Source organism: Niabella aquatica (genome assembly GCF_054779315.1).
Map to the genome: position 1 here is coordinate 1 of NZ_BAAGYM010000017.1, position 57,671 is coordinate 57,671.

At 42.2% G+C, this 57,671-nt stretch carries 48 protein-coding genes (1 of these 48 running past the window's edge); 25 read left to right on the plus strand and 23 right to left on the minus strand.

Annotation, left to right across the window (positions count from 1 at the left end; all coding sequences use genetic code 11):
* The 8 genes from ACYVBM_RS14560 to ACYVBM_RS14595 all read right to left on the minus strand — a co-directional run.
* A partial coding sequence (locus ACYVBM_RS14560) for a hypothetical protein (RefSeq protein WP_460686411.1) occupies positions 1–663 on the minus strand: 663 nt, incomplete at its 3' end.
* Between the two features lie 28 nt (positions 664–691).
* On the minus strand, positions 692–2,044 hold the full coding sequence (locus tag ACYVBM_RS14565; RefSeq protein WP_460686412.1) for a type VI secretion system contractile sheath protein TssC: 1,353 nt from the start codon (positions 2,042–2,044) through the stop codon (positions 692–694).
* Between the two features lie 16 nt (positions 2,045–2,060).
* Positions 2,061–2,585, minus strand: coding sequence for a type VI secretion system tube protein TssD (gene tssD, locus ACYVBM_RS14570; protein ID WP_460686413.1), 525 nt, complete (start codon positions 2,583–2,585; stop codon positions 2,061–2,063).
* Positions 2,586–2,590: 5 nt separating this feature from the next.
* Positions 2,591–3,016 (minus strand): type VI secretion system contractile sheath small subunit, encoded by a 426-nt coding sequence (locus tag ACYVBM_RS14575; protein ID WP_460686414.1) that lies wholly within the window; start codon positions 3,014–3,016, stop codon positions 2,591–2,593.
* Positions 3,017–3,074: 58 nt separating this feature from the next.
* On the minus strand, positions 3,075–5,078 hold the full coding sequence (locus tag ACYVBM_RS14580) for a hypothetical protein (RefSeq protein WP_460686415.1): 2,004 nt from the start codon (positions 5,076–5,078) through the stop codon (positions 3,075–3,077).
* A gap of 30 nt (positions 5,079–5,108) precedes the next feature.
* Entirely contained in the window at positions 5,109–5,750 is a 642-nt protein-coding gene (locus ACYVBM_RS14585; protein WP_460686416.1) for a PAAR domain-containing protein, read from the minus strand.
* 11 nt (positions 5,751–5,761) lie between these two features.
* Positions 5,762–6,391 carry a DUF4123 domain-containing protein gene (locus ACYVBM_RS14590; protein WP_460686417.1) on the minus strand — a complete coding sequence of 210 codons (630 nt, stop codon included), beginning with the start codon at positions 6,389–6,391 and terminating at the stop codon, positions 5,762–5,764.
* A 6-nt stretch (positions 6,392–6,397) separates the two neighbouring features.
* The gene (locus ACYVBM_RS14595; protein ID WP_460686418.1) at positions 6,398–8,314 is read right to left on the minus strand and encodes a phage baseplate assembly protein V; all 1,917 of its coding nucleotides are present in this window, start codon (positions 8,312–8,314) and stop codon (positions 6,398–6,400) included.
* Positions 8,315–8,544: 230 nt separating this feature from the next.
* Between ACYVBM_RS14595 and ACYVBM_RS14600 the strand changes: the two genes are divergently transcribed.
* From ACYVBM_RS14600 to ACYVBM_RS14630, 7 genes are all read left to right on the plus strand, one after another.
* Positions 8,545–9,444: a hypothetical protein gene (locus ACYVBM_RS14600; RefSeq protein ID WP_460686419.1), complete on the plus strand. Its 900-nt coding sequence runs from the start codon at positions 8,545–8,547 to the stop codon at positions 9,442–9,444.
* A gap of 23 nt (positions 9,445–9,467) precedes the next feature.
* Positions 9,468–10,322: a TssN family type VI secretion system protein gene (locus ACYVBM_RS14605; protein WP_460686420.1), complete on the plus strand. Its 855-nt coding sequence runs from the start codon at positions 9,468–9,470 to the stop codon at positions 10,320–10,322.
* A 26-nt stretch (positions 10,323–10,348) separates the two neighbouring features.
* The gene (locus ACYVBM_RS14610) at positions 10,349–11,494 is read left to right on the plus strand and encodes a hypothetical protein (protein WP_460686421.1); all 1,146 of its coding nucleotides are present in this window, start codon (positions 10,349–10,351) and stop codon (positions 11,492–11,494) included.
* 156 nt (positions 11,495–11,650) lie between these two features.
* A complete protein-coding gene (gene tssO, locus ACYVBM_RS14615; protein WP_460686422.1) occupies positions 11,651–12,172 on the plus strand; it encodes a type VI secretion system TssO in 522 nt (173 codons plus the stop codon).
* Between the two features lie 6 nt (positions 12,173–12,178).
* Entirely contained in the window at positions 12,179–13,261 is a 1,083-nt protein-coding gene (locus ACYVBM_RS14620) for a PKD domain-containing protein (RefSeq protein ID WP_460686423.1), read from the plus strand.
* Positions 13,262–13,696, plus strand: coding sequence for a GPW/gp25 family protein (locus ACYVBM_RS14625; RefSeq protein WP_460686424.1), 435 nt, complete (start codon positions 13,262–13,264; stop codon positions 13,694–13,696).
* A gap of 587 nt (positions 13,697–14,283) precedes the next feature.
* On the plus strand, positions 14,284–16,125 hold the full coding sequence (locus ACYVBM_RS14630; protein WP_460686425.1) for a hypothetical protein: 1,842 nt from the start codon (positions 14,284–14,286) through the stop codon (positions 16,123–16,125).
* A 244-nt stretch (positions 16,126–16,369) separates the two neighbouring features.
* Here ACYVBM_RS14630 and ACYVBM_RS14635 read toward each other — a convergent pair whose 3' ends face one another.
* On the minus strand, positions 16,370–17,308 hold the full coding sequence (locus ACYVBM_RS14635) for a LysR substrate-binding domain-containing protein (protein WP_460686426.1): 939 nt from the start codon (positions 17,306–17,308) through the stop codon (positions 16,370–16,372).
* A 275-nt stretch (positions 17,309–17,583) separates the two neighbouring features.
* Here ACYVBM_RS14635 and ACYVBM_RS14640 point away from each other — a divergent pair, with 275 nt between their 5' ends.
* From ACYVBM_RS14640 to ACYVBM_RS14650, 3 genes are all read left to right on the plus strand, one after another.
* Positions 17,584–18,891, plus strand: coding sequence for a hypothetical protein (locus ACYVBM_RS14640; RefSeq protein WP_460686427.1), 1,308 nt, complete (start codon positions 17,584–17,586; stop codon positions 18,889–18,891).
* A gap of 200 nt (positions 18,892–19,091) precedes the next feature.
* A complete protein-coding gene (locus ACYVBM_RS14645) occupies positions 19,092–19,847 on the plus strand; it encodes an XRE family transcriptional regulator (protein ID WP_460686428.1) in 756 nt (251 codons plus the stop codon).
* Between the two features lie 528 nt (positions 19,848–20,375).
* On the plus strand, positions 20,376–22,499 hold the full coding sequence (locus tag ACYVBM_RS14650; RefSeq protein ID WP_460686429.1) for a S9 family peptidase: 2,124 nt from the start codon (positions 20,376–20,378) through the stop codon (positions 22,497–22,499).
* A gap of 232 nt (positions 22,500–22,731) precedes the next feature.
* On the opposite strand, the gene ACYVBM_RS14655 is transcribed toward ACYVBM_RS14650, so the two are convergent.
* Together ACYVBM_RS14655 and ACYVBM_RS14660 are read right to left on the minus strand one after the other, a co-directional pair.
* A complete protein-coding gene (locus tag ACYVBM_RS14655; protein ID WP_460686430.1) occupies positions 22,732–23,889 on the minus strand; it encodes an ATP-binding protein in 1,158 nt (385 codons plus the stop codon).
* Positions 23,890–24,076: 187 nt separating this feature from the next.
* On the minus strand, positions 24,077–25,435 hold the full coding sequence (locus ACYVBM_RS14660) for a Gfo/Idh/MocA family protein (protein ID WP_460686431.1): 1,359 nt from the start codon (positions 25,433–25,435) through the stop codon (positions 24,077–24,079).
* A 94-nt stretch (positions 25,436–25,529) separates the two neighbouring features.
* Between ACYVBM_RS14660 and murB the strand changes: the two genes are divergently transcribed.
* Both murB and ACYVBM_RS14670 read left to right on the plus strand, forming a co-directional pair.
* Positions 25,530–26,555, plus strand: a complete 1,026-nt coding sequence (murB, locus tag ACYVBM_RS14665) for a UDP-N-acetylmuramate dehydrogenase (RefSeq protein WP_460686432.1) — start codon at positions 25,530–25,532, stop codon at positions 26,553–26,555.
* A 75-nt stretch (positions 26,556–26,630) separates the two neighbouring features.
* Entirely contained in the window at positions 26,631–27,320 is a 690-nt protein-coding gene (locus ACYVBM_RS14670; protein WP_460686433.1) for a porin family protein, read from the plus strand.
* A gap of 72 nt (positions 27,321–27,392) precedes the next feature.
* Here ACYVBM_RS14670 and ACYVBM_RS14675 read toward each other — a convergent pair whose 3' ends face one another.
* Positions 27,393–28,004, minus strand: coding sequence for a superoxide dismutase family protein (locus ACYVBM_RS14675; protein ID WP_460686434.1), 612 nt, complete (start codon positions 28,002–28,004; stop codon positions 27,393–27,395).
* Positions 28,005–28,135: 131 nt separating this feature from the next.
* Here ACYVBM_RS14675 and ACYVBM_RS14680 point away from each other — a divergent pair, with 131 nt between their 5' ends.
* The 4 genes from ACYVBM_RS14680 (at position 28,136) to ACYVBM_RS14695 (ending at position 31,214) form a co-directional block, all read left to right on the plus strand.
* The gene (locus ACYVBM_RS14680; protein ID WP_460686435.1) at positions 28,136–28,699 is read left to right on the plus strand and encodes an NUDIX domain-containing protein; all 564 of its coding nucleotides are present in this window, start codon (positions 28,136–28,138) and stop codon (positions 28,697–28,699) included.
* Between the two features lie 11 nt (positions 28,700–28,710).
* Positions 28,711–29,196 carry a DUF4112 domain-containing protein gene (locus ACYVBM_RS14685; RefSeq protein ID WP_460686436.1) on the plus strand — a complete coding sequence of 162 codons (486 nt, stop codon included), beginning with the start codon at positions 28,711–28,713 and terminating at the stop codon, positions 29,194–29,196.
* Between the two features lie 57 nt (positions 29,197–29,253).
* Complete coding sequence (gene rlmB / locus ACYVBM_RS14690) at positions 29,254–30,021, plus strand: 23S rRNA (guanosine(2251)-2'-O)-methyltransferase RlmB (RefSeq protein WP_460686437.1); 768 nt, start codon at positions 29,254–29,256, stop codon at positions 30,019–30,021.
* Positions 30,022–30,215: 194 nt separating this feature from the next.
* On the plus strand, positions 30,216–31,214 hold the full coding sequence (locus ACYVBM_RS14695; RefSeq protein WP_460686438.1) for a GSCFA domain-containing protein: 999 nt from the start codon (positions 30,216–30,218) through the stop codon (positions 31,212–31,214).
* 7 nt (positions 31,215–31,221) lie between these two features.
* Here ACYVBM_RS14695 and ACYVBM_RS14700 read toward each other — a convergent pair whose 3' ends face one another.
* Entirely contained in the window at positions 31,222–32,250 is a 1,029-nt protein-coding gene (locus ACYVBM_RS14700; RefSeq protein WP_460686439.1) for an aldose epimerase family protein, read from the minus strand.
* A gap of 32 nt (positions 32,251–32,282) precedes the next feature.
* On the opposite strand from ACYVBM_RS14700, the gene ACYVBM_RS14705 reads away from it, so the two are divergent.
* The gene (locus tag ACYVBM_RS14705; protein ID WP_460686440.1) at positions 32,283–33,440 is read left to right on the plus strand and encodes a galactokinase; all 1,158 of its coding nucleotides are present in this window, start codon (positions 32,283–32,285) and stop codon (positions 33,438–33,440) included.
* A gap of 66 nt (positions 33,441–33,506) precedes the next feature.
* Here ACYVBM_RS14705 and ACYVBM_RS14710 read toward each other — a convergent pair whose 3' ends face one another.
* Together ACYVBM_RS14710 and ACYVBM_RS14715 are read right to left on the minus strand one after the other, a co-directional pair.
* The gene (locus tag ACYVBM_RS14710) at positions 33,507–34,019 is read right to left on the minus strand and encodes a DUF6265 family protein (protein WP_460686441.1); all 513 of its coding nucleotides are present in this window, start codon (positions 34,017–34,019) and stop codon (positions 33,507–33,509) included.
* A gap of 103 nt (positions 34,020–34,122) precedes the next feature.
* Positions 34,123–35,235, minus strand: a complete 1,113-nt coding sequence (locus ACYVBM_RS14715; protein WP_460686442.1) for an NAD(P)/FAD-dependent oxidoreductase — start codon at positions 35,233–35,235, stop codon at positions 34,123–34,125.
* Positions 35,236–35,294: 59 nt separating this feature from the next.
* Here ACYVBM_RS14715 and ACYVBM_RS14720 point away from each other — a divergent pair, with 59 nt between their 5' ends.
* From ACYVBM_RS14720 to ACYVBM_RS14730, 3 genes are all read left to right on the plus strand, one after another.
* Positions 35,295–35,717, plus strand: a complete 423-nt coding sequence (locus ACYVBM_RS14720; RefSeq protein ID WP_460686443.1) for an EVE domain-containing protein — start codon at positions 35,295–35,297, stop codon at positions 35,715–35,717.
* Positions 35,718–35,980: 263 nt separating this feature from the next.
* On the plus strand, positions 35,981–36,895 hold the full coding sequence (locus ACYVBM_RS14725; RefSeq protein ID WP_460686444.1) for a DUF4349 domain-containing protein: 915 nt from the start codon (positions 35,981–35,983) through the stop codon (positions 36,893–36,895).
* 9 nt (positions 36,896–36,904) lie between these two features.
* Positions 36,905–37,603 (plus strand): SIR2 family NAD-dependent protein deacylase, encoded by a 699-nt coding sequence (locus ACYVBM_RS14730; RefSeq protein WP_460686445.1) that lies wholly within the window; start codon positions 36,905–36,907, stop codon positions 37,601–37,603.
* 430 nt (positions 37,604–38,033) lie between these two features.
* On the opposite strand, the gene ACYVBM_RS14735 is transcribed toward ACYVBM_RS14730, so the two are convergent.
* The 6 genes from ACYVBM_RS14735 to ACYVBM_RS14760 form a co-directional block, all read right to left on the minus strand.
* Complete coding sequence (locus ACYVBM_RS14735) at positions 38,034–38,816, minus strand: response regulator transcription factor (RefSeq protein ID WP_460686446.1); 783 nt, start codon at positions 38,814–38,816, stop codon at positions 38,034–38,036.
* Between the two features lie 14 nt (positions 38,817–38,830).
* Positions 38,831–41,950: a ligand-binding sensor domain-containing protein gene (locus ACYVBM_RS14740; RefSeq protein ID WP_460686447.1), complete on the minus strand. Its 3,120-nt coding sequence runs from the start codon at positions 41,948–41,950 to the stop codon at positions 38,831–38,833.
* Positions 41,951–42,425: 475 nt separating this feature from the next.
* Positions 42,426–43,493 (minus strand): glycoside hydrolase family 43 protein, encoded by a 1,068-nt coding sequence (locus ACYVBM_RS14745; protein ID WP_460686448.1) that lies wholly within the window; start codon positions 43,491–43,493, stop codon positions 42,426–42,428.
* Positions 43,494–43,596: 103 nt separating this feature from the next.
* Positions 43,597–44,361: a carbohydrate-binding protein gene (locus ACYVBM_RS14750; RefSeq protein WP_460686449.1), complete on the minus strand. Its 765-nt coding sequence runs from the start codon at positions 44,359–44,361 to the stop codon at positions 43,597–43,599.
* A gap of 45 nt (positions 44,362–44,406) precedes the next feature.
* Complete coding sequence (locus tag ACYVBM_RS14755) at positions 44,407–45,945, minus strand: RagB/SusD family nutrient uptake outer membrane protein (RefSeq protein ID WP_460686450.1); 1,539 nt, start codon at positions 45,943–45,945, stop codon at positions 44,407–44,409.
* Between the two features lie 27 nt (positions 45,946–45,972).
* Positions 45,973–49,071, minus strand: a complete 3,099-nt coding sequence (locus ACYVBM_RS14760) for a SusC/RagA family TonB-linked outer membrane protein (protein ID WP_460686451.1) — start codon at positions 49,069–49,071, stop codon at positions 45,973–45,975.
* Between the two features lie 624 nt (positions 49,072–49,695).
* On the opposite strand from ACYVBM_RS14760, the gene ACYVBM_RS14765 reads away from it, so the two are divergent.
* Genes ACYVBM_RS14765 through ACYVBM_RS14785 form a run of 5 tightly spaced genes read left to right on the plus strand, consistent with a single transcriptional unit; the run spans position 49,696 to position 56,827 of the window.
* The gene (locus ACYVBM_RS14765; protein ID WP_460686452.1) at positions 49,696–51,549 is read left to right on the plus strand and encodes a glycoside hydrolase family 2 protein; all 1,854 of its coding nucleotides are present in this window, start codon (positions 49,696–49,698) and stop codon (positions 51,547–51,549) included.
* Positions 51,550–51,599: 50 nt separating this feature from the next.
* Positions 51,600–53,651, plus strand: a complete 2,052-nt coding sequence (locus ACYVBM_RS14770) for a beta-L-arabinofuranosidase domain-containing protein (RefSeq protein ID WP_460686453.1) — start codon at positions 51,600–51,602, stop codon at positions 53,649–53,651.
* A gap of 19 nt (positions 53,652–53,670) precedes the next feature.
* Positions 53,671–54,816, plus strand: a complete 1,146-nt coding sequence (locus ACYVBM_RS14775) for a cellulase family glycosylhydrolase (RefSeq protein WP_460686454.1) — start codon at positions 53,671–53,673, stop codon at positions 54,814–54,816.
* An 11-nt stretch (positions 54,817–54,827) separates the two neighbouring features.
* Positions 54,828–55,769 (plus strand): glycoside hydrolase family 43 protein, encoded by a 942-nt coding sequence (locus ACYVBM_RS14780; protein WP_460686455.1) that lies wholly within the window; start codon positions 54,828–54,830, stop codon positions 55,767–55,769.
* Positions 55,770–55,786: 17 nt separating this feature from the next.
* Positions 55,787–56,827 carry a glycoside hydrolase family 43 protein gene (locus ACYVBM_RS14785; protein WP_460686456.1) on the plus strand — a complete coding sequence of 347 codons (1,041 nt, stop codon included), beginning with the start codon at positions 55,787–55,789 and terminating at the stop codon, positions 56,825–56,827.
* Between the two features lie 9 nt (positions 56,828–56,836).
* Here ACYVBM_RS14785 and ACYVBM_RS14790 read toward each other — a convergent pair whose 3' ends face one another.
* Positions 56,837–57,145 (minus strand): hypothetical protein, encoded by a 309-nt coding sequence (locus tag ACYVBM_RS14790; protein ID WP_460686457.1) that lies wholly within the window; start codon positions 57,143–57,145, stop codon positions 56,837–56,839.
* A 190-nt stretch (positions 57,146–57,335) separates the two neighbouring features.
* A protein-coding gene (pgi, locus tag ACYVBM_RS14795) for a glucose-6-phosphate isomerase (protein WP_460686458.1) crosses the window boundary here: on the minus strand, positions 57,336–57,671 show its 3' portion. 1,314 nt of this gene lie beyond the right edge of the window; 336 of the gene's 1,650 nt are visible here — the last part of the coding sequence; its start codon lies beyond the right edge, outside the window; its stop codon occupies positions 57,336–57,338.

Genomic DNA, 57,671 nt, shown 5'->3' on the forward strand with positions numbered 1-57,671 from the left:
CTGTGCTATCAATAACTGCTTTTCTTTTTCTTCGGCATCCTTTTTTGCTTTCGCCAGGGAAGCCGTTTCTTCTTTTAGCTTTATCTCTTCCTGCTTTTGCTGTTTTTCGGCTTCCTTTGCCTTCTGTACAGCTTCCGCCTCTTTCTTTTTCTGGATGACCATTGCTTCGGCTTTTTTTGCGTCCATTTCTCTTTTTCTTTCCTGTTCCTGTTCCTTATCGAGCCTGGCAATGGCGGCTTCATCATTATCCTTTGCTATTAATTCTTTCTGGCGCTGCACAAATGCCTTCAGCTCTTTTAAGCTGGAATGATCGTACCACAAAGGCGGGCGGCTGTCATCGTTAATATTATAGGTAGAATCGAAAACTATGCGGAACATGTGGCTGCGCCCTCCTTCATTCACCAATAAAGCAGTATTGGGCGCATTTTCCTTTTCTTTATTAAACTGAAGTGAAATTGATTTTTCTTCCCTGCGCTTGGGAATATAATAATCATACGCACCATCGTCGGAAAAGTTAATATTCAATACCCTGTCGGGGAAATTAATGATCGTGATACTTTCTTTGCCTACCAGTATCCGCTCCCCGTTTATATTTTGCGCATACAAAACGCAGGGAAGTATGGTTATCAATACCCATAGTAATATCAAATATTTTTTTTGCATATAGGCTGCTCTTTAAGAGTCATAAATATTATTGCTGATCGTAAGCGGTATCCCATTTGGCGCCTTCTTCATCTTTTTGCCCGGCCATTTTGATCATAAAATTTTTAGCAGGAAAGTAAGGTTTCAGATGAATGTTGAGATGGATCTTGTCCTTTTGTAAGGCGTCCTGCTCAAAACGCTGTATATTAAAATCCTCTATCAATCTTCCGTTTCCCGAAATGCTGTCAAGGAATTTTACAATCTGCCCCATTAATTCCTTCCGGATATTGGCATTAAAATTTTCAAAGGCCCTGCGGTTTAAAAAATCCATTAAAACCTTTGTGACATAATCAAAAACGCGAACCACCGAATATATCTGTAAACCCAGGTTGGCACCATTGAACAATGTTTTTGCTGAAAAAGCCATTACTTTTCCATACTCGCCAAACATGGGCACAAGGCCCATTCGCTCTAAAACCGACACTTCACTTTTTTTGAGAGAAAATTTTGCGCCCTCAGCACCGTAAATGATCCCAAACCTCTTGCCGGCAGAAACCTGGCTTAAAAGCGCAACGTATATTTTACCTGCAAGCGCCATAGAGGGGGGCAGATAAAGATCATGCTCCTCATTTACGGGGTTATGCCTGCCGCGGCCTATCAGCCAGTTACAGCACATCAACACACTGGAACGATATACATCACCACCGGACAAACCCGCGGCATCAAATACTTCGAGCACATCGTCCACATCATCGAAGTCTTCAAAATCGGTAATAATAATGACCTTGTTTTCGTATGCCGCTTTTGCCCACTTTTCTATTACAGCATTGGAACCGAGATACCCGGGCAAAACCAAAAGGCTGTAATTATTACGAAGATCTATCCTGTCAAAATTTTTCCTTAACTCCTCGCTTATATAATCAAAATACCGGGGCGCATCCAGATCCTTTAACTGCTCGGTGGCACAGTTAATAAATGAAACATTGCGTACCTGGCTATTTTCTGCATTTTCAAAAAACAATGCCAGCCCGCGGTACGAAACTTCAATAGGCTTTATTATGCTGATCACTTTTAAAAGATTGTGCTGCAATACCTGGCTTTGCCCTTCAGCTTCAGATAAACAATAATCCGACATATCATCAGCGCCTTTGTCCGCCTGCAGCGCATCAGCCCAGGCTTCAAGATCTTTTAACAGCGATATTCTTTCATTTTGCTTATCCGCATCGTGTAAAAAGACATCGCGCCTGGCTTTATTTTCTGAGAGCAGGCTCTCGCTTCCTTCTATCACCGATGAGAACCAGGCTGACCCGCCGGAATCATCCAATAAACGGATCAGATCCCTGTAGGAACTAAATCCTTCGATATTATCATGCACATCATATGTAATAACCGTTTCACTCATGTTCGGCTAACCAGCATTAATCATTAGGATTGAACGACCCAATTTCTCCTGAAGAAGAAGAGGACGATGAAGAAGATGTTGTTGATGATGACGAAGAAGAGGATGAGCCGGATCCTGACGATTCAAAGCCTGTCCAGTTTTTTACCAGGGTAGTTTCTGCGCCCCCGTTGTTAATAGTAATTTCACGGCAGGAGATGCGAAAATCTATTTTCATAAATGCATCATTAAAAGCGTCATAAATTTCTTTATAATACACACAAAAAGCATCTTTAAACGCCACCTCCCGCGCCAGTCTTCCGTTCCGGTCAAAAAAATATGCTCCGCCATCGGTTACCTGCCTGTTAGACAGCATCCAGTGAATGATGTCTATATCAGAAGGGGAAGATTCAACGGTGAGGTTAATAAATCCGCCGTCTACTCTTCCATTGGGCTGGCCGAAACTGTCTACCGACTGCAAGAACTCGTAGGTCATATTAATAATCCGCCAGTTGTGGTTTCCTTCTCCGGCAGGGCCTAACTGAAGTGATCCTCTTATTGCCATTAGATTTATTTTGAGTTTTTAAGATCCTGGATCATAGCCAGTACAACAGATAAAAACGCCTTCCGCTGCTCCGGGTTGGAAAGCGCTTCTTTCAACTGTCCGTTACGCTTCAATTGTTGAGCTGCTTTTAAATAGCCTTCGCGGCTTAATGCCAGTTCTTTAAAAAATGAGCTTTGTGCTGTAATACTTTCCATACTGAAATCCTGTATGGATTGAAATACAAAAGTCTCTGTTCGTACTCCACCATTCTTATCTTCCAGCTCCACATTTACTGACGGGTTATAATGCTGAAATATATCGGCCAGAGACTGCAGCCCGTGAATGGCTTCCGGCTTATGGGCTGCAGAGGCAGTGAACCTACCTGCCAGAAGTGTTCTGTTAGCAGGTATATCTACCAGGTTTTCAGAATTATTGGACATTGTACTGTTCATTGTTGCTATTTGTTATTAAATTATTATCATCAAATCAGATGCTAAAGCATCCCTGTCATCAGGTTCCCTGCGCTTCTTCTTCGAATACCTGCACGGGCTGCAGGCTATTTTGAGGGGCGCCTTTTCCCTGGTATTCGTTTTTTTCAAGGTTATAAAAATTAGTATATCCTATACTTTGCATGTAGCCCAGGTAGCCGGTTTCTTTATCAATAGTGTTTAAGATCTCGCCGTAGGTTTTGCCCAGCATCAGATTATGGCTGTTATAAATAAAGTAAAGGCTGTTGGCATCCTGATGCACCGGGTAATTATTCCTGTTCAGGAAACCTTTGATCCGGGCCAGCTCTTTATCAAAATACTGCAGCGACTTTTTCAGTCCCGGCTCTTCTTCTGTGCCTTCATCAAAATCAAATCCATCTTTCAGCTTACCTACCAGATTTTTCAGCGGCGCAAAAGCCGCATCGCCTGTCAACTTGCCCAGCATACTATTGATACCTCCTAAAGGAATATATTCCAGTAGCTTCCCATAGAACTTTTTCTTTGAAGGCATCATCGGCAGCAGCATAGCTGTAACTGCTTCTGCTATTTTCTGCTTACTGTGGCCGCTTGTGGCATTACTTTTTACATCAATATCGTCCTTTTCGGTGGCAGCGGCTATACACGCCTTTGTATTATTTATCATTACATTGGCCTGATCGTACCACAGTTTCTCTTTTGTTCGGGGAGCATCGCCCGCTGATTTTTCTTCCCCTGCCTGTTGTTTCAGCTCCTTTTCCTGCTTCTGGGCAGCTTTTGCCATCTCAACTGCTTTATTTATGTATGGATCGACGGGGAGGTTTTTCATACCAGTACCTGAAGGAGCCAGCACTTTTTCTATACCTGCCTTTTCCATTACTTTCTCAAAAAGCCGGTCAGTTGTTTCGCTTCCTACTGTAAATAACCGGAGTATTGCGGTAAGCTGATCCACCAAAGGACATAAAAAGTTAAACAGCTTTCCCAGGCTGATGCGTGATGTATCAAGGCTGGTACCTTCTCTTACCTTTTTAAGCTCATCAATAAATTTTTCCAGTCGGTCTGCACTTTTGCGGGGAACAGCATCAAACCCTTTCAACATTTCGTCGAACTTTGGCAGATCGGGCGGCTTTACCAGATCGGGGAAAGCATTCAGCACGTTTTTACAGGCTTCCACACATTCGCCTACCAGCCCCTCCGCATCATTTTTACATTGGGCAAGCTTGTTGATATTAGCGTCGTTATCATGGCCCGTTCCAAACCCCTCGATACTTAACAGGCGGCCTAAAGTAGCCACTAACTGTGCCTTTATTTTCCCTGTGAAAACCGAAAGCATGTTGGCATTACTTTCAGCGATCATTTTAAGTAATTGATCATAGGGCTCAAAATATGATATCACATGCTGGGTAAGATCATATGCATTCCCATAGGAATAAATTTTTCCTTTTCCTCTCAGCGCCTCTGTTTCTTTAAATGTATGCCTGTTCTTGTAGAGGGGCGTGCCCACATATATTATTGATTGTACCCACCATTTATTTTTAAAATCCGGTTCTTTAATTAACCCGCTGATACATTCATTCGCTACGTTCCCGCCCTGCCCCAATCCTACAAAATGAAAACAGGCGGTATAATCTTTCCAGGCGCTCACCTTACTCTTAACCTGTGCCAACAGCCTCCTGCCTTCGTTTTCCCGTGCCTTTGCATCCGAAGCATCGAAATCGAAGACCAGTGTTTCATTATCTGTGTTTAACCGATTCGCCAGTTCATTTTTCATCTTTTTAAAATATTCATCCCAGGCGCTGTAATCATTGTAGTAAGTATATGCTTTTTCGGTGTGCTTTTCCTTCTCCTTTTCTTCTTTAAAAAACAGGTCCAGGCCTGGTATGGAAGCCGCCGCATCCTCCACTTTATCAACAGCACCCTGTACGGCGGCCGTTACACCTCCCAGCATACTATCAGCTTCCATTGCTGATGCGGGTTTATACCTCACCAGCACCAGCATCTGCTTTTTGTCGTTTACCTGGAAAGCTTCTTTTGTTTGTTTATCTCCCATACAGGTATTACTTGCTTTTAAATAGCCGGTTTAAAAACGGGAAACCATGTCATTAAAAAACCGCACTTTACAGTCTGCTTTTGTATAACCGGAAATCTCTGCCGTTTCTCCGTTGCTGTTGGTCTTTCCTTCATGTATTTGTCCGTCACTGGTTTGTATTTCATACTTCACATCCTTCAAAGGTTTTTGAGCTTCATCATACAGTGAAAACATGGCGCTGAAGTCTTCTTTTTTAGTTTTATCGGCTTTATCTTCACCATCTTTAGCGGCAGCTTTAAGCGAGTCACTATTCGCTATTTTTTTTGCCTGCACAGCGCCTACTGCTTTAGATGCAGCGCCTCCGCCACTACCGCTGCCACCAGCTGATCCACCACCTCCTGCCTCGCCAATCAGTACGGTAAAACAACCTAAAACAATTGAACCTCCATGAGCGGTCATATCGCCCATGCGTGCTGCCGGCTGGCCGCCGATCAGCACACCGCTGCTACCCATTGCTATAACATCGGGAGGTCCCGCACAGGTACACATAGAGCCCACAGTGGCTGCCGGCTGTCCCTGGATCAATACTGTCGGTACACCTGCAGGCAGTACCGGGCCTCCAACGTGCGGTACCAGTGCGTTCACCATCGGGCACACATGCATATCGCCTACTCTTGCTGCGGGCTGACCCATAATCTGTTTATTTAATCCATAAAAAATCGCCGGCGCTTTGGAAGCTGCTCTTCACCACGCACATTATTCTTTTCCAAACCTGTTGTATTCTTAACTGCTGTTGCTGCTTCTGTATGCTCCCCGCCTGAAGATGGCCTGCTTTCTTCCCCCGCCCGGAAAGATTCTAACACTTCGGTTTTTAAAATCCTTTCTGATACAGGTCTGAAAAACCCTCGCAATGTCCATTTGTCAAAATACAGGGGGTCTTCACTTTCAACAAAAAAACAATCGATCCCCTCGAAGAACTGCTGCCTTTCTTTGTCGGTCCAATGCGGCAGGTTACGTAATAATACCCGTGCATCCCAGATCCTGAAATATCCGCCTGTAATATGCGGCCACTGGTATATATAGTATTGCAGGAATCGGCATATTTCGTCAACAGGCTCCCGTGTCTCAAATACGATACAATGTTGTAAGCTGATGAACCGGTCTCTGCTGAGCTCATAAAAATTATCTGCTGCTTCAAATAAGTAAGGGGCTGCATCCCAGATATTTTCATCGTCTGTACCCGCAAACAACGAGATATAACGCGGGTAATGCTGCATCAGCTTCACCAGCGTATAGGTTTCGTTAAGGGCCGTATCGTAACAGAGATATTTCATCACCCATTAATTGATCATGACAATGCCTCCTTTCACCATTGTTATTGCATCGCCTTTCACACTGGCTTGCATTCCCTTCAGATCTGCCTGCATCCCTTCTGCCGTAAAGGTCGCATCGCCTTTCATATTTACATTTACAGCTTTCGCACTCAGGTCTACACCTGCTTTTTGCTCCAGGTTTTGCCCTGCATCGCATTTTATATTTACGCCTGCCTTAAGATGGATATCCTGCTTTGCATCAAGGCTGATAGAACCTCCGGCTTCAATGCTGATATCGCCTTTTGAATACACCACAAGTTTATTATCGCTAACGGTGAACTCTATACGTCCTACCTTATCCCCATCATTGTAAAACATACTGAACCCTTCTTTTCCCGCGAGCCTGACCGACGTATATTTATCATTGCTGTCTTTGGATTGAATAACCAAATCCAATAAATCATCTTTCTGTTTTAACATGACAGCATTAATAGGGGGCTCTGTGCCTTTATTATCATAAATCTGCATCAACCCTTCATCATCATCTATCTCAAGCCTGCGTCCGCTACGTGTGCCTATCATTTTTATATTGTTGCCGCTTTCAGTAATACCTGGAGTATTTTTTTCTGTGTACAATGCACCATTCACAAAAGGAGTTTCTACATTCCCGCCCCAAAAGCCCACCATCACCTCATCATCTTTCTCGGGAAGGAACCGGAACCCTTTGTCCTTTCCTGCGTGAGGAGCCAGCACGCTTATCCAGGGAGATTTTTCTTCATCAGACATCCATGAGAATTTGACCTTTACCCTGGCCAGCCCTGCGTCATCCTCATTATCGGTAATAACAGCAGGCTGGGCAGTTGCTTTACATATATAAAAGGGATCAGTATATGGCGGGACCTGCACTTCTTCGGGTACGGCTGTAAAATGGTTCATATAATTGGCGCTGTTTAAAGCGGTGTGCTGTACCTGAGTCAATATATAGTTTTTTCCTCCGTCGTCAGGCGTATCTTTTATTTTAATGATCTTGCCCACACTTAGCTTCGTAGTGCGGGTACTGCCGGTTACATAAACCGAAGACGCCATGATGGCCTGCTGTTCCAGTTTAAATTTTTCTTTAACTACATCCTGCGTAAAACCTGAGGACATAAATATATTTCCTAACCCTTCTTCAATCGCACCGGATCCTGACGATTCGGACGCCTTAATGAGATCGTTTCCCGGGACCGGCTCTTTAGAAGTAGCCTCAATTACAGTACTTTTAAAAATATCAGTGCTCACCATTCCCTTTGGCGACCTTACCGCCTGGGCTTTGATGTTTACATTGCTCACTTCCCTTTGCATTAACAGCTCAACAGGATCGCCCTCCGGTTTTTTCCCAAACTGAAGGTTTTCGCCATCATAAAACATCCATTCCCCAAACCGGGTGGCCAGCGAAGCGCAAAAAGCAAAAGCGGTTTGATCGTACTGTACAATGTAATGATGCTCTCCGGTATTTTGAGGGTTTTTTTTGACATTGTTTTTTAATCCGGAATTCCGGAATACATCACTAATAACAGCATCCAGCTTTTTTTTGTAGAACGAACGGTATTCGGGCATTTCATCAATCTTTCTAAAAGCACCGCATCCTTCTATATGAAATTCATAAAAATCATTATCGATCAGCGATGAATGCACTTCCATTATAATACCCTTAAATTGGTGTCCCAAGGTGTCCCCATCTTTAAGGTTGATTTCTGTCTCTTTACCCAGCACCTGTTTTTTAAAGCTGATAATGGCATCCAGCGTTGTAGCTTCAGTGCCTGAGGGCCGCATCAAAAATGAAAACTCATTGACACTTATAAGAGACTCTGTAATCGACAGGCCGGAAAATATAACAGGGCTGTTTTTATTATAACCCTGAATTATAATTTCTATTGTTGAAAATACTGAGCTTTCAGGCATGTAGAGATATTTAAATATTCATTGTGGTTCGACAGGGCGCGGTACCGGGTATAAGTTTTGAATTCAACGCATAAGTTGCCGTCCATTCAACAGTGTAAATTTAGAGTATAATCATTCGGTACCATATCACTATTTTTAGTGATGTACCTTGTTAAGAGTTTCCTCTAATTTTGAAAGAAACTAAATCATGTTATACTTACACACAGTATAAATTTTAAGTATTCAAAACCATGAGCAGCCCGGTAAATACTTCTATTGTTAAATTATCGTTCCTTGCAGAAGCCGTTTTTGCTTCGCTAGAAGATGCGGGCCATCAGCGCAACCACATAAAGGTCTCCAATAAAGGGGGATTTAAAAAAGGTTACAGCAACGATGTGGAAACCATGGTTATAGAAACACTGAATCATAAAACCAGCTTTGAGCTGCTTCTTAACAGGGACGGCATCTACGACCGGCTGCCTGAGGGATTGTTTCATCAAACAAAAGGTAACAGCAGGGTCAATTCGGTACAGGATGCTGTGGAGGAACACAAGCTATTTAAGGAAGAGGAAAAACACGCAAGAAGTTTTTTTGCCCCTCTTGAGCAGACACTTTTTTATTATAAAGCTGACGCTGAATCTGCTGAAAGAACTACATTATATGATATACAGAACGGAAAGCTTAGCGAGGCTTTTTACAGGTTCTGGAATATAAGCCCCGAGCTGCCGCAGGCCCAGGCAAGCAGGATGCTGCAGCTAATGCCTTACGCGGGAATGATCAAGGCCGACCTTACCTCAACATCCTCGGCGTTAGCTTATGTGTTGAGCCGGGAAGTTCAAATAGCAGTTTCTGAAATTTACGAAAGCGATAGCCTGGATACCCCGGTGTTAAGCCAACAAACCCTTGGAGTTGATACAGTAACGGGCGACAAATCGAACATGATGGCTGTTTCGTGGCGATGTACCGTTGCCGGTATTCCCAATAATGAATTGTATAAATACGCTGAAGGCAACGAAATACGGGCGGTGATTGACCGGTTTACAGAATTATTTATGCCGATCGATATTGATATCAACTTTGATTTTGTTCCGTTAATTAACCCTTTGGCAGGAACATACGAAAATATACTGGGGACAGGGGCATACCTGTAATCTCCATTCAAAATGCAACAAAAATGGCTTTAAAATACTTTCTGATTTTCGCCGGGGCCTTTTTAGCTTCTTCTATGGTAATTATGGCTTTCATAAAACCATTAAGCAGCAGTTTTGGCAATTACGGTAAAAAGCCATGGATCTATAATTTTATTGCTTCAATCCTTGCATCGGGCATTGCCTTTGCAACCACCTATATCACTCAAAACCTGTTCTTCACTTTCTGGATATTATCGGCTGTATTTTTATTAGCCGGGGCGATCATTGTGCTGATGATCCATAAAAAATATTTTAAGACAAGGCATGATAACAGGGGCAAGCAATTCTTTGCAGAATTCCTGTATTTTCTTTCTATCATGCTGTTATGCGTTGCTATATTCTCATCGCTTCAATACTTTATTAAGGATCAAAACTTCATGCACTTCCCTATGTTATTATGCCTGCTGTTCCTTTTGATACCTTTTTTACTGCTACATACTTTCGATGCGGCTATTTCCATACCCCAGCCTTTATACAATTATTGGCAGTATCCGCTGAATAACCCCATTGAGCTGCCTGATGAAGATGAACGAGAACGGCTCTATGTGATTGGCTTCGAGATACCTAAAAAAGCAAACGACAGGGACAGGACTTATTTTACGCTCAAAGCTCCCGAGAATATGAAACTGGGCGACCTGTTTTATCATTTTATAAATGATTATAATGAAGTGCAAAGCGAAACACCCATCCAGTATATTAATGATGGAGCAGCATGTGAATGGGTCTTCAGAACCAAGCCCAAATGGTACAGCTTTTCAAAATTACTGGCTCCCGACCTTACGATAAGGTACAATAAAATAAAGGAGCATACGGTAATTATCTGTGAAAGGATCACTTAATATAATAAGAAAACCCGAAACCGATCATGAAAAAAACATATCCTCATATTAACTGGACCGATGGGATGAAGCTCAATAAAGATATTTTTATTGCCCAGGATCATGCGCATACTACGGCTCTTTATACGCTCATGGCTACAACGCTTTCCCCGGTGAGATTTGGGATCGTACCCGGAGATAATAATTTTAATGTTCAGCTGTCTGCAGATAACCAAGGTATTCTGAGAGTAAATATCATCTCATGCCAGGCAATATCTGTTGGCGGAGCATTCATCAATATCCAGGCAACGGAGCATAATGCCCATTCCGATGGTAACCCGGCCCTGTCCATTACGCTGCCGGCTTCGGCTAACGAGGTTCATTGGGTGGTGCTGACTTTTCAACCTTACGAAGCCATCCCGTTCGGCGATATCAACCCTTCGGAAAACCCGCCCCGTTTTCCTTATGTGAAACCTGCTCACATGGTGCAGCTGATCCCTCATCATGAATTTAGCCAGTTTATACAAAATCCGTTTGCCCTGGTTATTGGTAAATTGGTACCGGCAAGCGGCAGCTTAAAAGTAGATACCGATTATCTCCCTCCCTTCCTGTCGGTAAATGCTTCACAAGACCTGCTGGGCCTGCATGCTGAACTGGATCGTTTTTTAGCTGATCTCGAACAGGCCTGCTCACAAATTGTACAAAAAATATATAAAAAAAGCCAGCAGAATGAACTGGCTGAGCTGGCACAATTTTGCTGCGACAGGCTGATGCTGCACCTGGGAAAAGTTTTAACAGATTTCAGGTGGCTTTATATTTACGAACCACCAATAAAAATGATCAGCGCTATTGCAGGATTAGCAAGGGTTTTAAAAAACAGCATTGATCTGCGCATAGGATCGGGAAAAGAAGAGCTGATGAACTACCTGAGCGAATGGAGCGAGCTGAACCAGGGAGAACTGGAATCCCTGCTGAACAATATGGCAGCATTGCGTTACAATCATAATGACATCAATGAGAATATTTCCGATATTATTCAATTTGCTAAGGTTACCGGCAAACTGTTTAATACCCTCAGCAACCTGGAGTTTATTGGTAAAAGAAAAGAATCGGGGATTTTTGTTAAAGAAGGATATATCAATGATACCGGGGATGCAAATGCGCCCAAACCCAAGCGGAGATTTTTCGGGTAACAGGCAGTTGAGAGCAATGCAAAGACTTCTATAAACTAAATTATTGCAATTAATATGAAATAAAGCATAAGAAAATATTCATTTTCATACCCGAAAACAATGAATATTTTCTTATACGAAATTCCATCTGGCAATTAAAAAAACAAAAATATACAGATGAAACCCTTAAACATACAGGAAAGACAGAAGGCATTTCAGCGGTTCCTGCTATTTTTTATTTTAACAGTAGCTGTTATTATAACTGCCATTATTTTTGGCGTAAAAATACCATATGCCGAAAACGAAAAATTGCAGCAACAATTGAGTATTGTAGATAAGGAAAACCGTTTCAGGGAGGATTTTTCCAGGGCAATGGCCGAAGCTCAGTCCTTACTGGATACAGTAAATATGGATCCTCAAAAATCGGGTTTGCTCGATGGCAGGATCACCCAAAAGGTACAGGAAATGGATGCGCTGCTGGCTAAAAACGATGTAACGTCTAAAGGCTTATATAACCAGGTAATAAGGGCGCTGAACAATGCACAGTCTGATAAAAGAGGATTAAGAGCGGCGGGTAATAAAGATTCGGTGGTAGCTATGTATAATGCCCAGATACTTGAGTTAAAGAACTCGCTGGCCAAATGGCAGGAATCGTACAATCAATTGCAAACACAAAACCTTATCCTCCGGCAAAAATAAAACCGTATGTACTTTTCGATTTCAAAAAGATGGGGAGGTATTGACTTCAAAGTGTGGCTTTGCTTCATCAGCCTGGCGCTTATATCCATTGGCTTATTAGCTTATAAGGCTATAACTTATACACCCTGCGCCGATTTTAAAATAACCGTAAGCGGTAAACTTAACCATACTGAAGCCCATACTGCTTATACATTTTATGTAAATGAGCAGCTCACCTTCTCCACCACACTCAAAGGCAACAGCAATAATATTATATGGGACTTGGACGATGGATCTGGTAGGAAGGCCGGTAACACAGTAACACAGGTTTATACCAGGGAAGGTTACTATCTTGTAAAAGCCTTTTTAAATGGGCAATGTCTTCAATCTGTCAACATTCGCATTACCCAAAGCAATTTGGCCATGACCACAGACGCCCCGGCTATCAGCCCTATCGTTTCTGCCGATATCATTGCTGCGGGCGATGAGGCGATATTCAATACCAGCGCCGTTGGGGCCAATTATGAATGGAGCATTGAAGAAATGCCGGAGCAATCTTCCCAGGCAACGAATTCTGCGAAATTCATATTTACAAAAACAGGGAATTTCACTATTGTACTAAAGGTTGATAACAACAAAATATATAAAAAAATAATACAGGTTATTGATGCGGCGGCATCGCTGGCACAGGCACCGGCTTTACCGTCCGTTACGCCCGTTGATGTACCTCCCGTGCCACAGGATCCGCTCCCACTCCCTGAGAAAAAGCCGCTGGAAGATCCGAAGGATAATGAGCCTGTTGAAGCCGAAACGCCAAAAACTTCGAAAAACTGGGAGCAGCTACCCGAACCGGCTATACAAACAATGCTACAAGGTGTAATTGACGGAAAAAAGAATATGGAAGACTTCAATAATATTTTGTGCAATGGCGCCGGCACCAAGGTAATGGCCAATAACCAGCCTACTACCTTTGCCGCTTTGTGCAACGAATTGCAGCAAAAAAAGAATATCATCGTTATTAAGAAAAAAAGAAAAATAGAATCATTCCAGGCAGTACGCGATGAAACAAATGGCAACTGTGTTAAAATTATCTATATAAAGTATAAATAAATGGCCCTGCCGGAGTATCTTAAATTACCGATCCGATTCGGAGAGTTTTTTGAAAAGAAAAAGCTGCCGCGATGTAGTTTACTGGCATCAATTTACCGGAATCTGCACCTGCTCATCACTACTGTTCCGGGAGAGCATAAAACGGATGAGCAGTACGGATCAGGATTCTGGGACAGGGATTACGATATCCATTTACATAATGATGTAAGAAAAGAGCTCATCATCAGCAGCCTTAAAGAGCAGATTAACCGATACGAGACAAGAATAACAGAAGTAGTGCTGGATGTTAATGTACGCCTGTCGAATGCTGTTATTAACAATATCGAGGTGCAAAAGAAAAAGATAGAGATTATTGTAAAGGGAAAAATAAAGCGTAACATGGAGCCGTTTACTTTTCAGACCGGCTTTTTTATCAGCCCTTATACGCTGGATTAAAGCAGATGACTTAGGACAGATGACGGATGACGGAAGGAAGATGTTTCAATGAATATTGAATATTGATTGTTGAATATTTTTTAAACCTGAAACCAGCAATGGACAGATGACAGTTGACAGATGACAGTTGGCAGATAGGATATATTATATTTTAGTACTTAGACAATAGACTAAACCATAGTTACAAATGACGCTTAACAGAGAATAGTAACACAAAGCTGTAACTATGAGCAAAAAGCTAAAGGTAAATGCTGGTTTCTTCTTCGGACTTCAGACTTCGGACCTCGGACTTTTCCGACTTCCGGACCATCTTAAGACAGTTGACTGGTAACAGATGACAGCGGTTAGATTTTAGTACTTAGTTAAGGTTTAAAAATTGTTGAGGATGGCTGAAGAAGGTTTAATAGTGGCATAGAGATTCTATACTCCTGGCTGTTGTGTTCCCGAGCCTGATGATTGATGCCTGTAACAGAAACTTGAAACTTTGAACCTGAAACCAGTAACCCGCATCCAGCATCAAGTAACCAGTAGCATGAACCACGAATCATAAGTACAAAAATTTCACTTGACACTCAAACGCACTTTATATGGAAGTACAAAGCAGGGAACAAATCAGGGACAGGATGATAAGGCTGGCCGCGCAACACTGGAACCTGGAAGAAAATGAAATAGAAGCCAATTTCGACCCGCTACTGGTGCTTCTTTTTGATGCAGTGGCAGGGGAAATGGAGTCTTTAGGCTATCGTATAAAGGATATACAAAACAATTTACTGAACGAGCTGGCCGCATTGATGCTACCCCATTCGCTGTTAAGAGCAAAACCTGCAAGCTGTATCCTCACCGCAAAGCCAGCCGGAGAACACTGTTTGCTGAAAAGCGCTGTTAACTTTAGCACAACGGCTAGAACTTCCAAGGCTGATGAAGCAATAAAAGAAGCCGAGCTTAATTTTACACCCATCGGCGAAACCCAACTGGTCAAAGGCAGCCTGGGGTATATACGCATTGGCGATAAGGTTTTCAAATGCCACGATGATGGGAAGAAATCTCTGGTTTACGGAGATGCTGAAGGGGGAATGATTACCCAGGTTCACTTTACAATTGCCGATAGATCTCCTGTAACTTCCCTGGCCGGTATGCAGCTGTTTTTTGATCTGAAGGGCCATTCCGAAGCTAAAAAATTTTATTTTTCACTATTGGAGGCCTCGCTCAGTGTAAATGGAAATCCTGTTATGCTGCATAAAGGCTATTACAGGAGCGATCAGTATGAAACTTCATTAAGGGATGCTTTTACCCATGATACAGATTATTCCCGGAAAGTTCAGAAAGAGATTGCGGCGATCTACTTCAACCAGTTTTTTACCATAGATGAAAATGCTGATGCGATTAGCACACAATCCGGCGCTCACCCTTTGTTGCATAACCTGCCCGATAAATTAGTCCAGGAGATAAATCTCCTTAATCCTGTTTATTGCACACTTACATTGCGTATTCCGTTTAAAGCTGATATCCTCGAACGTTTGCAGATAGCAATCAACGCCTTCCCTGCCATCAACCGTAAACCCGAAAAGATATTTCACCAAACAGAAAAGTGGGTGAATATTATTCCTTTGCAGGTACAGGGTAGCTATCTTGATATTCAATCAATAGAAGGATTGAGCGGCGTAAAATACAGGCTGCTGGAAGCGGATTCTGACAGTAACATTGAAGAAGGGCAGGCCATTATACGGTCAGCAAGGGTAAGCAAAAGCAGCAGCAATGACATACGCCATGCACTGAAAAGCCTGCTGGAAGCTATAAGAGACGAAAGCGCTTATTTCAGCAGAACCAGCAACGACTTTATAAGCGCACGCCTCAACGAGATATCTAAAATGCTTACCCGGCTGGAAGACCAGGTGCAACAATCGAAAGACGAGAAACCAACGTTCAGATATGTTCTGTTAAAATCAAAAAACCAGGGCGAAACGGTTCAGGTCTCTTACTGGACGACCTCTCCGGCTGAAGCAGGTTTTGTTAAGGCCCATTCAGGCTTCAGGGCCGTACAGCACAGCCTTACCCAAATCAATAGTTGCTTTTCTGTTACACCTGCCATTGGCGGTATGGAAATGCTGAGCGACTATGCACAAAAACAAATGCTGGTAAGGCAGCTGTCAGCCAAAGGGAAAATTATAAGCGCAGAAGATATAAGGCTGCTTTGTTATGAGCTCTTCGGGCCCAGGTTAAGAAAAGTGGAAGTGAAAAAAAATATGAAAGTTTTACCGGGCAGAAATGCAGGTATTTCGCGTTTTATTGATATTCAATTATACATAGCAAAAGACACCTTAGGAGAGGATGAAATGGTTTATCTCGAAAAACAGCTGAGATACCAGTTGAATACGCAGGCCTCTTTTATGTATCCTTTTGAAATAGCTATTGTCCACAAGGATAAATAACCCGTTTTCTTTCACTTCCTGCGGGGAGCTGTTTTTCTATAAATCCACTTATCTCTGGGGTATGATTACGGTACTTAAAGCGGTAATAATTCAGTTGCTGGTTATCATCGAACTTCTGTCACTGGACCATTTCTTTTACTTTATTCTTTTGTTCCCTTTCATCTTTTCCATTCTCTTGAATTGGGCTAAACACAGGGTAGCCGGCTGCTGCAAAGTAAAACTCAATATTTCTATCGGCTCTACGCTAATTCAAGGGCAACACATTTTTTCTCTGGTTGGTTTTTAGCTTTTCCGGGATGGTAGCCAGTATTTCTTTTTTTAATGCATCGATAAGTCTTCTTTTAATAAAATTCCCGTGCAGTACCAGGCTTACCTCTCTTACGGGTGCGGGGCTCTTAAAATGTCTGACAGCCCTGAGTTCACTTTTGTGCATTTGTAAGGTTACCAGCTCCGGAATAATGGTAATACCATCGTTTACATCTACCATACGTTTTAACGTTTCAATGCTTCCTGCTTCATATTCAAAATTGCTGAACTCTTTGCTTTGTTTCTGTAACTCACATAAAGAAAGAATCTGCGATCGGAAACAATGACTTTCTTCCAGTAACCACAGTTTGCTAACATCAATATCTTTTTGCAGCAGGTATTGTTTTTGATACAGGCGATGATTTTTGGAGGCATATACCATCAGCTCTTCATAAAATAGCACCTGCTCAGTAATGCTCTTTTCATTAACAGGGGTTACAAGAATACCGGCGTCAATCGTCCCTTCTTTTAGCATATAGATAATGATATCAGTAGTTTGTTCCTGTACCAGTAGTTTTACGTCGGGATACCGTTTGGTAAAAGAAGGTATAAATAAGGGCAGGAGGTAAGGAGCCAGTGTGGGAATGATACCTATCCTCAATATTCCTTTCATCTTTCCCTTTTGCGATTCTACCAGGGACGACAGCTCGTGGGCAGCATTTATTACATTTCGGGCATATTCAATAATTTCGGTACCGGCCGGAGTAGTGGTTATAGGCTGCCTGCGCCGGTCGAAGATCTTTATTTCAAATTCTTCTTCCAGTTTTTGGATCTGCATGCTTAAAGTAGGTTGTGTTACGAAGCAGGCTTCAGCTGCTTTTAAAAAGTTCCGGTGCTGATGCACGGCCAGTAAATATTCCAGTTGTTGCAGGGTCATGTTTGTATAAATATTTTCTATAATTATATCAAAAGTATAAATATTACCTATAAAATCCGCAATATCTGATGAATAACTTTACTCATTGGTGAGGGTATGGATGAGGGTAGTTTCTTACCCGCTACGCAATACATCAGCTGATGTTTCAGCAACCAAAATGCTTTCAAAATGGTGTGCCCGGATAACCACCTCTTAAAGGAAATGCTTCATCTTTAGTAAAAAACAGGAGCTCCTTTTTTTCGCAGCCGTTAAAATTTGTAGTTTTGATAAATAATATGGCAAGAGAAATATTCGAAACAAAAAGGAAAGCATTAAAGATTAATTTAGACCCGCCAGTGTATGGGACTTTTGCAGAGATTGGCGCAGGCCAGGAAGTCGCAAGAAATTTTTTCACAGCAGGCGCCGCTTCCGGAACAGTAGCCAAAACCATGTCGGCCTACGACATGTCTTTCAGCAATGCCATTTATGGTATAGAAGCAAGTGGCCGCTATGTTAGCCGCGCCCGGGTGAAGCAGATGCTGTCCCACGAATATGATCTGCTAACAGAAAGACTTTACGGGGAAAAGTACAGGGATAAAACTTTTTTTGCCTTTGCCGATACGGTAACCACCTTAAATTTTAACAAAACCAATGAACCACATGGGTGGCTGGGCCTTCGGTTCCAGGTTACGCCCGGCGGCGATTATAACGATGTTATTTTTCATGTAAGGTTACTGGATAGTGATACAGGCGTTCAGCAAAATGTATTGGGCATACTCGGTGTAAACCTTGTGTATGGTGCGTTTTATTATAACCACGATGTGCAGCTAATGGTAGAATCGTTGGTAGATAATCTTTCGGTAGGATCTGTAGAAATAGATATGATCAGTCTTCGCGGCCCCGTGTTCAGAGATACCAACGACAGGCTGGTGAATCTTTACCTGATCGAGAAAGGCTTTTCCAGCGCTGCTATTTTTAACCCGCATGGTAATGTGATACTCCCTAAAGATCTGCTGTACAAAAAGGATATTATGATTTTACGTACCAAGTACCTTCAAAAATCGATTCCCAACTTCGATCTCTTCAATAAAGCAGTAGAACAGTTCAGGCTGTCGCAACATGTAAGAAAAGATAACCTGGTGGTATTAATAGAAGTATTAATGAGCAACCTGCTTGAAGAAGATACTGCTGAAAAGAATGATCTTGCAATTTTTGCCAATAGGGCCGAAGAGCTGTGCGCTACCGGTAATAATGTAATTGTATCCAATTTTAAACGAAATAATAAGCTGGCGCAATACCTGGCACGCTGCAAGCCACGCAATGTGGGTATTTCAACCAACATTTCCAATTTGCGCAATATTTTCAATGCAAAAAACTATAGCGAAAATTATACGCAGGAGCTGTTAACCTATGTCAGCGACCTTTTCAGCAAAAATGTAAAGTTGTATGCTTATCCTTATCTGAACAAGAAAACAAACGAAGTCATTACTTTGCAGAATATGCCTGTATCGCCTGAAGTAAAGCCATTATTCGATTTCCTTGTCATTAACAATTACATCGAGAATATTGAGGACTATGATGTAAAAGACGTAAAAACAGTTTAGTACCTGTTAAAAATTTATTCATTGAATGTTTTTGGGGGTATGCTTCGGGGCTGCTAATTCGTTGAATTTTTCTCCCGGAGGCCGGCTATAAGTGCAAATTCGCCTTGTTTCGTTTAAAAAATAATACAGAATAAATCTCAACGGTAAATTTTTTCCAGAATGATAATTATTTTAGTATTTTTACACTAAAATGATTAGCCATGTCGGTAGCCAATAAAAATTTAAAGTATTTAAGAAAGCTTCGGGGATGGACGCAGGATGAATTTTCCACGAAGCTGAACATCAAGCGGTCTCTTTTAGGCGCTTATGAGGAAGAGCGCGCAGAGCCCCGTATTGATGTGCTGGAAACGGTATGCGATATGTTCAGGCTTACATTGGATGAATTGCTGCGAAAAGACCTCAGCGTAGCGTCCGGTTCTGGTAACTATCTTGCTAAAAGACGTGCCCTGAAGCTGGCGACTGTAGTGACCCAGATTCCATTTGTTCCGGTAAAGGCTGCAGCCGGTTACCTGGCAGGTTATGCTGATCATGAATTTGTGGATGAACTGAATACGTTTACCTTGCCTATGCTGAATGGCGGTAATTACCGCGCTTTCGAAATTTCGGGAGATTCTATGCTTCCCACACCAAGCGGCTCTATCATTGTTGGTGAAAAAGTAGAAGCACTGGACAACGTTAAGAACAATACAGCCTGTATCCTGGTGTCTAGAAACGATGGTATTGTATACAAACGTGTACAAAAAAATGGCAAGTCGAGGAACAAGCTGCTACTCGTAAGCGATAACCCGGCTTTCCAGCCTTATTCAATCAATGCTGATGAAGTGCTGGAAATGTGGGAAGCGCAATACGTTATCTCAAAAACCAATACCTCCCAAAACTGGAATGTAGGGCAATTGGTGAATATTGTTGCCAATTTGCAACAGCAGGTAGACGGAATGAAAAAGAAAATCAATTAACCTGCACCTTATGAAAAAGGTATAATATTTTCGACTTAAAGCTGTATAGACCCGGGCTCCCGTCCCTGGTATTACCTGTACGCTTGGGCAGAAACCGGTGAATGCCAGGCCGGTCATAAAGGTGGCCGGCAGTAAAAATGTTAGATAACTTCTTAAATACTACTTCAATATTAATTTTTTTACCATATATTTATGGCATCAATTTTTTAAATAATTGACTGTTTGAGCTAATTGCTTATATATACGGGCCGCTTTATAGCGGCTCTTTTATATTTATAGATGCGCCTGCATCATGACCATGCATACCTTCTTGTCTACATTTGTAATGTAGAATTTTACAGGCTATTTTTAGCGAAGCATGGCGAATCTTGCAGCCAAAAAGAGCCATAAGGAAACTATTTAAACAGGCTTTTAATAAACGGCCATTTATAATTTATATTGCGTTTGATGAAAACAGAATATTTTTATCTTATGCCAAATGTAAAATCCAATAAAAATAGGTCCTGATGAAAGATAAAAAAAATACAGATGAATAAAACAGTTTGTATAATCAGTGCAATTGCATTAGCCGGTACAGTAAATGCCCAGATCCTAAAGATAACGGCTGATGATTACAAAAGAGCCGAACAGTTCCTGCTATATCATACTTCGAAGCTCGTTGACTGGGCTAATCCTTATCCCAATTGGCTGGAGGGAGATAAATTTTGGTACCGGAACGGGCAAAAAATCTTTCTGGTAGATCCTGTAAAGAAATCAAAGCAGGAATCTGCTGCTTATAAAGAGGCGGTTGGTGAAGACCGGGACAAATGGCGTACGCGAAAAACCTTTGAAATGGTGTCTCCTGATGGCAGAAAAGCTGTTTTTATTAAGGAATGGAACCTCTGGATAAGAGACCTGGAAACGAACGCGGAAAAGCAATTAACTACAGATGGTACAGAGAATTATGGTTACGCAACAGACAATGCGGGATGGAGGCACAGCAATGCCGCAATTGTAAAATGGTCGCCCGATTCAAAAAAAGTAGCCACGTTTCAGCAGGACCAGCGTAAGGTGAATGATATGTACCTGGTAACTACCAATGTAGGTGCCCCAAAGCTGGAGCAATGGAAGTATCCTTTGCCTGGCGATACGCATATTGTTACTATAAGAAGAGTAATTATAGAAGTGGAAGAGCCGAAAGTGATTTCATTGAACGTGCCTCCTGATCCGCGCCGGGCTACTGTAGGTGATGATATTTCGAGTAATGGAGTTTTTGATGATGTAGATTGGTCGCCTGATGCAGCCGAAATGGCTTTTGTTTCTTCGTCAAGAGATCATAAAAATGCCAGGTTGAGAATAGCCAATGCGAGCACCGGGGCGGTTAGAGAAGTATTTGAAGAGACCGTAGAAACGCAGTTTGAATCGGGCAGGGGCGCTGTTAACTGGTGTTACCTTCCAAAGTCGAACGAGATCATCTGGTACTCTGAGCGTGATAACTGGGGGCATTTGTATTTGTACGACAGCAAAACAGGAAAGCTGAAACATCAGATCACGAAAGGAGAGTGGCTGGTTGGTAAAGTGCTGAAAGTAGATGAAAAAAAGCGTGTGATTTACTTTACAGGCTATGGCCGGGAAAAAGGGAATCCTTACTTTGCTTATTTCTATAAAATAGGATTTGACGGCAAAGGGCTCACCTTATTAACGCCTGAGCCGGGCAATCATAACATTAGTTTATCTCCATCGGGGAACTATTTTACAGATGTGTACTCTCAGCCCGATGTGCCACCGGTAGCTGATTTCAGAAGTATTAAAGGTGAATTAATAACGAACCTTGCTAAGGCCGATGTTTCCCGCCTGGTGGCAGAAGGATGGAAGCCTCCTGTTCCGGTACGTATAAAGGCAGCGGATGGTGAAACAGATATTTACGGTCTTGTATTTACGCCGGTTAAAACAGATCTTTCAAAAAAATATCCTGTAGTTAATTATATTTATCCCGGACCGCAGGGCGGAAGCGTGGGAAGCTGGAATTTTTCAGCATCAAGAAGCGATCACCAGGCTTTGGCAGAGCTGGGCTTTATTGTTGTGGTAATTGAAGGAACCGGCAACCCTTACAGGTCCAAAAGTTTTCATGACCGGAGCTATGGCAATATGGCGGAAAATACATTGCCCGACCAGATCGCTGCTATAAGACAACTGTCTGCAATTTACCCGATGGACACGACAAAAGTAGGTATATGGGGGCACAGCGGTGGAGGATTTGCTACTGCTGCGGCCATGTTCAAATATCCTGATTTTTATAAAGTAGGTATTGCAGAATCGGGCAACCACGATAACCGGAATTATGAAGATGACTGGGGAGAACGTTATAACGGACTGGTAGCGAACAGCGACTATGCAGCCCAGGCTAACCAGGCATATGCCGGCAATCTGAAAGGTAAACTGATGCTGGTGCATGGTATGATGGATGATAATGTTCCCCCTTATAACACCTTATTGGTTGTTGAGTCCCTGCAAAAGGCGAATAAAGATTTCGACCTGGTACTCTTTCCCAATGCAAGGCATGGCTTCGGAGTATATTCCAGCTATATGATGCGCCTGCGCTGGGATTATTTTGTGAAGCATTTATTAGGCGCCGAACCTCCTAAAGAGTACCTGATGGGAGCCGGCGGGTAATGGGAAATGCTGATGTATCTGTGTAGCAGCAATAATCGGCTCTGTAAACCAATAAACAACGTTCACTGTACCCAAAAATGATTATTGGAAACTGCGTGTTAAAGATCGTTTATTTTTGTTAGCACGCAACTTCAGGGCGTATGATTGCAGTTAATGTATAAATGATCGAAAATGAGAAGGAGCGCCAAAGTCGCATAGCACTATTATATCGAAATTGATATGCCTGCACAGGTTATACTTCTGCTATATCTTTCCAGGATAAGATGCTTAATTTCTCATCCTGTATGCTTGTTTTGCTTCCTCCGTATATAAGCATACTTTGAGATCCCTGCGGGTTGTTTTTTCTCCAGTACCGGACGCTGTTAAACATAGCAGGGGTTGTTTTTTTAGCTGCTTTTATTTCAATGGCGATAGGCTGGCCATCCTTCTCGTATATAAGATCTATTTCGTTTCCTGCGCTGTCCCTGAAGTAGTACAGGCCTTCCTGTATTCCTTTATTGAAATTATTTTTTTTGATCTCTGTAATGATCCAGTTTTCAAACAGCGCTCCGTAAGCCTGGTGATTTTTTAAGTGAGCAATATTTTGAATTCCTAATAGCCGGCATAGCAAACCGGTATCGTAAAAATATAGTTTGGGACTTTTAAGGATACGTTTGTTCAGATTATTATACCAGGGCTGTAATAAAAAAACAATATAGCTACTTTCTAATACCCCTAACCAGGAAAGAATGGTTTTAGTATCAACGCCTACCTGTCTTGCCAGCTCATCGCGATTGAGCACCTGCCCTGCATAGTTGGCGCACAGGTATAAAAATCGGCTGAAAGTAGCCATGTTGCTGATGTTTTTTAGCAGGCGCACATCCCGTTGTACATAAGTTTGTATATAGCTGTTCATCCATATTTCAGGTTTTAGGCGTTCCTGCCATATTTCGGGGTAGCCACCAGTCAGGATATGTTTAAAAACATCATCGCTGTTTAGCTTTGCTTCCTGCAGCTCTGCATAGCTAAAAGGTAATAGCGATATATAGCCCGCACGTCCTGCAAGGGATTGGGAAATTTGTTCCTGTAGCAAGAAATTGTTAGACCCTGTTAATATAAACTGCCCCCTGCGGTTATTTTTATCTAAAAGGATTTGCAGGTACCGGAGCAGGTCGGGCACGCGCTGCACTTCATCCAGTATAGCGCCTTGTTTATAAGGCTTTAAAAATTTTTCTATATCCTGTAATGCTTTAGCCTGTACAGCCGGGTTCTCAAAGTTGATGTATGGTTTATCCGGGCAGAGCATTTGGCTTAATGTGGTTTTGCCGCTTTGCCTGGGGCCGGTGATACATAAAGCCCTGAACTGGGATAAGGATTCTTTTGCTGTCGATAGTATCGATCGTTGTATCATCCGGTTCCATTTTTGCAAAAATATGTAAAAATGGATTTAGATTCCATTTTTGCAAAAAAATGTAAAAATGGAGTTTTATCTGAACGGCATACGAGTATTTATATGAGTGCTTGCTGCCTTTGCCGTGCATTAACTCTTGATATAGAAACGAAACGGCCGGAAATATGATCTTGAAGTTTCCCTGGGGCTAATAAGTAAACACTTTATCACCTGCCATTACCTCATGCGTTTTTTCATTAAAAGTGGCTTTCATTCCCGTGTGTGACGCAGCAGTGGTCATTATATTGGCAATAGAATGATAATACCCGGCTTCCACAGGTGCATTGGTCTCTTTCCGGCTGCGTATACATTCCATCCAGTTACGCATATGGGCGCTAGTAAGCGGATCGCCCCCGGTATTGGCGCTTGCAACAACCTTTTCGGCTTTTTCTACCAAAGCCATTTCAGGTAATAAAATGGGTGGCATATTCATGGCTTTTGCATGATTTTCTTTAAGGCCACCTTTAGGCGATACTTTATTGGTAATTAAATTAAGCTCACCGCCTTTTGAAAAATAAATTTCTGATGGATTTTCGTCGCCATTACCCATGCGGCTCATAAATACTACCTGGAACCCGTTTGTTGGATCATTTGCATCGCCATAATCAAATACAGCAGTAGTGGTATCCCAATTACTGCGACCATCGGGCCAGTTGTAAATGCCACCATTGGCGGTTACGCTGCGGGGATGCTTTAACCCGCTAAACCAATGCACTGTATCGATCTGGTGGCTCATCCACTGGCCGGGCTGTCCTGAGGAATAAGGCCAGAACAGCCGATATTCCAGGTATTTCCTGGGGTTCCAGGCTTCGAAAGGCCGGTTGATGAGGAAGCGTTTCCAATCGGTATCTTCCTGTTTAAGACGGGCAACCAGGTCGGGCCTGCGCCATCGCTCCGGCTGGTTCACATTCCAGGTAAGTTCTACCATATTAATGGCGCCAAATTTTCCGGATTTAATGTAATGCTCGGCAGCTTTGTAGTTGCTGCCGCTTCTGCGCTGAGACCCTATTTGTATAATCTGGTTGGATGCCTTTACCGCTTTTAATGCAGCGCGTGCATCTGCCATGGTCTCCGCAAAAGGCTTTTCCACATAGGCATCGCATCTGGCATTTACTGCTTCGATGGTATGCAGGGCATGTTGAAAATCGGCAGTGCTTATAATAACGGCATCTGCAGTTTTAGAATCGTAAAGCGCTTCGTTATTTTTAAAGCCTTTTATATCGCGGCCGGTTTTTTCTTTTATGTAGGCAACACCTGCATCTCTCCGATAATTCCAAAGATCTGACAACCCTGTTATATCAAAATTCAGCTCTTTATAATGGTTCAGAAAAGAGGGGAATAAAGACTGCCGGAACCGGTCTGAAAATCCTATAATCCCTACTCTCACACGGTCGTTAGATCCGATAATATTCGCATAGCTTTTGGCGCTGAAAGCGGTTGCTCCCAGGTAAAGCCCCGTTCCGGCGAGTGTGCCATTTTTTATAAACTTTCTTCTTGAATGAGACATACGGCGTAATTTGCTCTAAGATAATCATTTTGATACAACAGGCTCTGCGTTTTTACATTTTATTACATAGATTTTGATGTAACATTGCAGGCATATGATACCCCTGGATATTAAAAATAATATTTCATTAAAGCCTTATAATACTTTTGGCGTTGATGCCGGTGCAGCATATTTTGCTGTTGCTAAAACAGTTGATGATGTAAGGGAATGCCTGCAGTGGGCCAATGCTCATGAGCAGTCAGTACTTATCCTGGGAGGCGGCAGCAATGTGCTTTTAACCAGGGATATTCCGGGCCTGGTATTGCAAAATGCCATCAGAGGAATAGAAAATGTGCGCGAGGATGAGCAGTTCGTTTATCTGAAAGCGGGTGGAGGCGAGATTTGGCATCAGTTCGTTTTATATTGCCTGGATCATAATTATGCAGGTGTTGAAAATCTTGCTTTGATACCCGGGAGGGTGGGCGCCTCACCTATGCAAAACATAGGAGCTTACGGAGTGGAAATAAAAGAAGTATTTTACGAACTGACTGCCATACACAGGAGCTCCCTGGAAATGGTAACATTTTCTAACCGGGATTGTGAGTTTGGATACAGGGAAAGTGTATTCAAGCATCAATATAAAAATGAGTTTGTAATTACCGATGTTACTTATAAGCTGGCTAAAACACCGCATTTCAATATAGAATATGGTGCAATAAAGCAGGAGCTGGAAAAAGCCCGTGTAAAGGATCTGTCCATCCGGGCCATTGCCGATGCAATAATTGCTATCAGATCGTCTAAATTACCTGACCCCCAACAGATAGGCAATGCTGGCAGCTTCTTTAAAAACCCCTCTGTTGATAAAGAAAGATATTCACAGTTAAAGGAGCGGTTCCCTTCGGTTGTGGCTTACGAAAATGCCGACGGAACGATGAAGCTGGCGGCAGGATGGCTGATAGAGCAGTGCGGCTTAAAAGGTTTCAGGAAGGGCGATGCCGGCGTACATGAAAAGCAGGCGCTGGTACTGGTAAATTACGGAAAGGCACGCGGTGCTGATATTTTAGGAGTATGCCGCATAGTGCAGGATGCTGTTATGAATAAGTTTGGTATAGGATTAATGCCGGAAGTAAACATACTCTAGTAGGCGCTTACATTATAAATTGTATCTTCGCGCCCATTTTTAAAAACTTCTAATTGTTAATCTAAAAATCAAAGGATGAAGAAAGTTTTTTTATTAAGCCTTATTTCAGTTTCATTATATTCCGGACTGTATGCACAAAAAGCATTCTATGGAAGGTCTGTAAGGTTTGGATTTAAGGTAGATCCTGTATTTGCTAATGCTTTAAGGCCTGCTGAAAACGGTGTGGAAAGAAAAAACAGCGGTTTGGGTGTCAACTACGGCCTGATGGCCGATATAATGTTTAGCGATGGCAGAGGTGCTTTTGCTACAGGGCTGGAAGTGGCCCACGGGTCATCAGAGCTGACTTATAATACTGCTGGCAGAGGTTTGTACAGAGCTGAAGCATCGGGCAGCGATCAGACCTATAAGCTTAAATTACAATACCTGCAAATCCCGCTCAGTGTAAAGCTGAAAACCAACCAGCAAAACGGTTTTCGCTTCTGGGGGCAGTTTGGTACCTATATGGGCGCCTTGTTAAAGTCTAGAATGGATTATTCTTATGGCTCTGTTGCTGAGAAAAATGTAAATGCCATGAAGCATACGAATAAAGTAAACCTGGGTTTATTGGTGGGTGCAGGAGGAGAATACCAGGTTGCTGAAAAAACAGATCTTTTCTTTGGGCTTGGCTTCGAAAATGGTTTTACTGATATTACATCCAATGGCAGCTGGAAAGACGGAAAAGTAGGCTTGAACAGATGGGCGATACGCCTGGGCATGTTTTTCTAAAAGGGAATTTCATTAAATAAAACAAAGGAGGCAACAGTTTTTGTTGCCTCCTTTGTTTATCGGAACAGGAAGTTATTGTTTTATAATAACGCCGCAGCCAATGCGAGGTCCTGAGTTACCGGTAGGCTGTGTGGTATAATCATCAGTACCACCGTGCACAATGATACCAAGACCGACAATATTATTAGCCGCACCGTCTGTGATACTCCACCTGTCGGTAGTTACAGATTTTGTGGCATGACCGTCACTGTTAAGCTGCATATTTCCTATATCTCCCGAGTGAAAGGGAGCCACATCCCACTTCCCATGTTTTTCTTTCGTAGGATTCCAGTGGCCGTGCGCGCTTTCACCTTTGTTACTACAATCGCCGTGTTCATGAAAGTGTACAGCAACATTACTGTCAGCTCTTAATTTATCATCAATAGAAAGATCAAGGCGCATTTTGGTGCTATCCAGCTGGTAAAATTTTGCCGTACCAATCTGTAGGGTAGAGTCTGCTGTGGACATCAGATTGGCGACTGCGACTAATGTGCCATCGGCAGAAGGTATGATATCAGTACTGTCTGTAACAACCATTGCTGAATCCGCCCCGGTAGCATCATCGCTATTGTTAGAGGCGTTTCCGCATGAAGCCAGTGCCGTAACGGCTATTATACCGCTTAGTAAAAATGAAAAACGTTTCATGATTTTTTTAAAATTTTTTAATTAATGAGGTTTAAAGAAATAAAAATAGATAAAAGTTTACTTTTACTATAGCATAACTATAATAATGTATCAACAGTCATAGCTTTTTCAAGCAAACATTGAACCAATTTATGAAAGAAGCAGAAATAATCAATCCCTGGAAAATAAACGGGCACAAAAATGTATATGATAATCCCTGGATCAGTATCACCGAGTTTGATGTTATAAATCCATCGGGTGGTAAGGGTATCTATGGGAAGGTGCATTTTAAAAACACAGCCATTGGGATAATTACTTTAGATGAAGAGCAGAACACCTGCCTGGTAGGTCAGTACCGTTTTGTATTAAATGCCTTCAGCTGGGAAATACCTGAAGGTGGCTGCCCGGATGGTGAGCATTATATCGAAGCTGCAAAAAGAGAGCTGCAGGAAGAAGCCGGCCTCATAGCTGAAGAATGGAAAATAATCTCACGATCCCATTTATCCAACTCGGTGAGTGATGAGATGTGTATTATTTTTTTGGCGAGAATTTTGACACAGGGTGTTGCGACTCCTGAAGAAACAGAAGACATAAAAATAAAGAAAATACCATTTACCGAAGCCGTAAAAATGGTAAATGATGGTGTCATAACAGATGCTATTTCTATTATGGCCATACAAAAAGTACAGCTGATGCTACTTTCAGGTGAACTATAAATTGTCATAATTTGAAGGCTAAAAGAGATATAGCAGTGAAAGTATCTGCCGATCCACGCCTCGCCATGGTTCGACGGGTAACCAAGCTAATGGATGAGCAGTTCTCCATTGGTGGCTTTAAGTTTGGGCTCGATCCTATCCTTAACCTGCTGCCTGTAGCCGGCGATATTGGCAGTTATGTTATTTCGGTTTCTCTAATAATAACCATGATACAATATGGCGCATCTGGCAGACTGGCTATGAAAATGCTCGGAAATGCTACCCTTGATGCGCTGGTGGGGGCCATACCTTTTCTCGGATGGATATTTGATTTCGCCTACAAAGCCAATACCCGGAACCTTAAATTGTTAACAGAACATTATACCGAAGGCAAACACCGTGGCAGCGCAAAACCCATTATTATTTCGGTATTAATTGTTATGCTGCTGGTGCTGGCAGTTTTAATTGGGTTGGTCATAGAACTGTTTGTGTGGCTGGAAAAGGTGCTGAGATTGTAGTTTTGTTTAAACCGGATAGTATATGGTATTTCCCTGCCTTTTTAGTTTCTTTGCTTTGTGAAAAATTTCAGATCGCCGCAGAGGCCCAGGAAAAGCGCTCTTATTATAGGCGCAGAAAAGATAATAGAGGCATTAAAAGCCGGAAAAGGACTGGACAGGATTTATATGGATACCCGGTATGTGGGTAAAGAGGCTTCGGAACTAAAAATGCTGGCGGCACAACATGGGGTACCGGTTAATTATGTGCCACAGCAGAAGCTGCACAGCTTTAATGTGGAAGGCCATGGCGGCTGCATTGCACAGATCGCCAAAGTGCAATATCAGAACCTGCAGGATATTATTTCTTTTGTCGTAGAGAGGGGCGCCGCTCCTTTATTTTTGATTTTAGATGGTATCACTGATATCCGTAATATTGGAGGTATCGCGCGTACGGCCTGGTGTTGTGGTGTTAATGCTATTATTATTCCCGATAAAGGAGTAGGCGCTTTAAATGAAGATGCTATCCTTACTTCTGCCGGAGCTTTGGAAAAGATCCCGGTATGCCGTGTTAACAGCCTGATGAAAGCAGTGGATGAGCTGCACCTCAATGGCATTACTGTTTTTGCCAGCGAAATGACCGCTTCAAAGAATATTTATGATTGCGATTTTACGGTTCCGGCCGCTATTGTAATGGGCAGTGAGGAAAAAGGCATTTATCCGGCATTGCTGAAGGTATGTGATGAAAATATCAGTATACCAATGAATAACAATTTTGAGAGCCTCAATGTTTCTGTTGCTACAGGTATGATTTTATATGAAGTGATGAAACAGAGGGAGAAAATGTAGAATATTAAATGTAGAATGTAAAATATTGAATATAGGGTTTTATATTTCTTATTTTTGCTACTACAGGTGGCAGTACGTAACAACTTAAGATTATTTATCAGCAAAACAAAATTTACACTAAAGTATTAAATATTTAATTTTAAATAACGAGTTCTACATTTAGCATTCAATATTTTACATTCAACATTCCCCGCATGGACTTCATGGCGCCTATAAATATTACCCGGTTGCAGCCACCTGTTGCTTATGGAAATAAGATCTTGCTTATTGGGTCCTGCTTTACCGAGCATATTGGTAATGCTTTGGCCGACCATAAGTTTGAGGTGCTGCAAAATCCGCATGGGATTTTATTTGAGCCCGCAAGTGTAAGGCACAGCCTTATATCTTATATAGAAAACAGGAAATATACCGGGGCCGACCTGTTTTTCCTGAACGAGCTGTGGAACTCATGGTACCATCATTCCCGCTTCTCAGGTATGGACAAAGAGAAGGTACTGCAAAATATCAACGCAGCTGTAGAGCAGGCACATCATTTTTTAAAAGATACGGATTGGCTGATTATTACCCTGGGTTCGGCATTTTCTTATATCCTGTCATCCAACAACCTGCAAAATGAAAGGCACGATCTGCATGTAGCCAACTGCCATCGGGCGCCCGGACAGTGGTTCTATAAAAAGTTGCTGGGTATTGAAGAAATTATTGCGGCAATGGATAACACTTATCATCGTTTGCGCACTTTCAACCCTAAGATTAAAATACTGTTTACTGTGAGCCCTGTACGCCATTTACGTGATGGTGTTATAGACAATAACCGTAGCAAAGCGCGGCTGATAGAAGTGGTGCATCACCTGGTAGATAAATTTCCAGGGGTATATTATTTCCCGGCTTATGAACTGGTTATTGACGTGCTGCGCGATTATCGTTTTTACGATACAGATATGGCGCACCCCAATTACCAGGCTACAGAATTTGTATTGGATCAATTTACAGAAACCTGTATTGACGAGGCTTCGCAGCGATTAATGAGGGAGATAAGACAAATTGCTATTGCCCGGAAGCATAAAGCTTTCCAGCCGCTAACCAACGCGCATCAACAGTTTTTAAAAGCCCATTATGAAAAAGCAAAAATACTGGCCGAAAAATATCCCTTCCTCAACCTGGAGGAAGAGATAAAATATTTTTCAGGCAGTTGATTTTAGATTACGATATTTTATAGACTGTTTTTGTGTAATATTCGGCTCCCGGTCTTAAAATAGTATTGGGGAAGTTTTCAATCCTGATCGCGTTAGGATGCTTTTGTGTTTCAAAGCAAAAACCGGAGAAGGGTTTATAGGGGGTGCCGTTTTTGCCGCTGATTTCGGGAGCTCCACACGCATTGTATAAGTGCACCAGTGGTTCGGTGGTAAATACCTGTAAGGTAGTGCCATTAAAATCAGCTTCGGCAGCTACATTTTCAATACCAGCCACATCTAAGGGGAAGCTGATGTCAATCCCGTTTTCAGGGTTTTCAATTTTCCCTGTTTGGCTGGGTGTGGTAAAATCGTTGCGGGTATCTTTCACCGGCAATACCTTTCCTGTGGTACAATAGTTCGCATCCTGCTCCAGGTAATGGCTGGCATTTATTTTTAAATGATGGGTGTGTATATCTCCTTCGCCATTATTCAAGTTGAAATAACTATGGTGCGTAAGATTGACTGCTGTGGGTTGAGTGGTCGTGGCTTTATATTCATAGCTCAGCTCGTTATCATCATCATCCAGTTTAAAAATAATTTGCGTGGTCAGTTCACCAGGAAATCCTTCTTCTCCATCTGGGCTTACATATTGCAAAACCAGCTCATCATCAGCAGACGCCATCCTTTCCCAAACCTTTTTATCAAAGCCTTCTATGCCGCCATGCAGCTGGAAACCGGGATTGGAGCTGTTTAAGGGATATACTGTACCATCTATTGTAATAGCCGCTTTGTCAATTCTGTTACCATACCGGCCTATTGCAGCCCCAAAATAAGGATAGCTTTTAAGATACGCTTCGCTCCAATACTGACCAGGATCATCAAAGCCCAGAACAATATCATTGTAAGTATTGTCAGATTTCTTTATTTTTAACGCCATAATAATAGCGCCATAATTAGTAATGTTCACAATGGTACCTGCTTTGTTTTTTAAAGTATATACAAATACCTCTTTCCCGTTAGGGTGCTGGCCATATAATTGCTCTGATATTTCCACCATAAAATTATTTTTGATAAAAATATACAATTGATATGATTATAGATAATCTGAAAGCTGAATTCGAAAAGAAATTTAACAAGCCTGCCGAACATATTTTTTTCTGCCCGGGCCGGGTAAATCTTATTGGTGAACATATTGATTATAACGGCGGCATGGTAATGCCATGTGCCATTACGATGGGTACCACATTGCTTGTAGCCAAAAACAATGATAATATATTCAGGTTTCGCGCCGTTGATTTTCCCGAAACCACAGATGTGGCAATACAAAGCGCTTATAGCAAAACCGGCCCCGAATGGTTCAACTATCCTGTTGGTGTCATTTACGAGTTTACAAAAGCGGGGATTGAGCTAACCGGGCTTGATTTTCTTTTTAGCGGCAACCTGCCTATTGGTTCGGGTCTTTCTTCTTCAGCTTCTATCGAAGTATTAACAGCTCATGCTTTAAATGAAATATTTAACGGAGGCATGAGCAAAGTGGAGCTGGCTTTGCTGGGTAAGCGTGTAGAGAATGATTTTATGGGGCTGAACAGCGGGATCATGGATCAGTTTGCAGTGGCTATGGGTAAAGATGCCCATGCTGTTTTGTTGAATTGTGATACGCTGGACTACGAATATCTGCCTTTTGAAATTGGTGATTATGTGCTGGCTATTATCAACACCAATAAACCCCGGAAACTGGTAGAATCTAAGTATAACGAGCGTTTTAATGAGTGCCGTACGGCTTTGAAGCAGTTGCAGCAAAGGCTAAATGTAACCCATTTATGCGAAGTGAATATTGAAGACTTTACCAGGAACAGGGAGCTGATCAGCGATACGGTAATCGAGAACAGGGCATTGCATGTGATCTCTGAAGATGAAAGAGTGAAAAAGGCCAAGAATGCCTTAGTATCAGGCGATATTAAAACATTTGGCGAGCTGATGTACGCTTCGCATGATTCTTTGCAAAACCTGTATGAGGTTTCGGGCAGGGAATTAGACACGATCGTTGATTTCTGCAAAAACTATAACGATTGTATTGGCGCCCGTATGACAGGCGCTGGTTTTGGAGGCTGTGCCATTGCTTTGGTAAATAAAGACAACTTTGATGATTTCAGCGAAAAACTTGCAGCATATTATAACGCACATATCGGGTACAAACCCGGGATATTTTCATCTGTAATTGCTGAAGGAGTGAGAACAATAGTGTAATTCATGCCTGAAGACTAAAAAAGATTAAGCGAATAATCTTTTCTCCCGGATTTTTAGTTAATTAGATCAGGGAGTGGTTTTTTTGAACGGGAAGGCTTCCTTTCTTTCAGTTCCGTTTATGATGCCTGAGACTTCTGCATAAAGTGAGTCTGCCCCTACTTTGTTATAGACTATTTTAGTAGGAAAATCGTGCTGCAGGTTCTCAAAAACCAACGTCTTTTCATTGCTGTACACGAGCCTGAAACTAACAGGCATCTCATTTTGATTTTTTGTGCGCACCACATAATCTAATGTATCCTTCCTTAGCTGCAGGGTTACATTTTCATAAAATACGGTATCATCCTCCGCTATTACAAAGCTTTCTGCTTTAAAGGTGGAGTCATTTTCTTTTTCCCAGTTTTCTGTAGCAGCTCCATGCTCCGACAGGTTTTGCCAGCTGCCCAGTAACCAGCCTGCCTGCTCCAGCTTTGTATAATCGGGCACAGCGCTGTTTTTGGCACTGCTCTTTTTTTCGTTAGCGGTATTGCAGCAAACGAGTGATACTACTATAAGAAATGTTGCTGTAAAATTGCGGGTCATATTTACCAATGTTGTTGTTTATGTTGATTTTTCGTTATAAAGCTGGGGTGTGAAACTTTACTGTTGAAAGCTCTGCGTAAGGTGGTAACTGCACCTGGGCCATTTATATCATTTCTGCCAGTAACTTTCCCATGGCAGGCGCTAATGCCACTCCCATACCCCCCAGCCTTACGGCGCAAAAGGTACGGTCTGTGAGCTGTTTGAGAATAGGTGTTTTTTCCTGCCCCATCGCAATAATACCTGCCCAGCGGCATGCTATAGCTGGCTTTTGCCCGGGCAATATAAATTTAGAAAGAAAATCTTCAAGCGCCTGCTGTATAGGCAGGGTAGTAAACGCGTCGAGTGTATACTCTGTAGCAATAGCGGTATTTCTTGCACCTCCCAACAAGATCCTGTTATTCAGGTTCCGGAAATAATAAAAGCCTTCATCGTAGTGAAATACTCCTTTAAATTTTAAATCCGGAACAGGGGCCGTAAGCAATACCTGCCCGCGCGCAGGAACAACCGCTATATGCGGCAGTATAGATTTGCTAAATGCGTTGGTGCAGAAGATCAGCTGCTGTGTGTGTAATGTGCGTTTGTCAGTGGTTTGCAGCTTTATATCATCGGAGCTTTCTTCGAAACTTTTTAACTCGGTCCCGCACATGAGCTGAACATCCATTCCTGATAGTTTTTGTATCAGGGCACCCAGCAATTTACCAGGGTGCAGTCCACCTTCAAACCGGTTCTCTATAAGGTACCGGGTATTCGCAAAGCCAAACTGCCCTATCAGTTCATTTTTTAAAATAAACGTTTCGGTAGCGGAAGTAACAGGATAGAGCAGGCTGTTCACTGCGCTGAGTTTTTCAAGTGATGCTTCTTTGTTAAGCAGCTCATAGCCGCCGGTATTATAATAATCTATTGCCGAGTCATTAAAGTGCTGACGGATCGTTTTGAGCCCTTCAAAGCGCCAGTTAAGCAATTGCAATGCTTTGTCAGTCCCTATGGTATCTATATCTGACAGTATTTCTGTAAAACTTCCAAAGCAGGCAAAGCCGGCATTACGGCCTGAAGCGCCTGCAGGTACCGGGCCACGTTCTATGATGGTAATTTTTTTTGACGGATATTTTTGTTTAAGGTAAAAGGCTGTCCATAAGCCGGTAAAGCCGGCACCTACAATAATAATATCCTGCGGCGCATAAAATGTTTCAGCTTCCCAAATGCTTATTTGTTGCAAATGATTTTTATTTTTATGAAGATAAATAATAAAATTTCAAAATATAAATTCAAATTTCAATGGCTTATTGGCTTATAAAATCAGAACCTTTTAAATATAGCTGGGATCAGCTGGTAAAAGACAAAAAAACTGTTTGGGACGGGGTACGCAATTATGCAGCGAGGCTTAATCTGAAAGCGATGAAAAAGGGTGATCTTGCATTTTTTTATCATAGCAACGAAGGAACAGAAATTGTTGGCATTGCCAAAATTGTAAAGGAGGCCTACCCCGATCCTACTACGGATGATGAGCGCTGGGTAGCCGTGGACGTGGCTCCTGTAAAAAAGCTGAAAAAGCCGGTAGCCCTGGCACAGATAAAAGCAGAAAAAAAATTACAGGATATGGACCTGGTGCGTCTGGGCCGGCTTTCCACGCAATCAGTCAAACCTGAGGAGTGGGAGATAGTGATGAAGATGGCGGGGGAGGAGTATTTTAAAAGTTAAAAGTTTGAAAGTTGAAAGCCGCCTGACCAGACGGACAGGGTTTATAGGTTTGTTTCCATATCAACATTTCAACCTGTAAACCTTTCAACATCAATTTACCAATCACTTAACAAATTCCAGGGATTACCATTTTTATGGAATTGGTATTAAAAGATATCTAATAAATAACTAAGAAGCCAAAGCATTCTATTAAATATCCGGAATTTAATAGCCTGCTTGCTGCCATGAGGTTTTGCCTCCATTAATCATTAAAAATTAAAATAATGAAACGCTTATTTTTTGCAATAGCAATATTGCCATGGATATTTATTGCCTGCAGCACAGGTAATAACAAAGATGTTGCTGTTAATGAACTTTCTATAAATGACCCGGCTGCTGAAAAACCGGAAGAGGCTGCCGCTGCAGAAAGCTATAAAGCATTTACACTGCCTGATACCGGAATAGGCGCAGGCATTGGAACTTCTGATATTTCTGCAACCAACATACCTGTAACTATAGATTGGGATAAGAAAATAATTAAAACAGCTAACATTACATTAGAAGTAGAAAAGCACGAAGCGTATGCTTCGTTTATACGGGACCTTGTTAAAAAATACGGTGGCTATATTTCCAGGGAGGATAATAATACTACTGATTACAAGAACGAAACCAACATTGTAATAAAAGTACCGGTATTGCAATTTGAAGAGCTGGTAAATGGATTGGCTGCAAAAGATACGCGCCAGTTGCAACGTAGCATCACTTCTGAAGATGTTACGGGTAATATTATTGATATTAAAGCGAGGCTTGAAACCAAAAAAGCAACGAAAGCCAAGTATTTAGAATTTCTAAAACAGGCAGGTAAAATGGAAGATGTACTTAAAGTGCAGCAGGAGATAAATGATATCCAGGAAGATATAGAATCTGCAGAAGCAAGGCTGGCCCGGCTTTCAGGGGAAGCAAAATACAGCACTATTAATCTTACCTATTTTGAACCGCTGGCAGGTTATAAAGCTGATAGTGATAAACCCGGTTTTGGAAGCCGTATTGTATCAGCTTTCAGCGAGGGTGGTAAGATCTTTGGAGATGTATTTATCGGCGTGTTTACTATATGGCCTTTATGGCTTGGTTTGGTAGCCATGATTTTTATTTTCAGGAGATTCAGGAGAAGCGCTGCGATTGTAAAAAAGAATCTCTAAGTTTACCGAATGAAGAAAAAGCTGGTAGTATTAACAGGGGCGGGCATCAGCGCTGAAAGTGGTATTAAAACATTCAGGGACAGCGGTGGTCTTTGGGAAGGATATGATGTGGCCGAGGTGGCATCTCCGGAAGGATGGAAAAGAAATCCCGCGCTGGTGCTTGATTTTTATAATATGCGCCGTAAACAGGCGCTGGAAGCCAGGCCCAATGCAGCTCATACAGGGCTGGCAGACCTGGAACAATATTTTGATGTACATATTATTACCCAGAATATAGATGACCTGCACGAGCGTGGCGGATCAACTAATATTACTCATTTGCACGGGGAAATATTCAAGATGCGCAGTGAAAATTCGCTTTGGCCTTCTTATGATATAAAAGACGATATACATATAGGTGATGTAGCACCGGACAGCGGGCAGCTGCGGCCCGATATTGTATGGTTTGGCGAAGCAGTGCCTATGATGGAAAGAGCGGCGCAAATAGCAATGGATGCAGACATTTTCGTGGTAGTAGGTACATCGCTGGTGGTATATCCTGCTGCAGGATTGATCGATATGGTTCCTGTTTATAATCCCAAATTCGTAATAGATAAACGGGTTCCTTTTTTGAAAGACATGCGTAATCTTACGATTATAGAAAAGCCTGCCACGGAAGGGGTGAAGGAGCTGACTTTGCGGCTAAAGGAAATGTTTGGAATGAGTTGATAGATGTTAGATATCAGGTATCAGTATTTAGCCGTTAGACTATGTACCATTGTACAGATGACGGTTGACAGGAGGGAAGTTTAAAGGTTTAAAAGTTGTTAAAGGTGGTTGGTTAAAAAGTTTACAAGGAGGGCGACCATGAATTATGAACCAGCATTCAGCGACCAGGCTATAAATATTCAATTTTCAATACGCGATAATCAATGTTCAATTGCCTCCGGAACGTACAATCAATGAATATTGAACATTGAGCATTGTTTGTTGATTATTACTCGTAAAATTTTTAATTTAAAATTAAATATTCAATATTTAATATTTCCATGAACTATGAACAAATATCCAGTATAGAAATTCTATAATTAAATGTATAATGCATGCAACCTGTAGCACATTCTGCATTTAATATTTTACATTCAATATTCTACATTTATCAGCTACCTGCTCTCTGCATATATTCTGAGGGCGTTAGGCCGAACTGTTTTTGAAAATTACGTCCGAATTGTGTCAGCGAACGATATCCTATTATTTCAGCGATCTGCCCAAGCGCAATCACTTTAGTGTTCATTAATTCAACCGCTTTTTTCAGCCTTGAAAGATTGATCATTTCATTTGGAGACAGGTTGGATATGGATTTTACTTTCCTGTAAAGGGTAGGACGGCTCATATTCATTGCAACCGCCAAATGGTCGACGTCCAGATCGTGGTTCTCGATATTTTCTACAATAAAATTATTTAGTTTTTCCAGGAACTCTTCGTCGAGCTTTGAATGAGCAATGCTTTTTATATGTGCGAGCGGCGAATTGATAAAATACTCTTTCACTTTATTCCTGTTCGTTAAAAGGCTGGAAACCTGTGCTGCCAGGTGCTCAGGTGAAAAAGGTTTTTCGATATAGGCATCTGCGCCAGTCGACAGGCCTTCAATTTTTGAGGCCAGGCTGTTTTTGGCAGTCAGCAGAATAACAGGTATGTGGCTCAGCTCAAAGCTGGACTTGATTTTATCGCAAAGTTCAAAACCATCTATTTCAGGCATCATTACATCGCTGATCACCAGGTGTATCACCTCTTCCGAAAGTATTTTTAAAGCCTCTGTACCATTAACTGCGGTAAAAATTGCATATATTTCTCCCAGGTCATCCTGCAAAAACTCAAGAATATCTTCATTGTCATCCACTATTAATAAAGCCGGTTTTTCAGAAATACCTGTATATGACATGCTCTTATAGTTTTTTAATTCAATGGAAGATGAAATGCGAAGATATTAATGCCATTGGTTGATTCCAAAGATAGCGTGCCCCCTTGCAGCTCGGCTAAAGATCTTGCCAGTGGGAGTCCGATGCCGGTGCCTCTTATTTTTTCTGCATGAGCCGTTCTGAAAAATGGCTCAAAAATTTTTTCCCGTAGGTCTTCCGGAATTTCCTGCCCGTCGTTACTTATAGTAATAATGACATATTTGCTGTCAGATGCATAACTGATTGCAGCCTTTACAAAAGACTGGCTGTATTTGATAGCATTGTCAAAAAGATTGCTGAGTATTTTAGTAGTGGCTTCTTCATCTATGTTACCCACTATATTTTTATCAGGAATATGCAACTCAAAATGGATTTTTTTATGTTCAGCCAGTGGAATGAAGCTGGCATATATGCTTTGAAAGAGCTCAGAAATGTTGATGTGGTCTTTATGCAATGAGAACTCGCCTGACTCTATCTTTCTGAAATCCAGTAGCTGATTGGTAAGGTCCAGCAGCCGCCTTGTATTTTTATCCATTACCAGCAGGTATTTTTCCACCCTCGGTACCTGGCTGATATTATTCATTATTTTCTCCATGGGCGCTTTGATAAGCGTAAGTGGCGTTCTTATTTCATGTGCAATTTTGGTAAAGAAATCTATTTTAGATTCATACATTTCCTTTTCCTTTGCTCTTTCAAAAACGGCCATTTTTATTTTTTGCTTTTCCTGCTGACGCCTATGGTAAAACCTTGTAACAGCATATACAGCCAGTATACCTGTTAAAATATAAAATATATAAGCCAGGTCGCTGAACCACCACGGAGGCAGTATTTTTATGGCAAGCATTTTTTCGTTATTCGCCCAGTTACCATTACTGTCTGTAGATTTTACAATGAACCGGTAGGTACCGGGCGAAAGGTTAGTGAAGTATACCCTGCGGTTGGTTTTGATATAATTCCAGCTTCTGTCTAATCCTTCTAGCATATAGGCGTATTCAATATTGTCCGGTGACGTATAATTCAAAGCTGCAAAGTCAATATGAAAAGTGGATTGATTATAAGGCAGCGTTATATTGTTTGTAATCAGTATAGATTTTCTTAACGGCCCGTTTTGAGGATTAACGGAAAGTGAAGCGTTGAAGAAAGATATATTAGTTAAATAAATGGAGGGGATATAATTGGTTGTTTCAAGGTCAGCAGGGTTAAAGCTGATCATCCCTTTTACGCTGCCCATATAAATAGTGCCGTCTTGGGCCTTATAGCAGGAAGAATAGTTAAACTGGTCGCTAAGTAATCCGTTAGTTTTTGTAAATGTGCGCAGTATGCGGCCATTTTTACTCATCAGTACCAGCCCTTTAGAGGTTGTAATCCATTTGTTATAGTTGTTGTCTTCTGTAATAGTATAGACCATGTTACTGGGCAACCCTGTTTTATCAGAATAGATATATGTTTTTTTTGTTTGCAGATTGATATTGTATAACCCGTATTCGGTGGCTACCCAAACCGTTTTATTATAGGATTCAAAAAGATAGGTGATCCTGTTTTCGGCAAACAGGTTTTTGTTTTGTTTCCACACCTGTATACTGCCAAATATTTTTTTTGAAGGTGAATAATAGTGAAGCCCGTCCTGAAACGTACCCGTAAGAATAGTTCCGTCAGATAGTTCGATAATACCTGAATAAAAGTCTTCATGGGGAAAGTAGGGTGGCGATATAAAATTGTGATCTTTTTCGTTATATATATGAATACCGTTTGAAGTGCCCACCCATATTTTGTTGTCAGAAGATTTATATAAACTGTGTATGAAATTGCTTCTTAGTTGGTCATGACCTGGTTTGGCGGAGAAGTGCCGGATTACTTTTTGTTTACCCAGGTCCATAACGTCGAGTCCATGCTCAAACGTGCCTATCCAAAGCCGGTTGTTTTTATACAGCAGGCCATGAATGTTTGTGTGGGCGATTCCGGATTTTTTATCGCCGGGTTTAAAATTGGTGAATAACCCGGTTTTTGGATCAAATTTATTCAGTCCTGCATCTTCTGTGCCAATCCATAAATAGCCTTTATCATCAGCGATAATTTCTCGTATGGCATTACCTGCTACTGCTCCGGGCCGGGATTGGGGAAAATATTTTTTAAAAACCGGTTTTTCTTTCGGTTTGTAATTAATGCCCCCGAAATAAGTACCTATCCAAATGCCTCCTTCATTATCTTTACAAAATGAGTAAACCGCATTATCGCTAAGGGAGTAAGGGTCCTGGTAACCTTTTTTTAAGTTCTTGAAAGAGTTGTCTTTTGTATTATAAATATACACACCGCTTTCTGTGGCTATCCAGTATTCGCCGGTATCGTTTTTTATAAAATCCCGGGCATAGATTTCCGTATTATCTGTATTATAAATAAGTAAATCTTCATAAGTTTTTGTTGAGAGATTAAATTTTTTTATGCCTTGCGTGGCTGTGCCAATAAGCAAATAACCTTCCCCGGTATCATAGATCCGTTCTAACCAAAAAGTAGCAGGGGCGGGGGAGTGGTTAAAAACCGGGAAAAATTCAAATTTCCCGTTTATTTTGTTGTACCTGCCTAATTCGCCTTGAAATGTTGCCACCCAAATGTCTTTTGTATGAGAAACCGCCAGTGTTGTGCAGAAGTTCAATTCTTTAGCACTAAACTGTGTTACTTTTTGTGTTTTGAGGGACAGGCGATATACTTTGTGATTAATAATAAACCATGTATCGCCATCAGGTCCGTTCACGATTGCTTTTACTAATTGCCTCGGTGTATTTTGTACATGTGAAAAGTTTTCGTAGTCTGGGTCATAAACAAATATTCCACGCTCTGTGCCTACCCATATTTTGCCGTCACTTCCTTCGCTCAATAACCATACAGAATTATTACCAAGGCTGGTACTGTCAGCGGGGTCATTTCTGAATATTTTGAAAGTGTAACCATCAAACCGGTTCAACCCGTCTTTAGTACCTACCCATATAAACCCCTTTTTATCCTGTATAATGCAGGTAGCGGTATTGTTAGATAAGCCCTGCTCTACCTGGTAATACTTAAAATAATAGTTTTGGCCTGCTGCTGTTGCAGAGAACAGAAGCAGAAAAATTTTTGTACACAAAATTTGTATTCTCAACATTTAGCCAAACGTACAGAAAAGTTTTGATGCAGGAAGCAGGAACAAGGCAGACGCATATATTGGTTTTTTAGGCCGACATAGTAACACTTCCTTACTATGCATCTTTTTAACCGCTGAATTATCCTTTCCGATTAACATATTGCCGCTATGCGGCTTGATTCTATAACATGTAATAGTACCTTGTTAACAGGAGCGTGGGAACAGGATTATTATTAAGCCGCATAGCGGCGATATGTTTTTAATTTATACGTCCGCTCTGGTATCAATAAAGGGAGACTATTTTTGCTTTGCGGGGAGTGCACTTTCTGTTGCAGACTTCTTGCTCATGGGGGCTGTTTATTTTTAAAAATAAAAATTCCGGCTACTATTAAATAGCAGGAATTTACTATTCATATCTTTTGAGTAAATATTTATAGCCGGGGTGTCATGAATATTCAACAGGGGACTATCTTGTTGTTTATTCTCCGGCAGGCGCATTAATGAATGCACCCGCGGCTACAGGTTCTCCAAAGTTAGGCGTACCATTTGCGTTCCACGTAAACTTCTGCATACGGGTGCTTCTTGAATTACCGCAACCGCTATTATCAGGACGGGATTCCATATTTGCATGATAAACGATCCAGTCTTCCTTGCCGTCTTTTGATTTAAAAAATCCATTATGTCCCGGTCCATATGCTGTCGGAATTTTTGTAAATACAGGGTTGGGGGTTTTGGTCCATGATGCCGGCAAAAGAGGATTGGCATCTTTTGCCAAAGTGAGCATCCCCAGGCAATAATCGTCAGTCCCGCAATAGCTGGCAGAATAGATAAGAAATACATCTCCTTTTCCGTTTTTTAATATTTCCGGCCCTTCGTTTACGGCAAAACCTTTTGTTTCCCAGGCATTTTGAGGGGTGGAAATCATTACAGTTTCCCCGGTAAGTGTGTAAGGATTGGACATCTTGGAGATATAAATATTTTGAGTAAGGTTTCCGGTTGCTGCACCCGGCCGACCGGACCATATAAAGAACAGCTCATTTTTATATTCAAGAATGCTACCGTCAATCGACCACAAATTGTTAGGTTGGGTTATGAGTTGCCCCTTATCTACCCAGTTCTGAGTAGTAGGGTCTTCATTGGCGTTTTCTAACACAAACATACGGTGGTTCACATCCTGACCATTACTTGCAGTGTAATAAATGTACCATTTGCCTTGCAGAAAGAACATTTCCGGAGCCCATACATCCCTGCTGTTAGCTCCTGATGCCGGAGCATTGAAAACAACAGTACTGGGCGCTGTGGCCAATTGGTTCATGGCAGCAGTTTTGCGTATTTCAATCCGGTTTCCGTGTGTTTGCAGAAAATAGTAAAAGCCTCCACGCTGCGCTACCCAAGGGTCCGGCGCCGAATTAAGCAGGGGATTTTGGAATTTTGCAGGCTTTGTTACTTCCGGCGGCCTGGGTGTGTACAAAACCGGTCCGGCGCCGCGTTTGCCACATGCTGCTATAATCAACAAAAACCAAGCTGTGTATATTATATATTTCATCAGTATATTTTTTATTGTTTTTAATGGTCTGATGGAACTTTGCATAATATTACTTTGCTCTGTTTGAGAAAAATTGATCATGCTCTGTTTCATTTATTTATTTTTAAAATTTTGAGTATTCAAAATAATCAAGCTCTCCGTATCCCACGTTTTGGCGGATACTTATTTTATGAGTACCTGCCTCAAGACGAAAAATCAGGTTAAATGTCTGCCACACGTTCCATCCCCTGTTGGGAATATTATATATTTTTGCATCGGCTGCGTTGTTATCTATATATACCTTATGTGAAGTGCCATCGAGCCCTGTACCTGCGGCTACTTTTATCAGGTAATCTCCTGGGGTTAAAATCTGTATAGTAGCATCAATACCGCTTGCAGCATTATCTATAGCTCCCACTTTTGCCTGGTTAGATGAAGTTGCTTTTGTATCAGGGTCCGTGGCTACTTTTGCTAATCCTGTTAATGTTGCGTTTTCAGCCTCAATTCTTATAGGCAGTACTTTTACTTTAGGCTTTACGGTACTGCTTTTGACGCGGTTACCGGCAACGTCAATCAGCACGGCATAAAAAGAAAGCTGCTGGTCGGGCACATTTTCCGTTACCTGGTACTCCAATGTGTAGGGCGCGATTGTTTTTTCACCTATCTTTTCATCTGCCTTATAAAATTCCACTTTACTCAGCATTGCCCCACCGTAAGCGCTTTGGCCTTCTGCTTTTAAGATATACTTACCGTTTGCCACAGCAACAGTGTCTGCGGTTAGGCTAAATGTGGGCGGATTGGCGCTTAAAGGTATTTCCACCTCTTTTTTACAACTGCCCATCATTGTCAAAACGGAAATAAAGGAAAGCAGGTATAATAGTTTTTTCATTTCTGTGCTTTTTGTGCGTTTAAAGATCATCCTGTTCTATTTTTATTAATAGTTCGGGTTTTGAGTAAGATTACTGTTATCAATATCGGATTGTGGAATGGGATACCATTCGTGCTTGTTAGGCACAAAGTTGTTGAAGTCCGCATCTCTGGCTTTCAGTACTGCCAAGTTGTTGGAAAGCTCGCCCCAGCGTACCATGTCGAAATAGCGCCATCCTTCGCCTGCAAGTTCCAGCATTCTTTCATGTTTGATTTGTTGCCTGAAATCGGTCTGGTTCATACCGGGCTTTATGGTTGCCAGCGGGCTCATGTTTACGCGTGTCCTGACCCTGTCCACATACTGGTAGGCATTAGCTGTCTGCCCTGCTTCATTCAGACATTCGGCATACATCAGTAAAATATCGGCATAGCGTATCATCCGGTAATTGTTGGGAGAGCTGAAGCTCTCTGTATTTCTCCAGTGGTCATTCAATAATTTTCTGAACCAAACTCTTTTGTCATTAGCACCATAGCGTGCCTGCCATGTTGCGCCGTACACATTGGTAAATGCGGGGCCTCTTTCATCTGCATAATCGTAGAGAAAGCTTACGGCAACCCGGGGGTCTCTTCCGTTCGTGGCAGTTTTTTCAACATTAAAGCTATCTATGATCCAACGCCTCGCTGCGCCATCCGCATACCCTGGACCAGGCGCAGGAGGGGCAAGGAACTTGGGCACAGAGATTCCTGTATTAAGGCTGATTCCCAGATTGGTATCATCATCGCCGTTCTCCGCCGGATTTTCTTTAAACTGTATTTCAAAAACTGATTCCCGGTTGTTCTCCGTTGTTTTTTTGAAATTGTCGGCATAGCTGTCCATCAGCCCGTAATTGGCAGCACCAGCTCCGGTTACTAACCAATCCAGTGCCTGTTTGGCTTCATTGAACTTCCCCTGTTGCATATACGCTTTTGCCAGCAGCCCATGCGCAGCGCCTTTGGTAGCTCTGCCAATATCAGCGGCAGCGTAGGTGGCCGGCAGGTCGGCCAGGGCTTCTGTAAGGTCTTTTTCTATTTGCGCATATACCTGCTGTGGGGTAGCATTTGCCGGGTAATCCGTAGGCGCCATTACTTCCAGCACCAGTGGCGGACGTCCCCAGTACACTACAAGGTTAAAGTAGTTAAGTGCGCGTAAAAATTTAGCTTCGGCAATTACTCTTCTTTTAAGCGTTTCGTCCATGTTTATTTGCGGCACGTAGGCAATGACCTGGTTAGCGCGGTAGTTGGCATGGAAAATAGCGTTCCACTGGCCGCTGCCGGTATTGTTGCTGGTGTAAGCAAAGGCCATGTTATTGTTAAGGCCAATGTCTCCGCCAGATCCAAACCCTTCGTCAGACCTGAGCAGGTAAAGAAAGTGCATCCATCGGTTATAGTAGTTGCTGCTCCTGTTAAATGCGCTGTACACGGCGTTAATTCCTTTTATGGCATCGCTTTCCGTTTTCCAGAAAGAGCCGTTGGTGAGCATATCCGGGTTAGGCTCGTCAAAATTCCTCTGGCAGGAAAAGGTAAGCAGCCCTACAATAATTAAAGTATATATGTTTAGTATTTTCATTTTAAATTGATTTTCTTTTTTGATTAATTATAAGCCTAATGTTAATCCAAAAGATACGATCCTGTTAGGAGGCCATGCGCCGTTGTCCACGCCGGGCTCAAGGTTCGCGTTAGCACCTGTCACATCCGGGTCCATACCAGAGTACTTTGTGAGAGTGAGCAGGTTCTGTCCGCTTATATATACCTGCAGTGAGGGCAGGCGCAACCTCTTTAAAATATTCTCGGGCAAATTATATCCCAACTGCACATTGCTTAATCTCAGGTAAGAGCCATCTTCCAGCCACCTTTCAGTGTCGCCTCGTACGTTAGAAAGAATACCCTGATCGACAGCAGGATCGCCGGGTGTATTGCTGGTATATGACACTCCAAGCCTTGGAAAATCAGTAGGGTTGGCAGCCGTCCAGGGCACAATACCCTTTCGGTAGTTGGAGTACCCCATACCGTCAAAATCGCGGCGCATATCATTGTATAATTTGTTACCGTACACACCATATAACTGTATATTCAGCGTAAAACTTTTATAATACCCGTTCCACAGAATGCCGGAGGTAAATACAGGCCATGGTGATCCGGCGAAGGCTCTGTCTTCGGAACTAATGTCGTTGCCGGTGCCCCGGTCAAGCAAATTAATATACCGTATGTCACCAGGTTTAGCAATGCCGGACTGTGCCCTGTGCGCATCTATTTCCGCCTGATTCTGGAAGATTCCGTCCGTTAGTATAAGGTAATACTCACCTATAGAGCGGCCTACCTGTGTGCGTGTATTGCCCGATTGGATATAGTTCCGTGGAAGGCCTGTTTCAGGATCAATGCCCAGATTGCCCAGCTCCAGCACTTTATTCCTGATAAAGCTGATATTGCCTGCAATATCCCAGTTGAAAACGTTTTCGCTTTTTCGGGGGCGGTATCCCAACTCCAGTTCTATGCCTTTGTTTTGAATAGAACCGATATTGGTAAATATGTTATTGCTCAGCCCACCTAAATAGCCGGGTAACGGCAGGTACAGCAATGCAGCAGAAGTTACAGACCTGAATATGTTGAAAGATATGTTGAACTGCCTGCTGAATAGGGAGGCGTCAAAACCCAGGTTCATTGTTGCCTTTTGCTCCCATCTTAAATTAGGATCTACCAGGTTTATCTGGGAAGCGCCCACATTAGCTGTTTGCTCGCCAGGGCCGAAGATACCTCTTGGCCCCTGGTTGATAAGCCCCAGGTATTGATAGTTGTTTAAGTTAGTGGCACCTAATACGCCATAGGAGCCTTTTAATTTTAGTTCAGACACCCAGTCTGCATTAAAGAATTTTTCGTTACTTATTTTCCAGGCAACGGCTCCGGAAGGGAAAAAGCCTGTGCGGTAATTTTTAGCGAACCTCGAATCTTTATCAGAACGGAAGGTGAATGTGGCCAGGTAACGGTCGTCAAAAGTATAATTGAGCCGCCCCAGCCAGGAATCTATGAAGTTCCTGCCCCTACTGCCGGAAGAAGTGCTTACTCCTGTAGCGGAATTGATGGTATTAAAATAGATATCGCCGGCTTCAAGTAAATCGGTTTTTCCGGCACCAATGCCTTCCCTGCCTATGGTTTGCTGTGTGTAGCCAACCACACCATTCACATAGTTCCTGCCAAAGGTTTTGTCAAAGTTTAATGTATGCTCAAAAAGATAGCTTAAAAACTGTGAGCGTCCTTCATCTATCCTTGTTGGGGCGTCTATCTGGTTCCAGTACCATATTCCCTTGCCTCTTAAAGATTTTTCTTTGTCAAAGCTGGTTTCCAGGCCGGCGTTGGCGCGGTACCTCAGCCATTTGGTAATGTCCACTTCGCCGTAGATATTTCCCATTATTTTTACATAATTGTAGCTATAGTTGGTAATATAGGCCTGTGCTACCTGGTTCCTTGAATAAGTCCGGGCGTTGTTTGAGCCTATGCCCCAGCCACCGGGGTTAGCATCGCTTACGAACGCTTCATCTTTTACCGGTATAATAGGGAGCATATTGAAAGCGTCATAGAATGGATTTCCCCCGAAAGCACCGCCCGAAAACGGGGCACTGCCGTAGGAAGTGGAGATGAGTATGTTTTCACCTACCTTCACCCTGCCTCTTTTGGCTTCGGTATTGATGCGCAGGGCCGCCCTGTCAAACTCGCGGTTGATCATAGTACCCACATCTTTGAAATAGGAGCCTGATATAAAATATTTTGAGTTTTCTCCACCGCCTGATAGGGAGAGGTTGTAGTCTTGTATAGACCCGGCACGAAACAACTGATCTGCCCAGTTCACATTGGTGCCGTCAAAATTGGCGACGGATGCCTGCTGCGTATAACCTGCATTCTGATATGCCTGTTTGTTCATTGCCGCATATTCCGGCCCACTCATCATATCATACATCTTTGGCAGGTTCGTCCTGCTGTATCTTGCGGAAGCGTTTACCCTCATAGGGCCAGCCTTTCCTTTTTTAGTGGTGATGATGATGATGCCGTTAGCGGAACGTGCGCCGTATATAGCTGCTGCAGACGCGTCTTTCAGCACCTGGATGGTTTCAATATCATTGGTATTGATGGTTACATTAGGGTCGGATAACATCCCGTCGATTACATAAAGCGGGTTGGCATTACCGTAAAAAGTGCTTAGCCCTCTTATGTTGACAACCGCTCCCTGGCCTGGGCCGCCGGAATTTCTTACCGTAATACCTGCAGCCTGTCCCTGAAGGGCTTCTGGTAAAGACCTTGCAACTTTGGCTTCTGTATTTTTTGTTTCAACCAATGTAGCAGCACCGGTAAGATCTTTTTTTCGTACAGTCTGGTAGCCGATTATCACTACCTGTTCTTCTTCCCTCTCTTTTGTCAGCAGAACCACATTGATTACCCGGTTATCCGGTATAGCTATGTCCTGTTCTGCATATCCTACAGATGAAAATACAAGCACTGATGCCTGGCTGCTTACGCCGATGGAAAAACTTCCGTCCTGCGCTGTAACCGTTCCGTTGGCCGTGCCCTTTTCCTGAACAGATACATTGCTGATAGGGCTTCCGTTTGCATCAGTTACCGTTCCTTTTACGGGTACTCTGTTGGTTTGGGAAAAAGATTGAAAAACTGCGATAGCAGCAAATAAAAATAATGCTAAATGCTTCATGACAAGATAACGTTTTGTTAAAGTAAAAATAGTAACTGCAATGGAGGTTCAGTTTTCAATTTTAATCAAAGATTCCTCATTTTGTCTCAATTTTTACTAAAAGGCCTTGTTAATCAAATAAAGTAGTGGGTTATTGTACAATAAGCGATTCATAATGGCCTTAATAAAAAAGAAGTCAAGTACATAGTCTTCTTTTCTTTCTGCCCAATAAAGTATTATATATAGTAGTGACGCCTGTAAATGCAAGAAAATCCATTTATATCTTTTACCTGATAATCTAACGAACCTATATTACCTTTTGCCTTGATGCTTGAGTTTTTAATGATGCACATGCTAAATGTCGCACGAGCTTTTCTCAAATGCAATTTGTGCAATTCGACACTGTATTGGGCGGCGCTTCTGGTTATAGGGCTAAACGACCTTATTAAATAAAGGAAGAAAAAGCTTTATTGAGACAATTCGTAAAAAGAATGAGACAAAATTGACCTTTCAAAAGAATGGGAACCTTTAATTTAGCGCTAATTTATTGTTTGCAGAATGAACGGATTGTATGTTATATGCAATTGAAGCAATTGCCATTTGATTTTTACTTACAGAGTTTGATCTAAACGTTTAATTATTATAATGAAATTGTACAAAAAAATTACATTAGCCACAATTATCTCCGCGATATTTGGTATGTATGCGTCGGCCCAGGCCTGGAAACCCGTTGATGGAAAAATTATGACTCCCTGGGCGGAAAAAATAAATCCGCAACAACCATTGCCCGAATACCCACGGCCGCAATTGAAAAGAAATAACTGGCAAAACCTGAATGGGCTTTGGCAATATGCAATTACAACAGAATCGCAGGTTCATATTCCTGCATCTTTTGCGGGTCAGATATTAGTTCCTTATCCTGTCGAGTCTGCCTTATCGGGCGTAGGAAAACAAGTAGGAAAGGAAAATGTTTTATGGTATAAAAGAGAAATAGCAGCCCCTAAATTGTCAAAAGGGAACCAGCTATTATTGCATTTTGGTGCTGTGGACTGGCGGTGTGATGTATATGTAAACGGGAAAAAAGCGGGCTCTCACGAAGGCGGGTTCGACCCTTTTTCATTTAATATAACGTCGTATTTAAAAAAAGGGAAGAAGCAGGAAATAGTGGTAAGGGTTTGGGACCCTACAGATGAAGGCCCTCAGCCAAGAGGAAAACAGGTAAATAAACCCGAAGGCATCTGGTATACACCGGTGACCGGTATCTGGCAAACTGTATGGACAGAGGAAGTGCCTGCTGCCTATATTGCATCAACAAAGCATACGCCTGATGTGGATGGTGGGCGATTAAAAGTAAAGGCTGATATTGAAGGAGCACATGCGGGTGATATTGTAAAGTTTGTGGCACTGGACGGCACACAGCAGGTAGGAGAATCAATTTTGCCTTCGGGTGTAGAAGGTGAAATAACCATCAGCAGTCCTAAATTATGGTCGCCTTCATCTCCTCATTTATACCAGCTGAAAATCTATCTCACGCGCAATGGTAAACAAATAGATTATGCCGAAAGCTATTTTGCTATGAGGAAAAGTGCTCTGAAAAAAGATGCGAATGGTATCAACAGGCTCGCTTTAAATAATAAGTTTGTATTCCAATATGGTCCTTTGGACCAGGGATGGTGGCCCGATGGTTTGTATACTGCACCAACTGATGAAGCGCTTTTGTTTGATATTATAAAAACAAAGGAAATGGGCTTTAATATGATCCGTAAGCACATCAAGCTGGAACCGGCCCGTTGGTATTATTACTGCGACAGTTTGGGCGTAATGGTATGGCAGGATATGCCGAGCGGCGATATGGGCGGTAATCATTGGGATATGCGCTCGGGGCAGGTTTCAGGATTTAACCGGGATAAGCAGAGAAGCGCCGTGTCTGAAGCGTATTACCGTAAAGAATGGAAAGCGATTATGGATGCGGCCCACAACTTCCCGTCCATAGTTGTATGGGTACCTTTTAATGAAGCCTGGGGACAGTTCAAGACAAAAGAGATCACAGAATGGACCATGCAATACGATCCCTCTCGTTTGGTAAACAGCGCCAGTGGCGGTAATTTCTTTTATACCGGTCATATACTGGATATTCACCATTACCCCGATCCCCAGATGCCCGACCCTGCTGTTTTCGGGAATGGCCCCGCAGCGTTGGTGTTGGGAGAGTTTGGCGGGCTCGGGCTTCCGGTAGATGGCCACACCTGGCAGGATAAGAACAATTGGGGATATCAAAGTTTCAAAAATAAAGAGGAACTGATGCAGCGGTATACAAGGCTCATGAAAGATTTGAAACAATTGATACCACTGGGGCTATCAGCAGCTGTATATACCCAAACCACGGATGTGGAAGTAGAGACAAACGGTATTATGACCTACGACAGGAAAATTATGAAAATGCCTGAAAGCTCTTTAATGAAGCTGCATCAGGAATTATATGATGTACCTGTAAAATAATTTATCCCAAAGTTTTAATTATGGTTTTTCCCGGTAATTGCAGGATTGGTATGAAATACATTGTGATATTATTATGTATATACGCTCCGCTTCTGCTTCCTGCGCAAAATAAAAGAGCAACAGGGGAGATAACAATTGTAAAACGCCCTGATCATTCAGGTACTAACCGGTTTTATATATCCAATCAAAAGCCATTGCAGTCGTTATATTTAATTAAACTTCCGGTGGGGTCCATCAGGCCGCATGGATGGCTGCTTAAATACCTGGAACGGCAACGTGATGGACTTACCGGGCATTTGGGAGAGATCAGCGCATGGCTTTCAAAAAAAGACAATGCGTGGCTGAGCAAAGATGGCAGCGGTCATTATGGCTGGGAAGAAGTTCCTTACTGGTTAAAAGGCTATGCCAACCTGGGTTATATCTTAAATGATACCAAAATTATTAATGAAGCAAAAACCTGGTTAAATGCGGCATTGAGCAGTCAGCGTGCAGACGGGTACTTCGGGCCTTTGATCCTTAGAAACGGGAAACCGGATTTATGGGGAAATATGATCATGCTCTGGTGCCTGCAATCCTGGTATGAATATAGTAAAGATGCCAGGGTGCTGCCTTTTATGGAAAAATATTTCCGCTGGCAGTATAATTTGCCGGATAGTATGTTGCTGAAGGATTACTGGGAGAACAGCAGGGGAGGAGATAACCTTATAAGTATCTATTGGCTGTACAACAGAACCAACGGAAATGATTGGCTGCTAAAGCTGGCAGAAAAAATTCACCGTAACACAGCAGACTGGAGACAACCTGATAATTTACCTAACTGGCATAATGTAAATATTGCCCAATCTTTTAGGGAGCCGGCAACTTATTACCTGCAAACCGGTAACAAAAGCGACCTCGAAGCTACCTATAACAATTTCAGGATTATCAGAGACAGGTTTGGCAATGTGCCGGGCGGTATGTTTGGTGCTGATGAAAATGCACGTAAGGGTTATACAGATCCGAGGCAAGGGGTAGAAACCTGCGGGTTAGTAGAACAAATGGCCTCTAACGAAATTTTAGCAGGCATTACGGGCGATCCATTTTGGGCCGATCATACGGAAGAAGTGGCATTTAATACTTACCCCGCAGCAGTGATGCCCGACTTTAAAGCATTGCGATATATTACCAGCCCCAACATGGCAATAAGCGACAGTAAAAATCATCACCCTGGTATTGATAACAACGGGCCTTTTTTAATGATGAACCCCTTTAGCTCCCGATGCTGCCAGCACAACCATGCGCAGGGATGGCCTTATTATTCGGAGCATGTTTTTATGGCAACGCCAGACAATGGCGTAGCTGCCTTATTGTATTGCGAAGCAACAGTAAAAGCTAAAGTAGGTAATGGGCAAGAAGTGGAAATTGAATCGCAGGGACATTATCCTTTTGACGAAACGATGCGCTTTACCGTGCACACCCGTAGTCGCACAGTTTTTCCTTTTTATTTAAGAGTGCCGGCCTGGTGCGATAATGCGCAGTTAAGTATTAACGGGAAAGTAGTAAAACAAAGTATGGAGCCATCAGCTTATATTAAAATAGTAAGGCGCTGGGAAAATGGGGATAAGGTGCAATTGACCTTACCAATGAAATTGAACGTAACGCAGTGGGCAGCTAATAAAAACAGTATTAGTGTAAACAGGGGCCCTTTAACCTATTCATTAAAAATAAAAGAGCGTTATGTAAGATCCGACAGCAAAAAGTCAGCTATTGGTGACTCTAAATGGCAGGAAACTGCAGACCCTGAAAAATGGCCTTCTTATGAAATACTACCCGCATCCGCATGGAACTATGGGTTGTACTATAAAGGTGAAGCGCCCGATTCCTTTTTTAAAGTAGTGAAAAAACAATGGCCGGCAGATAATTTTCCTTTTTCACAGGAAAGTGTTCCCGTCACCTTAACGGCAAAAGGAAAAATTATTCCGGGCTGGAAGGTAGATCAGTACGGCCTTACGGATACTTTGCCCCAAAGTCCGGTTACAACAACCGGTAAGTTAGAAACAATACAGCTGATACCGATGGGCGCTGCAAGGCTGAGAATTTCGGCATTCCCTGTAGTGAATTAAATATGTAAAATCCTCAATTATGTGTAAAAGAATTTTTACAGCATTATGTATGTCAGTGGTCATTTTATTAGGGTCGTGTGACAATCCTGAAAGCAAAGACCATACAGATGCAACAGCCAGATCGATCTGGTCTGCGGAAAAAGCAAATGAATGGTACAGCGTGCAACCATGGTATGTAGGTGCTAATTTTTTACCCAGCACGGCCATCAACCAGTTAGAAATGTGGCAGGCGGAAACTTTTGATACCGCTACCATCGACAAAGAGCTGGGGTATGCAGAATCTTTGGGTATGAACATTATGCGTGTGTACCTGCATGATCTGGTTTGGCAAAACGATGCACAAAGTTTTTATGACCGTATCAATAAATTTTTAGAAATTGCCGACAGGCATCATATCAAGATTATCTTTACCATATTCGACTCCTGCTGGGATCCCTTTCCAGTAGCAGGCAGGCAAAGAGCCCCGCAGCCTTTTGTGCATAATTCGGGCTGGGTACAAAGCCCCGGGCAAAAAGTGCTGAAGGATTCCACCCAATATCCCATGATGGAAAAATATGTAAAGGCTATTGTTGGAAAATTTGCCAATGATGACCGTATTGTAATGTGGGATGTATGGAACGAGCCCGATAATATGACCGGCCCCTCCTATGAAAAGGTAGAGACTCCTGATAAGAGGGAACTTGTATTGCCCCTGTTGAAAAAAACTTTTGAATGGGCAAGGGCCGCTAACCCGAGCCAGCCCCTTACATCGGGCGTATGGGCAGGTAACTGGGAAAACAACGGTACTCTCCAGCCGATAGAGAAAGTACAACTGGACTCGTCTGATATTATTTCTTTTCATTGCTATGATGATTCGGTAACGCTTGCTAAAAAAATAAAAGAACTGCAACGGTACAATAAACCTTTGATCTGTACAGAATATATGGCGCGTCCTAACGGAAGTACTTTCCAGTCCTCATTGCCTGTAGCTAAAGCAAACAAAGTAGCTATGGTGAATTGGGGATTTGTTGACGGGAAATCGCAAACGATTTACCCGTGGGATAGCTGGACAAAAAAATATACTGGCGAGCCGCCACTTTGGTTTCATGATATTTTCAGGAAAGACGGCACTCCTTACAAGCAGGAGGAAGTGGATTTTATAAAAAAGATGACCGGTAAGTTATAATGCATGGCTGCATGAGGCATTTAATCTTATTTGTTTTTTTGTTATCAGCTTATGGAAGCCGGGCACAGCGGCAAAACGGGGATAATATGTTGCTTGCGGACCCTACCATTTTTTTTCATAACGGTGTGTACTACCTGTATGGAACCGGATCGGGCAGCAAGCCTAATGGCTTTAAAGTTTTTACATCTGTAAATAAAAAGAACTGGGAAAGCAAAGGGTATGCTTTAAAAGAAGGGGAGAGCTTTGGTAATAAAGGTTTTTGGGCGCCGCAGGTATTTGAATATAAAGGGAAATTCTATATGGCTTATACCGCCAATGAACATATCGCTATTGCGGCAGCTGATGGTCCGTTGGGTCCGTTTACACAAAAAAAGCTCAAGCCTGTTGATGCTGCCACGAGGATGATAGATCCTTTTATCTTCTTTGATTCGGGTAAAATATATCTCTATCACGTGCGTTTGCAGGAAGGTAACCGCATTTTCGTGGCAGAGCTGAATGATGACCTTTCAGCTATAAAAAAAGAAACTTTAAAAGAGTGCATCAATGCCTCTGATCCCTGGGAGGATACGCAAAATGCAGCATGGAAAGTAGCTGAGGGGCCTACTGTGCTGAAGCATAAAGGGCTTTATTATATGGTTTATTCAGCTAATGATTTCAGGAATCCTGATTATGCTATTGGTTATGCTACTGCTGCAAACCCTACGGGTCCCTGGAAGAAATATGCAGGCAGCCCCGTTATTTCAAGAAACAATTTAGGGGTGAACGGCCCGGGACATGGGGATGTTGTAACAGATAGAAATGGTAAAATGTTTTATGTTTTTCACGTACATAACAGCGATACTGAAGTGTCGCCCAGAAAAACAGCTATTATCCGCATTGAATTCAAGGAGGTTGCCGGATACCCTGATAAGATAACCGTAAGGCGTTCTACATTCAGGCTTTTGAAAAATTAATAAAAACTACAGGGGAAATGCGATCTATATTATTTTTTGTTGTCGTTTTACTTTTTAACAGTTGTGCCACCAATAAGCTGAGCAAAAATGTTGAAACATTTACAAATCCGCTACTCTCGTCCGGCGCCGATCCGTATAGTTTTTATAAAGATGGTTATTATTACTATACACATACAAGCGGGTCAAAACTGGTTTTATGGAAGACTAAAAATTTAGCGGCCTTAAAAACTGCACAGCGTAAAACGGTTTGGACTCCACCGGCAAATACGGCTTACTCAAAAGAATTATGGGCACCACAAATCCAATATATAAGAGGGAAATGGTATATGTATTTTGCCGCTGACGACGGACATAACCACAATCACCGGATGTACGTAATAGAAAATGAATCCCCCGACCCTATGGAAGGGGAGTGGGTATTTAAAGGCAAGGTGGCGGATGCTGCTGATAGATGGGCCATTGATGCGGATGTGTTTGAGCATAAGGGTGTGTTATACATGATATGGTCTGGCTGGGAAGGCGAGGTGAATGGTCAGCAAAATATTTATATCGCCCGCATGAAAAATCCCTGGACCCTAGAAAGCGAAAGAGTTAAAATATCAGTTCCGCAATATGATTGGGAAACTCATGGTTACCTGAAAGGAGAAACACCAGAGCAGGTGAATGTAAATGAAGGGCCTCAGTTTCTGAAGCATAAAGACAAAATTTTTATTATCTATTCTGCCAGTGGCTGCTGGACAGATCATTATACCTTAGGTATGTTGTCTATCAATGCAGATGAGGATTTGTTGACTGCCCACAACTGGAAAAAGCACCCTGAGCCTGTTTTTAAAGCAGCGCCGGAAAACGGTGTTTATGCACCGGGACATAACTCTTTTTTCAAATCGCCAAACGGAAAGGAAGACTGGATCTTATACCATGCCAACTCTGCACCCGGACAGGGTTGTGGCGGGCACCGCTCACCACGTGCACAAAGGTTTACCTGGAATAAAGATGGTACGCCCCATTTTGGAAAGCCTGTAAGTGCTGATACTCCACTGGCTGTTCCGGCGCAATAGTAGTAATTATTATTTTCCCTTTACGGAATCCCTTTTCCATGCGTTAGGTATTTCATTAGGCAACGGCTGGTTTTTATTGAATGCATTGGGCATATGTTTTGTTGCATTATAAGGTATAATGCAAGGCATATTATCTTGTGTCAGCCTGGCTACTTTTCCATATTTGCTGCTGTACATATTGGTTGTATCAATCCAGGCCGCATTGTTTGGTATTGAATCATTATAGTCTGTTTTCGGCTTAATGTAAAGTAACGCCCTGTTTTGTGCATTAATAGCTGTTAAAAAGCAGATTGCAATAACAACAATGATCATTTTCATACCGGAATTTTCGGTATGATGCAAAAAATAAGCAGGTTACACAAATATTTTTAAAATTTTGTAACCTGCTTTTGAATATATCCGGTCAGTCTTGCGTCGCACATTTCAACTTTAGTGGATTCCCCGGCCTATATAAACGGGTATAATTTTTATTTGGTCTGACCGTCCCGGTCAGACCATGTATGCGCAACTATCTCATCCTTTTATACAAATTAATTAAGGTATTCGTGCTGCTGTCGTGGCTGGTAACTTCTTCATCACTTTGAAGTTCGGGAAGTATTTTATTAGCCAGCTGTTTACCCAGTTCCACGCCCCACTGGTCAAAGCTGAAAATATTGAAAATAATGCCCTGTACAAAAATTTTATGCTCGTAAAAGGCGATCAGTTGTCCAAGCGTAAAAGGAGTGATTTTTTTAATTAAAAACGAATTGGTGGGTTTGTTGCCTTCAAACACTTTAAAGGGCGCCAGCTTGCTAATGGCGGCTGCGTCCAATCCCTGCTTTTTTAATTCTGCTTTTACTTCAGC

What these genes read in the sequence shown, in the direction of transcription:
- ACYVBM_RS14565 (WP_460686412.1), bottom strand. Translation starts at nt 2,044, where the DNA reads ATGAGTGAAACGGTTATTACATATGATGTGCATGATAATATCGAAGGA.
- tssD (WP_460686413.1), bottom strand. Translation starts at nt 2,585, where the DNA reads ATGGCAATAAGAGGATCACTTCAGTTAGGCCCTGCCGGAGAAGGAAAC.
- ACYVBM_RS14575 (WP_460686414.1), bottom strand. Translation starts at nt 3,016, where the DNA reads ATGAACAGTACAATGTCCAATAATTCTGAAAACCTGGTAGATATACCT.
- ACYVBM_RS14580 (WP_460686415.1), bottom strand. Translation starts at nt 5,078, where the DNA reads ATGGGAGATAAACAAACAAAAGAAGCTTTCCAGGTAAACGACAAAAAG.
- ACYVBM_RS14585 (WP_460686416.1), bottom strand. Translation starts at nt 5,750, where the DNA reads ATGGGTCAGCCCGCAGCAAGAGTAGGCGATATGCATGTGTGCCCGATG.
- ACYVBM_RS14590 (WP_460686417.1), bottom strand. Translation starts at nt 6,391, where the DNA reads ATGAAATATCTCTGTTACGATACGGCCCTTAACGAAACCTATACGCTG.
- ACYVBM_RS14595 (WP_460686418.1), bottom strand. Translation starts at nt 8,314, where the DNA reads ATGCCTGAAAGCTCAGTATTTTCAACAATAGAAATTATAATTCAGGGT.
- ACYVBM_RS14600 (WP_460686419.1), top strand. Translation starts at nt 8,545, where the DNA reads ATGAGCAGCCCGGTAAATACTTCTATTGTTAAATTATCGTTCCTTGCA.
- ACYVBM_RS14605 (WP_460686420.1), top strand. Translation starts at nt 9,468, where the DNA reads ATGGCTTTAAAATACTTTCTGATTTTCGCCGGGGCCTTTTTAGCTTCT.
- ACYVBM_RS14610 (WP_460686421.1), top strand. Translation starts at nt 10,349, where the DNA reads ATGAAAAAAACATATCCTCATATTAACTGGACCGATGGGATGAAGCTC.
- tssO (WP_460686422.1), top strand. Translation starts at nt 11,651, where the DNA reads ATGAAACCCTTAAACATACAGGAAAGACAGAAGGCATTTCAGCGGTTC.
- ACYVBM_RS14620 (WP_460686423.1), top strand. Translation starts at nt 12,179, where the DNA reads ATGTACTTTTCGATTTCAAAAAGATGGGGAGGTATTGACTTCAAAGTG.
- ACYVBM_RS14625 (WP_460686424.1), top strand. Translation starts at nt 13,262, where the DNA reads ATGGCCCTGCCGGAGTATCTTAAATTACCGATCCGATTCGGAGAGTTT.
- ACYVBM_RS14630 (WP_460686425.1), top strand. Translation starts at nt 14,284, where the DNA reads ATGGAAGTACAAAGCAGGGAACAAATCAGGGACAGGATGATAAGGCTG.
- ACYVBM_RS14635 (WP_460686426.1), bottom strand. Translation starts at nt 17,308, where the DNA reads ATGACCCTGCAACAACTGGAATATTTACTGGCCGTGCATCAGCACCGG.
- ACYVBM_RS14640 (WP_460686427.1), top strand. Translation starts at nt 17,584, where the DNA reads ATGGCAAGAGAAATATTCGAAACAAAAAGGAAAGCATTAAAGATTAAT.
- ACYVBM_RS14645 (WP_460686428.1), top strand. Translation starts at nt 19,092, where the DNA reads ATGTCGGTAGCCAATAAAAATTTAAAGTATTTAAGAAAGCTTCGGGGA.
- ACYVBM_RS14650 (WP_460686429.1), top strand. Translation starts at nt 20,376, where the DNA reads ATGAATAAAACAGTTTGTATAATCAGTGCAATTGCATTAGCCGGTACA.
- ACYVBM_RS14655 (WP_460686430.1), bottom strand. Translation starts at nt 23,889, where the DNA reads ATGATACAACGATCGATACTATCGACAGCAAAAGAATCCTTATCCCAG.
- ACYVBM_RS14660 (WP_460686431.1), bottom strand. Translation starts at nt 25,435, where the DNA reads ATGTCTCATTCAAGAAGAAAGTTTATAAAAAATGGCACACTCGCCGGA.
- murB (WP_460686432.1), top strand. Translation starts at nt 25,530, where the DNA reads ATGATACCCCTGGATATTAAAAATAATATTTCATTAAAGCCTTATAAT.
- ACYVBM_RS14670 (WP_460686433.1), top strand. Translation starts at nt 26,631, where the DNA reads ATGAAGAAAGTTTTTTTATTAAGCCTTATTTCAGTTTCATTATATTCC.
- ACYVBM_RS14675 (WP_460686434.1), bottom strand. Translation starts at nt 28,004, where the DNA reads ATGAAACGTTTTTCATTTTTACTAAGCGGTATAATAGCCGTTACGGCA.
- ACYVBM_RS14680 (WP_460686435.1), top strand. Translation starts at nt 28,136, where the DNA reads ATGAAAGAAGCAGAAATAATCAATCCCTGGAAAATAAACGGGCACAAA.
- ACYVBM_RS14695 (WP_460686438.1), top strand. Translation starts at nt 30,216, where the DNA reads ATGGACTTCATGGCGCCTATAAATATTACCCGGTTGCAGCCACCTGTT.
- ACYVBM_RS14700 (WP_460686439.1), bottom strand. Translation starts at nt 32,250, where the DNA reads ATGGTGGAAATATCAGAGCAATTATATGGCCAGCACCCTAACGGGAAA.
- ACYVBM_RS14705 (WP_460686440.1), top strand. Translation starts at nt 32,283, where the DNA reads ATGATTATAGATAATCTGAAAGCTGAATTCGAAAAGAAATTTAACAAG.
- ACYVBM_RS14710 (WP_460686441.1), bottom strand. Translation starts at nt 34,019, where the DNA reads ATGACCCGCAATTTTACAGCAACATTTCTTATAGTAGTATCACTCGTT.
- ACYVBM_RS14720 (WP_460686443.1), top strand. Translation starts at nt 35,295, where the DNA reads ATGGCTTATTGGCTTATAAAATCAGAACCTTTTAAATATAGCTGGGAT.
- ACYVBM_RS14725 (WP_460686444.1), top strand. Translation starts at nt 35,981, where the DNA reads ATGAAACGCTTATTTTTTGCAATAGCAATATTGCCATGGATATTTATT.
- ACYVBM_RS14730 (WP_460686445.1), top strand. Translation starts at nt 36,905, where the DNA reads ATGAAGAAAAAGCTGGTAGTATTAACAGGGGCGGGCATCAGCGCTGAA.
- ACYVBM_RS14735 (WP_460686446.1), bottom strand. Translation starts at nt 38,816, where the DNA reads ATGTCATATACAGGTATTTCTGAAAAACCGGCTTTATTAATAGTGGAT.
- ACYVBM_RS14745 (WP_460686448.1), bottom strand. Translation starts at nt 43,493, where the DNA reads ATGAAATATATAATATACACAGCTTGGTTTTTGTTGATTATAGCAGCA.
- ACYVBM_RS14750 (WP_460686449.1), bottom strand. Translation starts at nt 44,361, where the DNA reads ATGAAAAAACTATTATACCTGCTTTCCTTTATTTCCGTTTTGACAATG.
- ACYVBM_RS14755 (WP_460686450.1), bottom strand. Translation starts at nt 45,945, where the DNA reads ATGAAAATACTAAACATATATACTTTAATTATTGTAGGGCTGCTTACC.
- ACYVBM_RS14760 (WP_460686451.1), bottom strand. Translation starts at nt 49,071, where the DNA reads ATGAAGCATTTAGCATTATTTTTATTTGCTGCTATCGCAGTTTTTCAA.
- ACYVBM_RS14765 (WP_460686452.1), top strand. Translation starts at nt 49,696, where the DNA reads ATGAAATTGTACAAAAAAATTACATTAGCCACAATTATCTCCGCGATA.
- ACYVBM_RS14770 (WP_460686453.1), top strand. Translation starts at nt 51,600, where the DNA reads ATGAAATACATTGTGATATTATTATGTATATACGCTCCGCTTCTGCTT.
- ACYVBM_RS14775 (WP_460686454.1), top strand. Translation starts at nt 53,671, where the DNA reads ATGTGTAAAAGAATTTTTACAGCATTATGTATGTCAGTGGTCATTTTA.
- ACYVBM_RS14780 (WP_460686455.1), top strand. Translation starts at nt 54,828, where the DNA reads ATGAGGCATTTAATCTTATTTGTTTTTTTGTTATCAGCTTATGGAAGC.
- ACYVBM_RS14785 (WP_460686456.1), top strand. Translation starts at nt 55,787, where the DNA reads ATGCGATCTATATTATTTTTTGTTGTCGTTTTACTTTTTAACAGTTGT.
- ACYVBM_RS14790 (WP_460686457.1), bottom strand. Translation starts at nt 57,145, where the DNA reads ATGAAAATGATCATTGTTGTTATTGCAATCTGCTTTTTAACAGCTATT.